We start from the raw sequence: 55,052 nt of genomic DNA, 5'->3' as shown, positions 1-55,052 counted from the left end.
CAACACCCTGGCCCTGGCCCCCCGCGTCGCGGTCGCCTACGAGCGCAACCACGGCACCAACGCCCGTCTCGAGGACGCCGGCATCGAGGTCGTGCGCATCGCCGGCTCCGAGCTGGGCTCGGGCCGCGGCGGCCCGCGGTGCATGAGCTGCCCGATCGAGCGCGACCCGCTCTAGCCGCTGCCGACTCGGCCGAGCGCCGGACACGGTGGACACCCGTCGGTAACCTCGGCCAGGATCGACCCGCTCCCTCCACCGTGCAGCACGACCGCACCACCACCGGCCAAGGAAGGCTGACCCATGGCTTCGTTCTTCGACTCGTTCACGTCCAAGGAGATCGCGCAGATCAGTGCGCACGGACGGCGGGTCAAGCTGCCCCAGGGCTGGTCGCCGATCTGGGAGGACACCCCGGCCGACAAGGCCTACATCCTGCTCGAGGGCACCGTGTCGGTGCGCCGCGACGGCCAGGAGATCGCCCAGCTCGGCGCCGGTGACATCGTCGGCGAGGCCGCGATCGTCGGTCACACCCTGCGCACCGCCTCGATCGTGTCCCTGACGCCGCTGGTGGCGATCCACTTCACCGACGACGACATCAACGAGCTGCTGTCGGAGATGCCGTCGTTCCGCGACAAGCTCACCGCCGTCGTCGAGGCCCGCATGAAGGGGACCTCGAGCTGAGCGACGACGACCCGCTCGACCGGCTCGACGCCTACCTGCTCGGTGAGGCGCCGGGGCTCACGCGCGAGCAGGTCGTCGCGGCCTCCGGTGTCCCCCTCGAGGACGCCGTGCGCCTGTGGGCACTGCTCGGCTTCGCCCAGGTCGCCGACGACGAGGTCGTCTTCACCCAGGCCGACGTCGACGCGCTGCGTGCCGCCCAGGACCTCGTCGAGCTCGGCATCCTGTCGGCCGAGCGCCAGGAGGCGCTGGTGCGCACCTGGGGTCGCAGCTTCGCCCGGCTCGCCGACTGGCAGACCAGCCTGCTCGCGACGGTCGCGCTCGAGAGCGGCGCCGACCTCGACGAGAGCATGGCCGCACTGGCCTCCGAGGTCGTGCCGCGCGTCGAGGCCCTGCAGAGCTACGTGTGGCGCCGTCACCTGGTCAGCGCCGGTGCGCGCCGGCTCACCAGCGCCGACCCGACGTCGAGCGGCTCGGCGCCTCTGACCGTGGTCTTCGTCGACATCGTCGGCTACACCTCGCGCAGCAAGTCGCTGACCGAGCACGAGCTGGTCGAGTGGATCGAGCGGTTCGAGAGCGAGACCACCGCCCTGGTCGCGGCCCAGGGCGGCCGGATCATCAAGAACATCGGCGACGAGGTCCTCTTCGTCGCCGACGACACCCGCGCCGCGCTCGACGCCGCCCTCGAGCTCTGCCGGCGCGGCTCCGGCGCCGACGACCCGTTCCCCGAGGTGCGGGCCGGGCTCGCGCACGGCGAGACCGTGCGCCGCCTGGGCGACGTCTACGGCGAGACCGTCAACATCGCCGCCCGGCTCACCTCGGTGGCCCGCCCCGGGACCGTCCTGGTGGATCGCGGCGCCTACGAGGCGCTCACCGGCACCTCCGAGGACGACGACGTGCACCACCCCGACTTCCAGTTCCGCCGGCTCAAGCGGCTCTCGGTCAAGGGCTACTCCCGGCTGGCCGCCTGGGCGGTCCGGCCCCGCACCTGACGCCGGCACCCGACGGAAGGATTCGGCGGCCCCGATGGTTGTCACCCGAATGCGCATCTTCTTCACCGGGGCCAGCGGCAAGGCCGGCAAGCACGTCGCCACCCACCTCGCCGAGCAGGGCCACCAGGTCACCAACGCCGATCTCGTCCCCCTGGGCCACCCCGACGTCGCCGACCTGCGGGTCGACCTGACCGACGCCGGCGAGACCTACTCGGCCATGGCCGGGCTGGCCACGTTCGACGAGCTCGAGCTCGCCGAGCAGCCGTCGTACGACGCGGTCGTGCACTACGCCGCCGTGCCGCGGATCCTGCTGACCTCCGACGCCCGCACCTACGCGACCAACGTGCTCAGCACCTTCAACGTGCTCGAGGCGGCCACGCGGCTCGGCATCCGCAAGGTCGTCTTCGCCTCTTCGGAGACGACGTACGGCATCTGCTTCGCGCAGGGCGAGCGCACGCCTCTCTACCTGCCGGTCGACGAGGAGCACCCGACGGTCCCCGAGGACGCCTACGCGATGTCGAAGGTGGCCAACGAGGTCACGGCCCGGTCCTTCCAGGCCCGCACCGGCGCCGACGTCTACGGCCTGCGCATCAACAACGTCATCGAGCCGCACGAGTACGCCGAGCAGTTCCCCGCCTTCCTCGCGGACCCGGCGCTGCGCCGGCGCAACGTCTTCGCCTACATCGACACCCGCGACCTGGCCCAGCTGACCCAGCGCTGCCTTTCGACCGACGGTCTCGGCTACCAGGTCTTCAACGTCGCCAACGCCGACCTCTCGGTCGCCGCGACCAACGCCGAGGTGCGCGACCGCTTCTACGCCGGCGTCGAGGTACGCCGCGAGATGGGTCGCGACGAGACCTTCTACGCCATCGACAAGGCGCGGGACCTGCTCGGCTACGAGCCGCGACACTCCTGGCGCGACGTGTTGGCCGACCCCGGCGCGGGTGGCACGCTCTCCTCGTGACCCCCGACGCCTCGTGGCGCACCCGTGCGCTGACCCTCACCGTGGCCTGGGTGGTGGTCCTGGGCCTCATGCTGCTCGTGGGCCAGCTCCTGACGGGCCCCCTGGAGAGCAGCGTCGGCGGCTGGGACGACGACGTCGAGCGCTGGCTCGCCGACCACCGGACCGGCGGCCTCGACACCGCCGCGTCGGTCGGCACCTTCCTCGCCAACACGGTGTTCGGCCTCGCGCTCGGGGTCGTCGTGGCCGTCGCGGTGTCCGTGTGGCAGCGCTCGCTGCGCCCCGCGCTCTACGTCGTGGTGCTGCTGGCCGGCGCGTTCGCCCTCTACGTCGCCTGCACCCAGCTGGTCCCGCGCGACCGGCCCCCGGTGCGGATCCTCGACCCCGGCCTGGTGCCCGACCACAGCTTCCCGTCAGGGCACACGATCACCAGCGTCGTGGTCTACGGCGGCACCGCGCTGCTGCTGGCCCACCTCGCGCCCGCCGCGCGCCGCTGGCTCGTCGTGCTGCTCCTGGTCCCGCCGGTCGTCGCGGCCTCCCGTCTCTACCAGGGCGCCCACCACCCGACCGACGTGCTCACCGCGCTGGTCCTCGCCAGCGTGTGGCTGGCCGTGGTGGCCCGGGTGCTGCTGCCACTGGTCGAGCCGCGGTCGACGAGCACCGACGAGGCCCGTCGGGGGTCTGTCCCCGCCTGACCGACGCGCCGAGGCCTAGGTCACCGGATCGTGACCTGTCGGTTGGCGAGCCCCGAGCGCGTGGAGCGCTCCTCGGACGTCAGCGGGGTGTCGTCGGCCATCGCGGCGTCGAGGGTCTTCTTGAACTCAGCGGCCGGCTCCTCGAGCACGGCGGCGCCGGTGCCGAGGGGGAGCTCCCAGACCGGGGCGAGCAGGCCGTGGGCGCGGAACATGCCGATCAGGCGCGCCTCGGGCACGATCGCGTCGCGGCCGGAGGCGTGCAGGCGCGACAGGGCGTCGAGCAGCGCATCCTCGGGCTCGGGCATCACCCAGCGCAGGAACTCCTTGGTGCCCATGTCGGTCCAGTACGCCGCCTCGACCGAGGTGAGCCGGGTCGTGGGCGACGCGCCCTCGTTGGCCTGGGCCATGGCGTCGGCGAGCTCCTCGCGCTCCTCGACGTCGGCGAGCCAGAAGTCGTAGCCCTCGTGGACGGTGACCTCGAGGGTCTCGTCGGCGACGAGGTCCTGCAGGCGCGGGCCGGGGCCGGGCGGCGTGGTGAGCCCGATGACGCCGGGCTCCTCGGCGGCCAGGGCCGCCTCGAGCACGGCGGCCAGGTCGCGCGACGGGTCACCGAAGGAGTGCTGCACCTGCAGGCCGATCCAGACCTGGCCGCTCTCGCGCGACATCGCCGGGCTGGCGCCGGGCAGCATGGTGCAGACCTGGACGACGCGGTCCTCGTGGCCCTTGATGGTCAGCGGCGCCGTGGCCGCCGGCACCAGCTCGCGCAGCGCGACGATGTCGCACTCGCCGGGCAGGCCCTCGAAGGGCCGCGCGACGAACACGTCGCCACCGCCGGGCGCACCGTGGCAGGCCTTGTAGCGCTTGCCCGAGCCGCAGGGGCAGGGCTGCCGGGGGCCGACCTCGCCCTCGGCGAGCGGAGCAGCGTCACGGGCCTTGGTGCGGGACTTCTTCGCCATGGGCAAAGAACCTACCGACCGAGCTGCTCCAGGACGTAGGCCGGGCGGTCGGTGATCACGGCCTTGACCCCCGCGTCGAGGCAGAGCGTGAGGTCGCGGTCGGTGTTGACGGTCCACACGTGCATGTCGCGGCCGCTCTCGGTGATCCGACGGGCGAGCCTCTTGTGCTCGCGCAGCAGGTCGATGCCGGGGCCGACGATCCAGTCGGGACCGATGACGCGGCGCAGCATCGACCAGTACTGCACCTTGTCGACCAGCTGCACCAGCTGGACGCCGGGCGCCGCTCGCTCGACCCGCTGCAGGGCAGTGAAGGAGAAGCTCATCACGCGCACCGGCGAGCCCGGCTGGTCCCAGCCGAAGTCGGTGAGCATCTCGACCAGGCGCCGCTCGACGAGCCCGCCGTAGCGCGTGGGGTGCTTGGTCTCGATCGCCACCTCGACCCGGCGGTCGTAGTCGGCGACGGTCTCGAGCAGCTTGCGCAGCGTCAGCACGCCGTCGAGGGTCTCGTCGCGCTCGGGCGCCTCGTCGTCGAGCTCGGCCCAGGGGTTCTTCCACGCCGCGAAGTCGAGCTCGTTGAGGTCGGCGAGGTCCATCGTCGAGACCAGGCCGGGCTGCTGCGCCGTACGCAGCAGGGTTCGGTCGTGCACGCAGACCAGGTGCCCGTCGGCGGTCAGCCGTACGTCGCACTCGAGGCCGTCGGCGCCGACCTCGAGAGCGGCCAGGTAGGCGCCGAGCGTGTGCTCGGCGTTCTCGTGGCTGGCACCCCGGTGGGCGACGACCTGCGGCGTCACGTGGAGCAGTCTGCCCCAGGACGGGCAGGGGCGGGTCAGGCGGTCCGGGCCGCGCGGGTCGAGGCGCGGGTCGAGGCGAAGGAGAGGTCGAGCCCCTCGCGCAGCAGCGCGATCAGGTCGGGCACCTCGTCGATCGCCAGGCGGAACGTCGCGGCGCAGACGTTGTCGCGCCACAGCGACAGCACGCAGACCTCCGCCTCCTGGTGCCAGGACACCCGCAGCGCGCGCTCGCCACCGCGGGGGTCGAGGAAGATCGCCCCCGGCGAGCTCAGGGCACGCGCAGCCGTCATCAACCCATGATGCGCCGAGCCGGTGCCGTTGTCAGCCGTGACGCCTAAACTCGCAGCCATGCCCGAGCTGCCCGAGGTCGAAGCGTTGGCCCTCGACCTGCGCGGCCGCCTCGACGGTCACGCGATCGCGGCGGTCCACCTGGCGGCGTTCAGCGCGCTGAAGACCTACGACCCGCCGGTCTCCGCGCTCAGCGGCCTGCTGGTCGACGACGTGACGCGCCACGGCAAGTTCCTCGACATCGAGGCCTCGGGCCTCCACGTCATCTTCCACCTCGCGCGGGCCGGCTGGGTGCGCTGGAAGGACGAGGTGCCGGCGCTGCCGCCGCGCCCCAGCAGCAAGAGCGGCCTGGCGGTGCGCATCGTGCTCGACGACGACAGCGGCCTCGACGTCACCGAGGCCGGCACCAAGAAGTCGCTGGCGATGTACGTCGTCCGCGACCCGCTCGAGGTGCCCGGCATCGCCAGCCTGGGCCCCGACCCGCTCACCGACGACTTCACCCCCGACGTCCTGCGCGCGATCCTGGAGCGCGAGGGCCGCAAGCAGATCAAGGGCGTGCTGCGCCACCAGGGCACCATCGCCGGCATCGGCAACGCCTACTCCGACGAGATCCTGCACACCGCGAAGATGTCGCCCTACCGGCCGGCCAGCGCGATCGTCGAGGCCGGCCAGGTCGAGATGCTCCACGCCGCGATCCGCACCACCGTCGGTGACGCCGTCGACCGCTCCCGCGGTCTCGCGGCCAGCGAGCTCAAGGGCGAGAAGAAGAGCAACCTGGCCGTGCACGGCCAGACCGGCAAGGCCTGCCCGGTCTGCGGCGACACCGTGCGCGAGGTGTCGTTCGCCGACTCGAGCCTGCAGTACTGCCCGACCTGCCAGACCGGCGGCAAGCCCTTGGCCGATCGCAGGATGTCCAAGCTGCTCAAGTGACTGAGGTGGTGGCCAGTCACCCTGGTTGAGCATCGTCACTAGATCTGCGCGCGTGCTGTGGTTCGCCCTGGTCAGCGGCTTGGTCACTCTGGTTGAACACCGCTTTCGCGAGATAACCACGTGAGGTGAGCCGCGGGGCCCTACCCGTCTGGTTCTCCTGGACCGTCGTCCTGGTGCGCTGCCATGGCGGGTTGAGCAGCGGCAGCGCACCAGGCGGGCCTGCTCGTTCAGGCCGGTGATGTCAGGCCGGTGATGTCAGGCCGGTGATGTCAGGCCGGGACGACGGACTGGTTGCGGCTCAGGAGCCACTTCACCGCCGGGTAACCCGTGGCGAGGCCGACCAGGACACCGACCTGCATGAGGAACCAGAACGTGGCGTCGCTGACCTCGGGCATGGCGTCGTTGACGTACAGCAGGAGCATCCACCCGACCATGCCGATGTCGAAGGCCGCGACGGTGGCGACGGCGGCGAACACAGCGGCTCCAGCGGTGAGCCGGGTGCGGCCTGCCGAGCGGCCGGCGAGGCGCTCGTGGACGAAGAGCATCACGGTGACCAGCACGGCGATGACAAAGATCATGGGCCACATCGCCATGCCAGCGATGGTCCAGCCGATGGCAGCAACGAAGGGGACGGCGACGAGGTGCGCGACTGCTGATGCGCCCCCGCCGGGCAGTACCGCAACGACCGCGGCGTCGGTCTTGTCGGCGTCGGTGTGAGCGGTCGTGTGGGTGGCGGTGACCGTGCTGCCCGTACTGACGCTTGTGCGTCCTCGACTCACGTAGACGGGGATGGCGAACGGGCCGAGATAGAGCCCGGTGGTGATCCACACCAGTTCGGAGGCGGTGTCGGGGTGGCGCCGTCGTCCCAGATAGATGTCGGCCGCGATGACGGCGGTCGCAATGAGGGCGAGGGTGATGTAGGTCCAGGCGACGGGGGTGAGCCAGCCGGGGATTGCGGAACCCATGCTCATGTTCATGGTGGCGTTTGGTCCTTTGCGGAGTGGTTGGCCCTGTCGACGCACGCGTGTTGCCCAACAGCGTGGACGCTGCTGGCGGGCGTGATTCGACCGGGCGACGTCTGGGACGAGCGCACCAGGCGGTGCGCTGGTTGGCGGTGGGCTCGGCGCAACACCGCGAGATCACGGGCTCAGGGGAGGAGTCCTGAGCGACCTGTCAGACCCGCAACACGCACAGTGTGGACTGTGACAAGACTGTCCATGGACTTCGCAACCACCGTGGTCGCCGGTCGAGAAGAGCCTTGCGAGGCCGCGCACGTAACCCCAAGAAGGTGTCACGTCGCGCACCCAGGAGCAGCGCCATGACCGTGACAACCGCCAGCGACCCACCACGTGTGCACAGGGCGGCGATGTCGTCGACGCACGCCGAGGTGCAGGGAGTCGTCGTCGTCTGTCCTGCGCCGCTTGCCACGTCGGCGACCGCGTCCGAGGTGAACGCTGAGGTCGTCGCCGTAACGGCCATTGTTTCTCCGCCCATGCCGCCCATGCCGCCCATGCCGCCCATGCCGCCCATGCCGGGCATGCCGGGCATGGAGGCCGAGGGAGCCAGGAGGACCGCTGCCCCCATCACGGTGCAGGCCAGGCCCAGCGCCAGAGCGCCCAGGGCACTGATGACCATGAGCGCGGGGGATCGCACTCCTGCGGCGGCGGGCACGGATCTGAGGTTACCGGAGCGCCGCCGATCAGCTGGGCGGCATGTCCCGCCGCTGTGCCGTAGGACCGGATCTGGGGGCGGCGTGGCCGTGCGTGTCAGGCATGTGTTTCGTGTTCGTGGTCGGCGCGGGCGGCGGTCTCGAACTGCACACAGGGAAGCCATGCGCGCTCCGGCGGCACACGACCGCTTTCTCCAGCTCAAGGAACCGCAGCCTCTTGCGCAGCTCGCAGTTCTCCATCGACTGCTCGCGGGTGAGCCCGGGCTTTGCGCCGTCCTCGACATCGGTCTTCCACCTCCAGCCCGTCCGGCAGGAATCCGAGATCCCGGCGTGGCACGCGTCCCGTGGCGCGCTCAACGAGTCATTGCCCTCAAGGCCTCGACCACGGCGCTCGCGTCGGGGACGCCACGCAGCCCGGTGCTGGTGGGGTAGACCCGGCAAGCCAACCCGGTCGGTCGCCCGCTGAACAGGTCGCGACCGTCCACGAAGTACGACGGCGACCCGGCGAACCCGAACCGGGCCGCATCCCTCTCCGTGGTCACCACGACCGTCTCCACGACAGTGTCAGGCCTTCCCGCCGCGTCGAGTGCGCGTCGGAACAGGACGGCGGCAGGCGCCTGGTTCGGGCAGTCGCGGACCACGAACAGTTGAGCCTTCATAGGTCGCTCCGCATCGTCAGGGGGCCAGAGGTGGGTTGAGGCGCTCCAGGTCCCACCGCTCGGGAATATACCCCTATGGGGTACTCATTATGCGGGACGACACCGTCCCTCAGCCCGGAGCCTTCCCATGACCGACACCACGCAGCACGCACATCATGACCACCACGGCGCGACCGGCGGCAGTGCGATGGCGCTCAGCGCCACGCTGCACTGCCTGACGGGCTGCGCGATCGGCGAGATCGCCGGCCTGATGATCGGCACCGCCGCCGGACTCGGCAACGGCTGGACCATCGCGCTGTCGATCGGCCTGGCCTTCGTGTTCGGCTACTCCCTGTCCACGCTGCCGCTGCTGCGCGCGGGCCTCTCGGTGGCGACGGCTCTCGGGGTCGTGCTGGCGGCCGACACGCTGTCCATCGCCACGATGGAGGTCGCCGACAACGCCGTGATGGCCGCCATCCCCGGCGCGATGAACGCCGGCCTGGTCAACCCGACGTTCTGGATCGGCATGATGATCGCCCTCGGCGTGGCGTTCCTCGCCGCCTACCCCGTCAACCGCTTCCTGCTGGCGCGAGGCAAGGGCCACGCCCTGACCCACGGCTACCACGGTGCGGCGGCCGAGCCGACCGGCGTACGGCGGTGGATCCCGTCGATCGCGACGGGCACCCTGGTCACCGCGATCGTCGCGTTCATGGTGGGCGGGCTCGTCGTCTCGGTGGCCGATGACCTCGGGAGCGGGACGGACGCCGGCTCGTCGCACGCGCTCGTGGTAGGCAGTGCCCCATGAGCGTTCCCACCGTCGCCGTGTCCGGCGTGCCCTACCCCCTGCCCGAGGAGCTGACGGTCCTCGACGTCCGCGAGCAGTTCGAGTGGGACGCCGGGCACATCGAGGGCGCCCTGCACGTCCCGCTCGGCGAGCTGTCCGAGCGGCTGGCCGAGGTCGGCGACGGCCAGACCCTCGTGGTGTGCAAGGTCGGCGGGCGCTCGGGGCAGGCCGTGGCGTGGCTGGCCCAGCAGGGCTACGACGTGGTCAACCTCGACGGCGGGATGCTGGAGTGGCACGGCGCCGGTCGCGCGATGGTCAGCGAGACCGGCGCCCCTCCCCAGGTCGTCTAGGGCGGCTGCTGGGTCGGCCAGATCGGCTCAGCCGCAGTAGTCGCTGGCCCAGTCGTCGAAGGCCTTGGTCTTCTTCTGGTCGTCGCCGGTGACGAGGTTGTCGAAGAAGTCGCCGTTCTTGTCCTCGATGGCCTTCTGGATGTCACCGGTGTCGAGGTCGCGCGCCGACTCCAGGCTGATCTCGAAGCCCTCGCGGGCGTCGTCCGGGATGTCCTTGGGGGTGCCGACCTTCTCGAAGTCGTCGGCCAGCTTGGTCACGGCGTCCTTGATCGCCTTGGCCTGCTCCTCGGGCGAGGCGTCGTTGAGCGCGTCGTCGAACTCCGGCTCGGCCTGGTAGGCCTTGCAGAAGTCCTCCTTGGAGGCGTCGTCGGGCGCGTCCGAGCCGCCGCCGCAGGCGGTCAGCGACACGGCGAGGAGGGCGGGGACCGCGACCGCGCAGAGGCGGCGGGTCAGCAGGTTCTTGGTCTTGGTCATGGCCCCACCCTGCCCGCTCACGCGCACGTCAACCTCATCGCCACGGGCGGGGCAGCGGCACGGCGAGGACGCCGGGCAGCCGGGCCAGGTAGGCGTCGCGGGTGGTCTCCTGCACGCCCAGCGACGCGAGGTGCGGCGTAGCCCACTGCACGTCGATCAACCGGTCGGCCGCGTGCTCGTCGGTGAGCAGCTCGACCAGCCCGACCAGCGCCGCCTTGGAGGCGTCGGTGACCCGGTGGAACATCGACTCCCCGGCGAAGAGCCCGCCGATGGCGATCCCGTAGAGACCGCCGACGAGCCGGTCGCCCCGCCAGGTCTCGACGGAGTGGGCCCAGCCGAGGTGGTGCAGCCGGGTGTAGGCCTCGGTGATCGACGCGTCGATCCAGCCGTGCGGCCGCCGGGGGTCGGCGCAGGCGTCGAGCACCTCGGCGAAGGCGGTGTCGACGCGCACCTCGAAGTCGCGGCACGAGCGACGCAGGGAGCGCGAGACGACCAAGGAGTCGAGCGGCAGCACCCCGCGGCGTACGGGGGACCACCACCCCATGGGCTCGCCGCGGCTGCGCGCGGGCGCGCCGACCGGCATCGGGAACAGCCCGTGACGGTACGCCGCGAGCACGGTGCCCGGCTCGAGGTCGGCGCCCATCGCCACCAGGTCGTCCTCGGGGTCGGCGCGCGGCCCGGAGTCGCCCTCGAAGCGCCAGCGCGACGGCGGTGGCTCGACGGGCATGCGCCCGACCGTACCGCCGCGGCACCACGGCCCGGGCGTGAGGTGGCGCCGCCTACCATTCCGGCATGGGAGTGACCCGCAACGTCGGCCACCAGATCGGCCGGCAGCTCGCCCCCCGTCTCACCGACCTCGCCCCGGGCCTGAGCTCGTCGTTCGTGCGGGAGGCGCTGGACCGGGCGATCGCGGGGGTCGGGCCGCTGCCGCCGATCCGCGACACCGTCGCCCACCACCTCCGAGAGCGCGACGGCCGCGTCGAGAAGGCCGTCAAGGACGTCGTCGACCAGCACATCCGCTACGCCGGCGTGTCGGGGTTCGCCACCAACCTCGGCGGGGTGATGACCCTCGCGGTCGCGCTGCCCGCCAACCTCCTGGGCACCGCGCTGGTGCAGTGCCGGATGGTCGCCGGGGTGGCCCAGCTGCGCGGCTACGACCTGGACGACCCGCGCACCCACAACGCGGTGCTGGTGACGGTGCTGGGCGAGGAGACCGTCGACCGGCTGGTCGCCAAGGGCACGATCCCGGCCCCACCGATGGCGCTGGCCACCGCGCCGGTCCACGACGCGCGCATCGACGCGGTGGTCTCGGCCGAGGTGGCGCGCGACCTGGTGGCCCGGGTCACCGGACGCCGGCTGGCCACCACGGTCGGACGCCGCGTGCCCGGGCTGGGCGGGGTCGTCGGCATGACCGCCGACGGGTGGGCGACCTACAAGATCGGCAGCTACGCCGAGCGCGAGCTCCTGCCGCGCAACCTGCGGTAGCCCTTCATCACCGCGCGCCCGGCGGGCTCGGACTCGAGGCGTCGCACGACCTTCGCGCGGGCGCGGTAGGTCGGGCGCAGGTAGGCGCGCTCGAGCGCGAGCTGGGTCTCGTGCAGCTCGGCACGCAGCCGGGCCTCCTCCTCGCGCATCCGGGCGTTGTCGACCAGCAGCGCCGCGATCGCGGCGACGGCGGCCCGGGCCACGGCGCGCTCGCGCGGCCGGTCGGGGTCGGCCCACGGCGTCGCGGCCTTCTCGGCCTCGGTGCCCTCCATCTGCGGGCTGCCGACCAGCTCGCCGACGTCACCGATCACGTGGTAGCCGCGGGTCGTGATCTCGTCGACCCACGACCGCTCCAGGTCGCCCACCCACTGCCGCAGCGCGGGCGGCAGGCCCAGGCGCGGCGTCGTACGACGCTGGGAGAGCGTCTGGTGGGCCAGCAGCTCGCGCACCAGGGGGCGGTAGTGGTCGGGGGGGATCTGCTTGTTGACCGCGCGGTTGACCCGGCGCAGCAGGGCGATCTCGGGGACGCCGAGCGACGGGTTGCTGCGCCCGGTCTCGAGGTCGAGGTCGAGGCCCCGCAGGTCGAAGGCCTCGGCGAAGCGCTGCCAGAGAACCTCGGGCGCACCCCCGGACGGCGGCACCGTGACCAGGTGCACCCGCTCGGGCGGCAGGTCGTGGGCCCAGCGGTCGAGGATCGACGGGATCTCCTGGACCCCCCAGAACCACGACGCGAGCCGGGTCGAGCGCTCCGGGTCGCGGATCAGCTCCAGGAAGCGGGAGTAGCGGAAGCTGCGCCGGTGCTTGACGTTCTCCTGCCACTCGGCGGGGATCTGGCGGGTCAGGTCGCGCACCGAGAGCACCACGTGGACCTCGGGCTCGTCGGGCCCGCCGCTGCCGTGGCCCAGCGACTCCAGCGCACGGCCGACCTGCGAGCGCGACGCGGTCGCGAGGATCTCGTGGCTGATGATCGAGGTGCCGGGGTGGCGGCGTACCTGCTCGGCGAGGCGGTCCCACTGGCCGATCGCCTCCTCCTCCAGCCCGCCCCAGCGCAGCCGCATCAGGTCGAGCGCGGCGAGGAAGTGGGCGTCGAAGCGGTCGGCGGGGTAGAGGATGCCGTGCAGCCCGAGCCGGACCCGGTTGCGGAAGAGCACGTCCTGCGCGTACGACGTGCCGGTCTTGGGGGTGCCGACGTGCAGGATGATCTTCCTGGTGCCCACCGCTCGTCCCTCCGTCATCGGGGTCCCTCCACCAGCAGGTCGATCGCCAGCGCGAGCACCCGGTCGTCGTCGGGGCCCGTGCCGACCTCGTCCGGGCCCCGGGTCGGGACCAGCCGTTCGGGGTTGCCGACGACAGCGTAGTCAGCGGCCTCGACCTCGCGGCGGACCCGGTCGCCGGTCTCGCGGGCCCACGCGAGACCGGCCTCGTCGAGGCGCAGCGGCGGGCCGGGCCGGTCGGCGACGCGGGGCAGCAGGGTGCGGCGCAGCAGCGCGGACTGCGCGTCGGGCAGCACGAGCAGGCCCAGCGGCTCGGAGGTACGGCGGGCCAGGTCGGTCACGTCGGCCGACGGCACCACCGGCTCGGACAGGGCGCGGCGGGTGCCGAGCAGCCGCGGCAGCCCCGCGTGGTCGAGGACGACGGTGACCCGCCCCGGCCCGACCCGCTCGCCCCACGCGCGGGCCATCGCCACCAGGTCCGCGCGCGGGGCCGGTCGCGGCCCGGCGGCGGCGTGGCGCACCCAGTCGGCCCAGGACGGTCCGCCCTCGGCGAAGGCCCGTGCGACGTAGGCGAGCTCGGTCATGGTCGCGACGTCGTGGCCCAGCACGGCCACGACGCCCGGGCGCGGCCCGGGCGGTCGGCCGCGCCGCAGCATCTCCTCGCGCACGGCCTCGGCCGGCCACGGCGTGCCGGCGACGCGGTACGACGGCCCCGGGCGTCGCCACCGCGGCCGGGGCAGCGGCGGGACGCCGGTGGCCACGAGGTCCTCGGCGAGCAGGTTGGTGGCGACCCGGAGCAGCTCGTCGGCGGGCAGCTCGGCCGGGTCGACCGGCGGCGGTCCGTAGGCCGCGGGCGGCACGGCTCCGCGCAGCTCGAGGTCGGGACGGCCGCGGCCCGGTGCGCTCGCGGTGAGCACCCGCTCGACCAGCGTCGGGTCGGCGCGGCGTCCGGCGGCCGCGGCGGCGAGGTTGACGCGGCGCAGGACCTCGAGCTGCTGGGCGCCGGGTAGCAGCCGACCGGTCCGGTCGGCCTCGGTCGCCCAGGCCGACCACGGCGTCGTACCGCCGTCGCGCAGCGAGGCGACCCACCCCCAGGCCCGGGCCTCGCTCACGCAGGCCTCACGGGGGTCACGGGGGTCACGGGGGTCACCCGAGCTCGCGGTGGGTCCGGAGCTTGTCCTGCACGCGCGCCGGCAACCGCTTGTCGGGGTCGGTACGACGCGCGGCCTCGGCGGTCAGCGCGGCCAGGGCGTCGAGCGCGGCGGCGAGCTGGGCCTTGTTCGAGGCGTGGGTCGGGTCGACGTACTTCTCGTCGGGGACCGGCGGCGCGGGGTGGAGCTCGGCGAGGTCGCCGACCACGTGCACGCCGCGCTCGGTGATCCAGTCGGTCCAGCGCTCGGCCTCGGCCACGGCCCACGGACGCAGGGCGGGGGGCAGCTGCAGGCGCGACCCGCGTCGGTTGCCGAGCATGCCCTGGTCGAGCAGCTCGCGCACCAGCTCGTCGTACGGCGCCTCGGCGCGGGTCGCGCGGCCCACGCGCCGGTTGAACCGGCGCAGCAGCTGGGTCTCGGCGACCCCGAGCGACCGGTTGACGCGGGCGGCGTCGCGCGGCGCCCACGCGGGGTCGGCGCCGACGACCTCGCAGAAGCGCGGCCACAGCAGGTCGCTGGAGCCGTGGGGCACGGTGACGACGTGGAGGCGCTCGGACGGCAGCTCCTCGCCCCAGGTGGCGAGCACGGCGGGCAGGTCGAAGGCCCGCGCGAACCACGGGTGGCCGTGCACCATCCGGCGCAGGAACCGCTGGTAGGACCAGGTCCGGCCCTGCTTGATGCTCTCCTGCCACGCGGCCGGCACCTGGCGGCCCAGGTCGCGCGCGGAGTAGACGACGTGGACCTCGGCGCCCTGCAGGTCGCGCATCGCCCGGCGTACCTGGGCGGGCGTGGCCGGGCCGAGGATCTCGTGGCTGACCACGATGGTGCCGTCGAGGCGACGGATGCGACGCGCGAGCTTGGGCCAGTCGCCCACCGCGTGGCCGGGCGGGCCGCCCCAGTCCTGGCCCAGCAGGTCGAGGGCGGCGCGGAACTGGCTGAGCGCCGGGTCGGCGAGCGGGTGCCGGGCCGGGACGTGGACGCCGTGGCGGGCCAGGCTCCTCGCGTTGCGGGTCAGGCGGTCCTGGAGGTAGGTCGTGCCGGTCTTGGGCGCACCGATGTGCAGGTAGACCGTCCGACTCACGGCGTCAGGCTAGCGACCACCCCCGTCTGCAAGACTGCGACCCGATGACCGGACGCCAGGCGCTGTACCTGCACATCGGCATGCCCAAGAGCGGGTCGACCTACCTGCAGTCCCTGCTCGAGGGGCACCGCCCGGCCCTGCGGGCCCGCGGCTACACCTACCCCGACGCCGGGCGCGAGGCGATGTTCCACGCCGCGTTGGAGATGGCGGGCCGCCCCGACCAGTGGGGCCTGACCGACGAGGCCGTGGCCGGGGCCTTCGACCGCGTGCTCGACGCCGGTCGGCGCGGCGGCGGCACCGTCCTGGTCAGCCACGAGATCCTCAGCGCCGCGACCCGCAAGGAGATCGACCGGATCGGCGAGCGCCTCGAGGAGTTCGACCTCCACGTCGTCGTGACGACCCGCGACCTGGCCCGCACGGTCGCGGCCCAGTGGCAGGAGCGGGTCAAGAACGGCGTCGACGAGACCTACGCGCAGTTCGCCGAGGCGGTGCTCGCGCAACGGCCCGCCGACATGACGTCGACGGCCCAGGGCTTCTGGCACGGCCACAACGTGCCGTGGGTGCTGACCCGCTGGGAGCGCCTCGTGCCGCCCGACCGGGTGCACGTCGTGGTCACCCCCGACCGCTCCGCCGGCCCCGGCGCGCTGTGGACCCGCTTCGCCGCCGCGGTCGGGCTGCCCGCCGACGTGCTCGACCCGCTGAGCGGTGCGGTGGCCAACGAGTCGCTCGGCACCGCCCAGGTCGCGCTGCTGCGCCAGACCCTGGCCGCCTCGGGCCTCGAGCAGCCCTGGACCGCGCTGGTCGGCAAGCGCTGGTTCGCCCAGACGATCCTGTCGCGCGCCCGCTCGGCCCGCCCGGTCACGCCAGCCCCCGTGGCCGCCGCGCTGGCCGAGGTCGCCGAGACCTGGATCGCTGAGCTCGGCTCGCGCGGCTACGCGATCCACGGCTCCCTCGACGAGCTGCGACCCTCGACCCCTCCCCCCGGCACCCCGCACCCCGACGACGTGTCCGCCGACGACCTCGTGCGCGACCTGCCCGACCTGCTCGGCGCGATGCTGCGCCACGAGGTCGACCAGCGGCAGACCATCGCGCGGTTGGAGGCCGAGCTGCGCGAGGCGCGTCAGGCCCCGTCGCGACGGTCCCGCTGGTCACGCTGACGCGTAGCATGCTGGTCGAGGTGCGAGGTGCGAGGAGCGCCAGCGACGAGCCTCGAGACCCCCGCAGCGACTACGGGACCTGAGCCGCACCTCGTGTGGTTTCGAGGCTCGCTGCGCTCGCACCTCAACCACCGTGGTGATGGTGGTCGAGGTGCGAGACCACCGTGGGGTCGTGGGGTCAGCCCAGCAGCGGGTCGCGCGGCAGGCCGAGGATCCGTTCACCGATCTGGTTGCGCTTGATCTCGGAGGTGCCACCCGCGATCGAGATCGCCCGGTGCATCAGCACCAGCATGCTCGACATCGCGCCGTCGCCCTCGGTGAGCACGACGTCGTCGCCGGCCAGCTCGGCGAGGATCGCCGCGGCGTCGTGACCGGCCTCCGAGAGCGCCAGCTTGGTGATCGCCCCCTCCGGGCCGGGCTCGGCGCCCTCGACCGAGCGCTGGGCGCTGCGCAGGCCGAGCAGCCCGATGGCCTGCAGGTCGGCCATGTAGCGACCCACCCGCGCGGTCCCGCCGACCAGGCGCTCGGGGTGGGCGTCGTACGCCGCGAGCAGCATCTCCGACGGGAACGACAGGTTGGACGCGCTGCCGCCGATGCTCACGCTCTCGTTGCCGAGGGTCGCGCGGGCGACGGTCCACCCGTGGTCGACCTCGCCGACCACGTCGTCGTCGGGCACGAACACGTCGGTCAGGAACACCTCGTTGAAGTCCGAGGCCCCCGAGGCCTGCTTGAGCGGCCGCACCTCGACCCCGGGCGCCGACATGTCGATCACCACCATCGTGATGCCCTGGTGCTTGGGGGCGTCGGGGTCGGTGCGCACCGTGGCGAAGCCGTACGCCGCCCGGTGGGCGCCCGAGGTCCACACCTTCTGCCCGTTGACCACCCAGCCACCGTCGGTGCGCACGGCCCGGGTGGTGATGCCGGCCGCGTCGGAGCCGGCCGCGGGCTCGCTGAAGAGCTGGCACCACTCGGTCTCCTGCCGCAGCGCCGGCCCGACCCACCGCTCGGTCTGCTCGGGCGTCGCGTACTGGACCAGGGTGAGGATGTTCCACGCCGTGATGCCGTACGCCGGCCGCGTGACCCCCGCCTCGGCGAACTCCTGCTCGATGACCAGCTGCTCGACCGGGCCGGCCGCGCGGCCCCACGGCCGGGGCCAGTGCGCGACGGCGTACCCGGTCTCGAGCATGCGGTCGCGCTGCTCGTCGGCGCTCAGGCCGACGAGGGTCGCGACGAACGCCCGGACCTCGTCACGGACCGCCTCCGCGCCGGGCGGCAGCTCGACCCCACGCGCCCGCACGACCTTGTCGCGGACGGCGGCGCAGAGGTCGTCCGCGGCGACGGGAGCACCGAGGTAGTGGGCCAGCGTGGTCGCGCGCCGCTGCACCAGGTGGGCGTCGTGCTCCCAGGTGATCGCGATGCCGCCGTGCACCTGGGTCATCAGGTTGGCGCAAAGGTCGGCGGCGGGTGCGGCGACGGTCGCCGCGACGGCGGCGGCGTAGCGCAACTGGTCGCCGCCCGACCCGGCCGCGCGGGCGGCGTCCCAGGCGGCCGCCGTGGTGAGCTCGGTGGCGGCTGCCATGTCGGCGCAGTGGTGCTTGACCGCCTGGAACATCGCGATCGGCCGACCGAACTGCTGGCGCTGCTTGGCGTACGCCGCCGCCTCCTCGGTCGCGGTGCGCGCCAGCCCCGCGGCCTCGGCGGCCAGGAGGGTCCGGAACAGGTCGCGGGCGGTGGTCGCGCCGCCGGGGACGACGTCGACCGGGGCGTCGGTGAGGGTGACGCGTGCCGACCGGCGGCCGCGGTCGAGGTTCTGGGGGCGGGCGACCTCGACACCGTCGGCCGTCGCCTCGACGACGACGAGGTCGTCGCCCGCGCGCAGCACGAGCAGGTCGGCAAGCCCGCCGCCGAGCACCAGCCCGGCCGTGCCGGTCGCCCGGCCGCCCTCCACGCGGACCGAGCCGCCCAGGCCGAGCGCACCGATCGTCGTACCGGCGGCGAGGCCGGGGAGCGCGGGGTGGTCGGGACGCGTCGCGGCCAGCGCGGCGCTCGCCGCCACCGTCGGCACGAACGGCCCCGGCGCGATCGCGCGGCCGTGCTGCTCGACGACGACCGCCAGGTCGAGCAGCGACGCGCCGGACCCTCCGACGTCCTCCGCGAGGTGGAGCCCGGGCCACCCGAGGCCGCAGATCTCGTCCCACCAGGCCGGGAGCGGCTCGGCCTCGGCGTCCAGCAGGGCCCGCCCGGCGGCCCGGGCGCCGCGTCGGGCGAGCAGGTCGGCCGCGATCGTGGCGAGCTCGCGCTGGTCCTCGGTGATGGCGATCATCTGGTCGTCCCCTCGTCGAGCCGGCGGACGCGTCGTACGCCGGCGGTCCCAGCCTGCCGGACCGGGTGCAGGCGCGTCGGAAGGCCGGGCCGACCGTGCGGGACCGGGTCAGGGATCGACGATCAACGCCTGGGGTGCGGCCGCCTTCATGCGGGTGTTCAACCAGGTCAGCTGGCGTGTCGTCTCGGCGTTGGACGTGGTCGCGACCTGCAGCAGCTCGTGGTCGCGCAGGCCCTGGGCGCCCTGGGCCACCACCGTCCAGGTCGTCTGGACCAGCGTGGCCAGCACGTGGAGGTCCTGCAGGTCGCGCAGCAGCCCGACCGGGCCGGAGCGGACCTCGGCGAGCCCGTCGGCGTGGAGCCGTTCGGGCTCCTCGACGTCGTCCTCGCCGTAGCGGGCGACGACCGGCGCCAGCAGGTGCCGGTGCTCGTCGCTCCACCCGGCGAGCAGGTGGCAGGTGTGGAAGACGTCGACCTCGGCGGCGTGCCCGTCGGCGACGGCGCGCAGCGACTCGGCGAGCGTCTTCTCGCTGTGGTCGGCCAGGCCGACGTAGGTGCTGAGGTGGGGCATCACGGCCTCCTGGTCGCGGTCGGCGTCCCCGGGTCCCGGCTGGGGTCGAGGGGGTAGTCCGGGGTCTCGTCGAGGACCCGGCTGCTGGTCGGGGCACCGCCGGAGGTCGCGGGCACGGATCGACGGCCCTGCGTCGTTGCCGGTGCCGACGCGGTCGTGGTGGGCGCCGGGGCGGGCCCGTCGCCGTCGCGCACCTTGACGACGCGGCAGGCGGCGGTCTTGAAGTACGGCTGCTTGGAGACCGGGTCCCACACCGTCATCGTGAGCTCGTTGGCGAGCCGGTGGTCGGCGTCGGGCGTGCCGCCCGAGGGGTCGTAGTGCCCGTAGTGGAACGGCGCGAACACCGCCCCCTCCATGACCTGGCCGACCCGGGCGCGGACCTCGATCGCGCCGCGAGGCGACTCGACGCGCACCCGGTCGCCCTCGTCGATGCCGAGCCGGGCGGCGTCGGGCACGGAGAGCTCGACCCAGGCGTCGGGGGCCGCGGCGTCCAACGACCGCGACCGACCGGTCTTGGTACGGGTGTGGAACTGGTACGCCGTGCGCCCGGTCGTGTAGCGCAGCGGGTAGTCCTCGGAGGGTTCCTCGTGCGGCGGCGTGTAAGGCGCTGCTTTGAGGAAGGCGCGCCCCGCCGGTGCGAGGGCGCGGTGCTCGGACTCGGTGACGGCGCCGCCGGTGAGCAGGTCGTGGCCGTAGGTCTCGCAGTAGTCGGTGTCGGTGGGGAAGACGCCGTCGGCGTAGAGGCGGTCGGTGCCCTCGGGGTGCTCGTCGTTGACGGGCCAGGGGATGCCGGTGGGGCCGCGCAGCGTGTCGTAGCTGAGACCGGTGTAGTCGACCGGCCGGCCGGCGGTCACCGCACGCCAGGCGTCGAAGGCCTCCTGCGGGGTGCGCCAGGAGATGAGGGGGTTGCCGTCCTTGTCGGTGAAGCCCATCGCGTCGGCGTACGCCACGAAGATGTCGAGGTCGCTGCGCGCCTCGCCGGGGGGCTCGACGGCCTTCTCGGACAGGTGCACGGTGCGGTTGACGTTGGTGAAGCAGCCGGTCTTCTCGCCCCATCCCGCGGCGGGCAGGACGACGTCGGCAAGCTCGGCGGTCTCGGTGAGGAAGAGGTCCTGGACCACCACGAAGCACGTGTCCGCGGACAGGACCTCGCGGATGCGGGCAGACTGGGGCATCGAGACCGCCGGGTTGGTCGCCGAGATCCACAACAGCTCGATCGCACCCGTCTCGACGTAGCGGAAGATCTGCATCGCGTGGGTAGGTGGCGCCCAGTGCGGGATCGTCATCGCGTCGACGTTCCACGCCGTGGCGAGCTCCTCGACGTGGCGGGGGTTGTCCCAGTTGCGGAAGCCCGGGAAGTCTCCGTCGGCCCCGCACTCGCGGTTGTTCTGCGCGGTGGGCTGTCCGTTCATCTGCAGGACGCCGGCGCCCGGCCGGCCGATCATCCCCCGCAGGAGGTGCAGGTTGTGGACCGCGACCGACGCCGCGGTGGCCTGGTGGGACTGGTAGAAGCCCTGCAGGACCGTGGAGAGCACAGCGGTGCTCTCCCCGAAGATGCGTGCGGCGCGCCGCAGGTCGTCGGCGTCGAGGCCGCAGACGTCGGCGACGTGGTCGGGGGTGTAGGGCTCGACGACCGCGCGCAGGTCGTCCACGCCGATGGTGTGCTCGTCGACCCAGGCCTCGTCGACCCAGCCGTGGACGAACAGCTCGCGGGTCAGACCGTTCATCAGGGCCATGTTGGTGCCGACGCGCGGGGCGAGGTGGACGCCACCGGTCGCCTCCGCCTCGCGCGCGACCAGCGTGCGACGCGGGTCGACGCACACGATCCGGGGCGGGTCCTCGCCACGGGTACGGTCCAGGATCCTGGTCCACAGCACCGTCTGCGTCTCGGCCATGTTGTGGCCGAAGAGGAAGATCGCGTCGCAGTGCTCGATGTCGGTGTAGGACCCCGGCTGGCCGTCGGCGCCGAAGGACTCCTTGAAGGCGGCCGCGCTGGTGGCGGTGCACAGCCGGGTGTTGCCGTCCATGTGGGGCGTCCCGATGCCGGCCTTCCCGATGACGGCCTGGGTGTAGTACTCCTCGAGGAACAGCTGGCCGCTGGTGTAGAAGCCGTGCGACAGCGGGCCCTTGTCGGCCAGCAGCCGTCGCGAGACCTCCACCACGCGGCCCATGGCCGTGTCCCAGTCCGACTCCACCAGCCGGCCCCCCTCCCGCACCAGGGGGCGGGTCAGGCGGTCCGACGAGCGGGACCACGCCGTGCTGCCGTAGAGGCCCTTGGGGCCGAGCCGGCCGTGGTTGACCACATCGGTCGCCCGGCCGCGGACGCCGACCATGCGGCCGTCCTTGACCGCGATGTCGCACCCGCACCCGTTGCTGCACAGCAGGCACGCCGACTGCACCCACCGGTCGACGTCGTCCTCCGCGAGGCCGTCCTCGAGGTGGAGGTCGACGCGAGCCGGCCAGACCGTGCCGCGGGCGTGCGGCGTCAGCTCTCCGTGGATGTCCGCGATCCTGTCGTTCACCTGGCTGCCTCCGAGCGTCGTGTATTGTTTGCGGTAGCGCAACGTTGCGCTTACGCAACGAAACCACGGACGAGAGGTCGGGACAAGTGGCAGCCGAGCACCACGACCAGGACACCCCGCCCGACGTCGACCACGACCCCTCCCTGGACCCCGTGGTCGACGAGTTCCTCACGGCCTCCCGCGCCCTGGTCGCCCTCGCCATCCGCTCGGTCAATGCCTCACCTGTGGACGTGACGCTGATGCAGCACCGGGTGCTGGTCCTGCTGTCGTCGCGGGGCGAGCAGACGGTGTCCGAGCTGGCCGAGGAGCTCGGCGTCAACGCCTCCAACGCCAGCCGGGTCTGCGACCGTCTGCAGCGCCTGGCCCTGGTGGCACGCCAACGGTCGACCACCGACGCCCGCTCGGTCCGGATCTCGGTCACCGACGACGGGCGCGCTGTGCTGCGAGCGGTCCACGCGCACCGGCGCGCGGAGGTCCGCGCCGTCCTGGCAAACCTCTCCGCCGACGAGGCACGCGCCGCCGTGGCGGCCCTGCGTGCCTTCAACGACGCCGCCCACGAGGCCGCGGAGGGCGACTGGATGGTGCTCGACACCACGTCGGCCCCGTCCGAGGCAGGACGGACGTGACGACGCACGGAGAGGGCCACGGGCGCCCCGAGTCGGGTCCGCCCGGTGGCCTCGTCGAGGTCCTCACCCGGTGGGAGCGGTCCGGCGGGCACTGGCGCGTGACGGCGTTCCGGGACGACTGGATCGAGATCGCGCTGCTCACCTGCGGCAGCAACGAGCAGGTGAGCCGACTCAGCGGGCTACGGACCTCGGTGCTCCACGACTACCTCGCAGGCCGGACCAGCAGCGAGGAGGACCCCACGCCCCGGTCCCCGGGATGACCGCGTCACCGGGCCGTCCCCTCGTCGAGCCGGCGGACACGGCGTACGCCGGCGGTGAGCCGGTAGGAGGTCTCCACGAGCTCGCGGACCTCGCCCCAGTCGGTGCCGGCGTCGAGGTCGAGCCCGACCCAGCCGGACGGACCGAGGTACATCGGGTGGAAGAAGCGGTCGTCGCCGAGCAGCGCGGGGCGCTCGGCCGGGTCGGCCAGCACGAGCAGCGACTGGCCGTGGCGCTCGTAGCCGGCGCCGACCTTCACCGAGCCGCCGTAGTAGGCGAAGACCTTCGTGGTGAAGAACGCCGGGCTCCCGTGCGACACCTTCTCGGCCGCGTCGGGCAGCGCCAGCGCGACCTCGCGGAGCCGACCCAGGACCGGGTCGTCGTCGTCGAACATCCGTGGGTGGGCCACAGGTTCACCGTACGGCTGTGCGCGTGACGGGTCCGTCGAACGAGGTGGAGCGGACGCGAGGATTTGAACCTCGACCCCTTCCCTGGAAGGGAAGCGTGCTGCAACTACACCACGTCCGCGAAGCCAGCCTCTGTCGAGCCCGGCGCCCTCACTATGGCCCACCGAGGACGAACCCGCGCAGCGGGGTGGCGCGAGCGGACCGCGGCGCTTGTTGCCTTGGGCAGGATGCAGGCATGACCGACGACGGCTGGCCCCCAGGTTTCTTCGACCGGCAGGACCCCTCCGACGACGCCGTGTTCTACGTCCCGACGCGGCTGGTCACCCACATCGACGACGGCGCGATCGCGGCGGTCACCGAGCTGTACGACGAGCTGGGCGTGCCGGACGGTCGCGTCCTGGACCTGATGTCGTCGTGGGTCTCGCACCTGTCCAGGAAGCCGAGCGGCGGCCTCGTCGCGCTGGGCATGAACGCCGTCGAGCTGCAGGCCAACCCCCTCGCCGACCAGGTCGTCGTGCACGACCTCAACGTCGACCCGCTCCTGCCGTTCGACGCGGCGTCGTTCGACGCGGTGACGTGCTGCGTGTCGATCGACTACCTCATCCACCCCGTCGAGGTGCTGCGCGAGGCGGCGCGCGCGCTGCGCCCCGGTGGCGTCGTGGTGCTCACCTTCAGCAACCGGTGCTTCCCGACCAAGGCGATCCGTGGGTGGCTGGCCGCCGACGAGGACGGGCGCGTCGCGATCGTGCGGGAGTACCTGGAGCGCGCCGGCTTCGCAGGCGTGACGACCGCCCTGCGCACCCGGCGTCGGTGGGGCAGCGACCCGTTGTACGCCGCCTGGGCCCGGACGGTCTGACACCGGCCGCGAACGACAGCAACCGTCCGCTGGCGGCGCCTACTCGCACGGTCAGTCCCAGACGACGAGCTCGACCACATGCTCGAAGCCCTCTGCGGCTGATCTGGCCGCCACGGGCATCAAAGCGCATACGCGGCGGAGTAGCGCGGGACCCGCATGAGACGCCGCGTCCCGCCCCGCGGTCGAAGCAACCACGGGGCGAGGCGCCAATCGATCAGACGGTCGCGGGCGGGGTCTCCGGCGTCGACGGCATGTAGGGCGCATGGTTGGCCACTCCAGCAGCCTGCTGACGCACCGCCCACGCGTTGTTGAGGGCGTGTGTGCCGCGCTTCATCCGCTTCTTGGCACCGAAGAACGGCCAGCCGTTGAGCAGGAAGCAGAGGATGGGCGACTCGCGGTGGCCAGACCCAGCAGCGGCAAGGGCGTTGTTCATGCGATCCACTACGCCGTAGTTGGCGAACGGTGAGAAGAACCAGGCAAACATGAAGCCAGCGCCGCCAGCACCGAGCTGCCGGTTCGTCTCCGCGATCCACTTGGCGCGGGCGATGAACAGCGTAAAGACGGCGATGAGGGTGCCGGGGAAGTCCTTGAGAGGGGTCATGGCGTGAAGGTACGGCGAGGCTGGGCGGCTGTCCGACGAACGGTGAATGTGGGGGGCGCTGCGTAGGCCCGCCACCACGTCAGCACGAAATGCTGACTATCGGCAGACGGCGCTGGTCTGCTGCGCCGATTCGCAGCGATAGGGCGCACACACCACCCGGGAGCGGACAGGTCGTCGCGCTGAGCGACGACCCATCCGCACCCGGCCCGTGGCTAGGCAACCATCCCGTGCGGGTCGATCACGTACTTCATGGCGACACCCTTGTCGAACTGCTGGTAGGCGTCTGCTGCCTCGTCGAGGCTGATCGTCGTGGCGTTGACGGCCTTGGCGATGTGGGCCTTGTCATTGAGGATCATGTTCATCAGCTGCCGGTTGTACTTCTTGACCGGACACTGACCCGTCGTGAACGAGTGCGACTTGGCCCAGCCGAGTCCGAGGCGTACCCCGATCTGGCCGACCTTGGCGTTGTCGTCGATGCCGCCCGGGTCGCCGGTGACGTAGAGACCCGGGATGCCCAGTGACGCTCCGGCGCGCGAGATCGACATGATGTCGTTGAGCACCGTCGCCGGGGCCTCGTCGGCGTCGGCTCCGTGCCCGCGGGCCTCGAACCCGACGGCGTCGACGGCGGCGTCCACCTCGGGCTCGCCGAGGATCTGCTCGATCATGTCGACCAGGTCGTTGCCCGAGCTCAGGTCGACGGTCTCGCACCCGAAGCTCTCGGCCTGGCGCAACCGGTCCGGGTTCATGTCGCCCACGATCACCGCCGCTGCCCCCAGGAGCTGGGCGGAGTACGCCGCGGCGAGACCCACCGGGCCGGCCCCGGCGACGTACACCGTGGAGCCGCTGGTGACGCCGGCCGTGGCCGCACCGTGGTAGCCGGTGGGGAAGATGTCGGAGAGCATCGTGAGGTCGAGGATCTTCTCGAGCGCCTGGTCCCGGTCGGGGAACTTCAGGAGGTTGAAGTCGGCGAACGGCACCATGACGTACTCCGCCTGGCCGCCGATCCAGCCGCCCATGTCGACGTAGCCGTAGGCCGCGCCTGCCCGGGCCGGGTTGACGTTGAGGCAGATGCCGGTCTTGCCCTCGTTGCACATCCGGCACCGGCCGCAGGCGATGTTGAACGGGACCGAGCAGATGTCGCCCTCCTTGACGAACAGGACGTCGTCACCGACCTCGACGACCTCGCCAGTGATCTCGTGGCCCAGGGTCTGCCCGACCGGTGCTGTGGTCCGGCCTCGCACCATGTGCTGGTCGCTGCCGCAGATGTTGGTGGTGACCAGCTTGAGGATCGCCGCGTGCGGCGCGTTCTTCTTCAGACCGAGCCCGTTCACCACGTCCTGGGGGAGTTCGAGCTTGGGGTAGTCGATCGACTCGACCTCGACCTCGCCAGGCCCCTTGTAGACGACGACACGATTTCCAGACATGACAGTCCTTTCCCTTGCGGTTGGGGGTGCGCGAACAGGGAGGGGTCGAGGATCACCGGCCGTCTTGGCCGCGTGAGACCGCGCCAGGCAGACGTGCTCGAGGTGCACCCCGACGAGGCTCGGACGGGATCAACCGACCCGGCCCGACGAGGACAGGCAGGACAACACCGACAGGGTCGGCGATCGTGCGTCGTAGCATCCCGATCTGCAAGACGAACACATTCTCTCTCGAGGTCCGTCAGGGACGGGGCCTCGGCTTCCTGCTCTTCGGCTGTGAGCGTCGTCACGGCCTCGGACTCAGCACGCTAACCCGGTCCACCGATGCTGACAAGGCGACCGCCGGACGGCGCAAGATGCTGCGGGCGTGTTCCACGTGATGTTCCTCGAGCCCCGCATCCCGCCCAACACCGCAAACGCGATCCGGGGGGTGGCGGCAACGGGGGCGACCCTGCACCTGGTCGAGCCGTTGGGGTTCGACCTGTCGCAGCCCAGCACCGCTGGGGCCGCGACCCGCTGTACGCCGTCTGGGCCCGGACGGTCTGACGCCGGCCGCGACCGACAGCACCCGCAGGCCGGTTGCGAGGGGGTCTACTCGCAGGCTGACCCGTCACCGTCCCCGTCGAGACTCGCGCTGTAGCCCGGGTCGCCGCGGCGAAGGGGTGCTGCGCCGGCTGCGCGAGCAGCGTCGCAGTCGGCGTACGCGCCCGGCGTCGGGTCAGTCTCCGGCGGCTCGGTGATGTTGTTGCTCACCTCCAGCGCAGCCCCCGAGTCCGCGGGGAGCGGCTGGTCCGGGCAGCCGCGCAGCACCCGGGTGATCGCCTCCTTCTCCGCCGAGGTGACCGACAGGTCGAACTTTGCCTTCACCGCGACCTGCCTGGCGACGTAGGCGCAGCGGTACGCCTTGTTCGGTGGCAGCCAGGTCGCGGCGTCCCCGTCGCCCTTCTGCCGGTTGGCGGAGGCATCGACGGCCAGCAGGTTCATCGGGTCCGTGGCGAGGGCGGCGCGACGACGGATCGGCCAGCTCGCGGCGCCGCTGGCCCAGGCGTTGCCGAGCGACACGACGTGGTCGACGTCGACCAGCGTGCCGTCGCCGTAGACGTAGGGGATCTGCTGTGCGGTGTAGGGATCGAGCAGGGTGCCGGTGAGCACCCGGCAGTTCTTCTCGGTCAGGTCCTGCAGGTCTCGGGTCAGGGTGTCGTTGCGCTCGTCGCAGCCGTTGCGGTTGGCGTCGAGCCAGGCGGGGCCGAACGCCTCGCGGGAGTACCCGGTCATGGGGCCCCGCCCCCGGACCGTCAGGGCGCCCAGGACGTCGAGGGCCGATCCGGGACGCCGGGGGCCGTCGACCGGGGGCGGTGCGGGCTGGCTGGTCGCCGGGACGGCGCAGCCCCACAGACTCGTGGCGAGCGCGCCGAGGGCCACGGCGCGGAGCAACGCCTTGACCCCGGTCATCCCCTCATCCTGCCCGGGACCGCAGGGCGGGGAGGACTTTCGGCCCGGGTGGCGGTGGCCCGAACGGGTCATGGCCCGTGGGGCGGCACCTCGGAATAGTCGAATGCCTTCACACCGTCCTGGGAGGACCACCTCATGAACGTCTCGACCCGCCCCACCCGCCTGCTCGCCGCCGCGATCGCGGTGCTCGCGGTCCCCGCCGCGGTCCTGGCCGCACCGACGAACGCCATCGCCGACAAGCCTCCCGACAAGCACACCACCGTCGAGGTCTACGACTCCTTCCAGAAGCCGGGCGGCTACACCCTGGCCGACTACGCCGCGAAGTGGGCCACCATCTACGGCCCGGGCGAGATGGCCAACGACGACACGCGCTCCTTCGCAGGCAACAGCTTCCACGTCTCGGCCGTCCCGTTCACGCAGGCAGCGGACTTCAGCGTCTTCGACCACCTGAAGTACATCGCGGTCAGCACCAAGTCCTGGCCGGTGCCGGCGCGGGGATCGGTGGAGTTCGGCTCGACCATCCGAGCGGTCACACCGGGCACGGAGCCGGGCCGGGTCGTCCACGGGACCTACACGCTGAGCGGCGCTCCCTATGCCGCCGCGACCCTCGAGGGTCAGCAAGCCGGCGCCGTCATGAACGTCATCGACTTCTCCACCGGCCAGCTCTTCGACTGGTTCGTCTCCGGCAGCACCGCCTTCGCGCTCATCGAGCGGCTGCCCTCCACCGTCACCGGCAACACCACCGACCCCGACTCTCCCGAGTACGTCGGCCTCGACCAGGCGTACACCCAGATCATCCGGGAGATCCCGGCCTCGTCCGGACCCCACGAGGTGACGATCCGGTACAGCCGCGCCGACGGCGGCACGGCCGACTACTCCTTCGACGGCCGACCGGTGGCGCACGTCGAGGACGTCGGGGTGCCGCTCGACGTCCAGGGACAGGACTACACCGGCATCTACCCGTCCCTGGGCGCGGGCGAGGTGCTCGGCGACCAGATCGACAGCCTGGTGATCGGCCACGGCCTGTTCAGCCTGCTGGACGCGTTCCCGTTCCAGCACCCCGAGGCCCCCGAGCTGGCCGTCAGCATCCCGCTCAGCGAGCGCCTGTTCGGGCAGGGAGCCGACGCCACGTTCGACGACTTCAGGGTCAAGACCGTCACCACGAGGTGAGCGGCGGTCGCGGCCGCGCACGCTGCGGCACGTGGATCGTGATTCTCGAGGCCCCCCGCTGGTTGAGGTGCGAGGCCGCCCGCGGCCGAGCTTCGAAACCACCTCAGCCAGCGCTGCCAAGGCGGACACGCGGGTTGGCAACGTCTCGACCGGCGTCGTGTGGGTGCGTACCCGACTCTCGGCAGGTTCGGGCGTACCGGCCCACCCACGTGGCTCGTCTCCCGTCCCTGGCCGAGTCCGGACCGTGCGAGAGGCTGGGCCCGTGTTCCACGTGATGTTCCTCGAGCCCCGCATCCCGCCCAACACCGGCAACGCGATCCGGATGGTGGCCGCGACGGGGGCGACCCTGCACCTGGTCGAGCCGCTCGGCTTCGACCTGTCGGAGCCCAAGCTCAAGCGGGCGGGGCTGGACTATCACGACCTGGCGTCGGTGGTCGTGCACCCCGACATCGACGCCGCGCTGGAGAGCGAGGCGCTCGTGTCGTCGCGGGTGTTCGCCTTCACTGCCCACGCCACGCGGTGGTTCAGCGAGGTCGAGTTCGAGGCGGGCGACGTGCTGCTGTTCGGACCGGAGCCGACCGGGCTGCCGGACGAGGCGCTGGGTCATCCCCGGGTCACCGACCGGTTGCGGATCCCGATGGTCGGTGGGCGGCGGTCGTTGAACCTGTCGAACTCGGCGGCGGTCGTGACCTACGAGGCGTGGCGGCAGCAGGGGTTCGCGGGGGCTGAGTAGGCGGCTGCGGTGGTGTGGTTTCGTGACGGTTGCTAGCGCAACCTCCTCAACCACCGTGGCCGAGGGCGCGGACGACGGCGCTGGGGCTGGGGCGGCCGAGGTGGCCGGCCATCCAGGTGCTGGTGGCGACCAGCGCGTCGAGCGAGACGCCGTGGTCGATGCCGAGGCCGGTGAGTAACCAGACGAGGTCCTCGGTGGCGAGGTTGCCGGTGGCCGACTCGGCGTAGGGGCAGCCGCCGAGGCCGCCCGCGCTCGCGTCGTACGTCGTCACGCCGGCGCGCAGGCCGGCCTGCACGTTGCTCAGCGCCTGGCCGTAGGTGTCGTGGAAGTGCAGGGCCAGCCGGTCGACCCCGACGCCGGCGTCGACGAGGGCGGCGACCAGCGCCGTCACGTGCCCGGCGGTCGCCACCCCGATGGTGTCGCCGAGGCTCAGCTGGCTCGCGCCCATCTCGAGCAGGCGCACGCCCGCGCGCACGACCTGGTCGAGCGGCACGGCGCCCTCCCAGGGGTCGCCGAAGCACATCGACACGTAGGCCCGCACGTCCATCCCCGACGCCAGCGCCCGGGCGACGGTGGGCTCGAACATCGCGAACTGCTCGTCGTAGGAGCGGTTGAGGTTCTTGCGCGCGAAGGTCTCGGTCGCCGAGCCGAAGATCGCGACGTGGCGCAGCCCGAGCTCGAGGGCCCGGTCGAGGCCGCGCTCGTTGGGCACCAGCACCGGCAGGTCGACCCCGTCGGCGCCGAGCCGCGACATCAGCTCGGCGGCGTCGGCGAGCTGGGGCACCCACGTCGGGTGGACGAAGGACGTGGCCTCGACGACGGGCAGGCCGGCGGCGAGGAGGCGGCGCACGAACTGCTCCTTGACCTCGACGGGCACGAGGGCCTTCTCGTTCTGCAGGCCGTCGCGGGCGCCGACCTCGTAGATCGTGACGGCGGTCGGCAGGCCCGGCTCGGGGACGACCATCGGCAGCGCGCTCACGCCGACACCTCGGCGGCCTCGACCACGAACAGCGGCGCGTCGATCGGCACCTGGGTGCCGGCGACCGCGTCGACCTCGACGACGGTGCCGGCGAAGGGAGCCTTGAGCGACAGCTCCATCTTCATCGCCTCCATCGTGCCGAGCACCTGGCCCTCCTCGACGACGTCGCCCTCGGCGACCCGCACCTCGAGGACGGTGCCGGGCATCGGCGCCACGAGCGTGCCGTCACCGACCTGGACGACGCCGGCGAGCCGGTCGGTCGGGGTGAAGACGAAGCGTTGGCCGTGCCAGGCGACCTCGAGCACGTCACGCTGCACGTTGACGACGGCCCGCACGGTCTGGTCGCCGACGACGGCCTCGACCACGTGGTCGGCCGCGCTGAGCTGACGGAACGGCACGCCGTCGACGGTGCCGGCGTAGCGGTCGACGTAGACGTCGCGGTCGAGCTCGACCAGGGTCGGCGCGGGCGGGGCACCCAGCCGGAACCCGTCGGAGCCGAACGCGTGACCGCGGTCCAGCGACGTGAGGAGCGCCGAGACCCACGCGACCAGCGCCCGCGGCACGGTGTCGTCGGGCGGGGTGACGACCGCGGTGTCGAGCCAGGCGGTGTCGATCGTGGTGTCGCGGAACTCGTCGGAGGCCACCAGCGCGCGTAGGAAGCCGGCGTTGGTGGTGAGCCCGAGGATCGCGGTCGCGTCGAGCGCGGCGACCAGCGCGTGCCGGGCGCTCTCGCGGTCGGGGCCGTGGGCGATCACCTTGCCGAGCATCGGGTCGTACGACGTGCTGACGACCTGGTCGGGCTCGAGCGCGTGGTCGACGCGCACGGCCGGGCCCGACGGCCAGCGCACGATGGACGCCGTGCCGGCCTGGGGCAGGAACCCGCCGAAGGAGTCCTCGGCGTAGACCCGGGCCTCGATGGCGTGCCCGGTCAGGGTGACGTCGCTCTGGGTGAGCCCGAGGGGCTCGCCGGCGGCGACGCGCAGCTGCAGCTCGACGAGGTCGAGCCCCGTCACCGCCTCGGTGACCGGGTGCTCGACCTGCAGGCGGGTGTTCATCTCCAGGAAGTAGAACTCGCCGGTCTCGGCGTCCAGCAGGAACTCGACGGTGCCGGCGTTGACGTAGCCGACGTGGGCGGCCAGGTCGACGGCCGCCTGCGTGATCCGGGCGCGGGTGGCGGCGTCGATCGTGGGGGCCGGCGCCTCCTCGAGCACCTTCTGGTGGCGGCGCTGGGTCGAGCAGTCGCGCTCGAAGAGGTGCAGCACGGTGCCGTGGTGGTCGCCGATCACCTGGACCTCGATGTGACGGCCGTGCTCGACGTACTTCTCGACGAGCATCGTGTCGTCACCGAAGGCCGACAGCGCCTCGCGCTTGGCGGCCGCGACCGCCTCGTCCATCTCGGCGGCCGAGCGCACGATGCGCATCCCCTTGCCGCCACCGCCGGCCGCCGCCTTGACGAGCACCGGGAAGGGAGCGTCGTCGCCGGTCGGCACGACGGGGACGCCGGCGGCGACGGCGATCTCGCGGGCGGCGTCCTTGCGGCCCATCTGGTCCATCACGACCGCCGACGGTCCGACGAGGGTGACGCCGGCGGCCTCGAGGGCCGCGGCGAAGGCCGACCGCTCGGACAGGAAGCCGTAGCCGGGGTGGACGGCGTCGGCGCCCGAGGAGACCGCGGCCGCGACGACGGCGTCGATGTCGAGGTACGACGGCACGCGGACGGCCGTGTCGGCGGCACGCACGTGGGGGGCGGTGGCGTCGAGGTCGGTGAAGACCGCGACGGTGCGCAGGCCCAGGCGCGACGCCGTACGCATCACGCGCAGGGCGATCTCGCCGCGGTTGGCGATGAGCAGGGTCCGCATCACATCCTCCAGACGCCGTAGGAGGGCGCGGCCAGCGGCGCGTGGGCGGCGGCCGCGAGGCCCATGCCGAGCACCCGTCGGGTGTCGACGGGGTCGATGACGCCGTCGTCCCACAGCCGCGCGGTGGCGTAGTAAGGCGAGCCCTGGGTCTCGTACTGCTCGCGGATCGGGGCCTTGAAGTCCTCGTCGTCGGGCTTGCCGGCGACGGTCGCGAGCACGGACGCGGCCTGCTCGCCGCCCATCACCGAGATGCGCGCGTTGGGCCACATCCACAAGAAGCGCGGGTCGTAGGCGCGCCCGCACATGCCGTAGTTGCCGGCGCCGAAGGAGCCGCCGATGACGACGGTGAACTTGGGCACCACCGAGCAGGCGACGGCGGTGACGAGCTTGGCGCCGTCGCGGGCGATGCCGGCGTTCTCGTACTCGCGGCCGACCATGAAGCCGGTGATGTTCTGCAGGAAGACCAGCGGGATGCCGCGCTGGTTGCACAGCTCGATGAAGTGCGCGCCCTTGCGCGCCGACTCGCTGAAGAGGATGCCGTTGTTGGCCACGATGCCGACCGGGTGGCCCCACACGTGGGCGAAGCCGGTCACCAGCGTCTCGGCGTAGAGGTGCTTGAACTCGTGGAAGCGGCTGCCGTCGACGATGCGCCGGATCACCTCGCGCACGTCGTACGGCGTGCGGGTGTCGGCGGGCACGACGTCGTAGAGGGTGGCGGGGTCGAGCGCGGGCTCCTCGGGCTCGCGGACCTCCCACGGCGCCGGTGCGGAGCGCGGGAGGGTGTCGACGATGCCGCGCACGATGGCCAGCGCGTGGGCGTCGTCGTCGGCGAGGTGGTCGACCACGCCCGACCTGCGGGCGTGGACGTCGCCGCCGCCGAGCTCCTCGGCCGTGACGACCTCGCCGGTCGCGGCCTTCACCAGCGGCGGGCCGCCGAGGAAGATCGTGCCCTGCTCCTTGACGATGACCGTCTCGTCGCTCATCGCCGGCACGTAGGCGCCGCCGGCGGTGCACGACCCCATCACCGAGGCGATCTGAGGGATGCCGGTCGCCGACAGGTTGGCCTGGTTGAAGAAGATCCGGCCGAAGTGCTCGCGGTCGGGGAAGACCTCGTCCTGCAGCGGCAGGAACGCACCGCCGGAGTCGACGAGGTAGACGCACGGCAGGTGGTTGTCGGCCGCGACCGCCTGCGCACGCAGGTGCTTCTTGACCGTCATCGGGTAGTAGGTGCCGCCCTTGACCGTCGCGTCGTTGGCCACCACGACGACCTCGCGCCCGTGGACGCGGCCGATCCCGGTGACGACGCCGGCGCTGGGCACGCCGCCGCCGTACATGTCGGTGGCGGCCAGCGGGCTCAGCTCGAGGAACGGGCTGCCGGGGTCGAGCAGCCGGTCGACGCGGTCGCGCACCAGCAGCTTGCCGCGGTCGGTGTGCTTGGTGCGGGCGGCCTCGCTGCCGCCCCGGCGTACGACGGCCAGCCGCTCGTGCAGGTCGTCGACGAGCTCTCTGAGATCGGGCACGAGGTCAGGTTAGCGATCGTTAACCTCGGCGTCCACGGCGCGGGCCGCCACCGGGGCGGGTGCCGAGCGCCCCGTCGATGTGCGCGAGCAGCGCCTGCAGCGCGGCCTCGCGGTCGGCGGCGGCCAGGCCACGCAGGGGGCCCTCGACGTTGAGCACCGCGAAGCCGTGCACCGCCGACCAGCAGGTGATCTCGGCGCCCTCGCGCACGACCGGGTCGAGGTAGCCCACCGCGACGAGGTCGTCGAGCGCGAGGTTGAGCACCGTGAAGGGGTCGCCCACCTCCGTGCCCTTGCCGAGGTCCTTGTCGGGCACCTCGGGATAGGCCGTGAAGAGCAGTCGGAACAGGCCCGGCTCGGCGACCGCGAAGTCGACGTAGCCCGCCCCCACCTCGCTGAGGCGACGCCGCGCGCGGTGCACCGGGTCGACCGGGTCGTCCGCCTCCGCTGCCTCGACCGCGGCCAGCCGGCGTTCCATCGCGCCCATCAGCCCGGCCATCGCCCGCTCGGCGACGACGTCGACCAGGGCGTCGCGGTCGGCGAAGTGGCGGTAGGCCGCGTTGTGGGAGACCCCGACCCGTCGGGCCAGGTCGCGGACGGCGAGCCCGTCGGGGCCGTGCTCGCGCACGGCCTCCACGGCGGCGTCGGCGAGGGCCTCACGGAGGTGTCCGTGGTGGTAGCGCGCCGACGCGGTCATGAGGTCGACCCTAGTCGATCCACGGCTAAATGTTGACAGCGTCCACATGAGCCCGCATGCTTCATGTTGACAGCATCAACATTGACCGCAGGAGTTCCCATGGCGCGCAAGCCGCTGATCCTCGCCACCGTCTGCCTCGCGGCGCTGACGATCAACCTCGACACCACGATCGTCAACGTCGCCCTGCCGAGCCTGGCCCGCGAGCTCGACGCCGGCACCCGCGACCTGCTCTGGGTCGTCGACGGCTACAACCTCGCCTTCGCCGCCCTGGTGCTGGCGATGGGCAGCCTGTCCGACCGGTTCGGACGCCGACCCTCGCTGGTCGTCGGCCTGGCGGCGTTCGCCGCGAGCAGCGGCGTGGCGGCCCTGGTCGGCAGCGTCGAGGCCCTGATCGCCCTGCGGTTCCTGATGGGGGTCAGCGCGGCGCTGATCTTCCCCACGACGCTGTCGATCATCGCCAGCGCCTTCCCCGAGCGGCGTGAGCGCGCCGCCGCCCTCGGCATCTGGGGCGCCGCGGTCGGCATGGGCGTGGCGCTCGGCCCGATCACCGGCGGCTTCCTGCTCGAGCACTTCTCGTGGCACAGCGTCTTCTGGGCCCTGGTGCCGGTCGGCCTGGTCGCCATCGCGATGACGCTGGCCTTCGTCCCCGAGTCGCGCGACCCCGGCGTACCCCCGCTGGACCGGACCGGTCTCCTGGTCTCGATCGCCGCGCTCGGCACCCTCACCTGGACGATCATCGAGGCGCCCGCCCACGGCTGGTCCAGCGCCACGACGCTGACCGGGTTCGCCGTGGCCGCCGTGCTGGTCGTCGTCTTCGTCCTCGTCGAGCGCTCCGTCGAGCACCCGATGCTCGACGTCACCCTCTTCCTCGACCGCCGCTTCAGCGCCGCGTCCGCCTCGGTGACCGTCGCGTTCTTCGCGCTGTTCGGGTTCATCTTCCTGATCACCCAGTTCTTCCAGTTCGTGCGCGACTACTCCGCGCTCGGCACCGGCCTGCGCATCCTCCCGGTCGCGACCTCGATCGCGGTCGCCTCGGTGGCCGGCGGCCAGCTCGCCCCGCGCCTCGGCACCAAGGCCGTCGTCACCACCGGGCTGACCCTGCTGGGCTCGGCGTTCCTGTGGATCTCGTTCCTCGACGTCGACGTCTCCTACCCCACCACGATCGTGCCGCAGATGGTGCTCATGGGCCTGGGCCTCGGCCTGGTCAGCACCCCCGCGACCGAGTCGATCCTGCAGGTGCTGCCTCCCGCCCGAGCCGGGGTCGGCTCGGCCGTCAACGACGCGACCCGCGAGCTCGGGGGCACCCTGGGCGTCGCGGTGGTCGGCTCGCTGTTCGCCTCCCTGTACGGCGACTCGCTGGCCTCGCTCCTCGACGGCCGGGTCGACCCCTCGTCCCTGGCGCAGGCCCAGGAGTCGGTGGGCTACGCCGACGCGCTGGCCGCGCGGGTGCCCGGGGTGACCGACGCGGTCGACGCGGCGTTCCTCGACGGCCTGTCGGCCGGGTGCATCGTCATCGGCGTGCTGTGCCTGGTCGCGGCCGCCGGCGCGCTGCTCGCGCTGCCCGGCACCCGCTACGACCCGCTGGCCGAGGCAGAGCTTGTCGAGACGGCCCCGGCGACACGTTAGCGATCGCTAACCTGGGCCGGTGACCGCGACCCCGGGCCTGACGAGCCGCCGCGAGCAGATCCTCGCGACCGCCGCCGAGCTGTTCGCGGCACGCGGCTTCCACGGCGTCTCGGTCGCCGAGCTCGGCACCGCGTGCGGCATCTCGGGACCGGCGCTCTACAAGCACTTCGCGTCCAAGGACGCCGTGCTCGCCGAGATGCTGGTCTCGATCAGCGAGCAGCTGCTCGCGGTCGGCCGCGAGCGCGTCGCGACGGCGCCCGACGCCCCGGCCGCGGTGACGGCCCTGGTCGACTGGCACGTCGACTTCGCCCTGCACCACAAGGCCCTGATCGTCGTGCAGGACCGCGACTGGTCCTCGCTGCCCGGTGACGCGCGCGAGGAAGTGCGCCGCCTCCAGCGCGAGTACGTCGACCTGTGGGCCACCCAGCTGCGGCTGCTCGACGCCACCCTCGGGCTCGACGCGGCACGCGCGTGCGCCCACGCGGCGTTCGGGCTCATCAACTCCACACCCCACAGCGGCAAACTGCCCCCCGAGGCGATGCGCGAGCTCCTTACCGTGATGGCGGTGCGTGCCCTCGGGGCGGCGGACCGCCCGGGTCGACGGACCGGTCGTGGGGATAGTCCCTGACGAAGATCACGGATCCGGGCCCGATTTCCGTGATTTTCGTCAGGGACTACCGCGGACCGGAGCACCGCGGTTGCCGAGGTCGCACCGGGTGACCGGTCAGAGCAGGTGGTCGATCGGAGCGACGTCGTCGGCGTCGATGACCTCGAGCAGACGGGCCGCGCGCGCCGCAGCGTCGGCCGCGGTGTCGAGCGCGGCGGCCTCGAGGTCGTCGTCGGGTTCGGCGATCGAGACGGTACGGGCGTGGAGCCGCGCCAGCAGGTCGTCGCGCGGCAGGCCCCGCAGGTGGAGCAGCACCAGCGGGTCGGCGTCGACCAGCCACGCGACCTGCGAGAGCAACGCGAGGGCGTGGGGGCAGGGGTCGAGCCAGCCGACGCAGGTGCAGGTGGCCTCGAGCTCGGTGCCGTAGGGCAGCAGCTCGACGCCGGCCTCGTCGGCGTGCTCGACCAACGAGTGCGGCAGGTCGCCCGCGAGCAGCGAGCCGATGCGGCCGGCCTCGGCGGCCACCACCTCGACCAGCGCCGCGCGGCCCTGGTCGTCGAGCACGGGCAGCCGGCAGTCGACGGTGAAGAGCCCGTGGTCGCGACCGCCGCCTCCTAGGCCGTCGGCGACCGCCGCGACCATTCGGCCGCCGGTGACCGAGATGCCGCCGACGTGGCCGCCCCGGGCCAGGGTGCGGGCCCGGCGCAGGTCGCCCTCGGCGTACGCCGCCTCCTCGACGGCGCGCACCCAGGCCTTCCCCCACCAGGTCGCGGCCCGCGCCGCGCCCCGCCGTGGGGCCAGCGGCGGGTGGGAGGCGACGGCGGTGCTCAGCGGGTCACCGCCGCAGCTCGACGAGGTCGCGCAGGTCGTCGTTGCTCAGCTCGGTCAGCGCCGCCTCGCCGCGACCGAGCACGGCGTCGGCCAGCGCGCGCTTGCGGGTGAGCAGCTCGGCGACCTTCTCCTCGACGGTGCCGCGCATGATCATCCGGTGCACCTGGACCGGCCGGGTCTGCCCGATGCGGTAGGCGCGGTCGGTGGCCTGATCCTCGACGGCGGGGTTCCACCAGCGGTCGACGTGGACGACGTGGTCGGCGCGGGTGAGGTTGAGGCCGGTGCCGCCGGCCTTGAGCGACAGCAGGAACACCGGCACCTCGCCGGCCTGGAAGCGCTCGACCATCCGCTCGCGCTCGCGCACCATCGTGCCGCCGTGGAGCAGCTGGTGGCCGACGCCGGCCTTGTCGAGGTGGGCCTCGAGCAGGCGGGCCATGGCGACGTACTGGGTGAAGACCAGCACCGAGCCGCCTTCAGACACCGCGGTCGAGACGAGCTCGTCGAGCAGGTCGAGCTTGTCGGAGCGACCGGCCAGGCGCACCGCGCCGGACTGCTTGAGGAACTGGGCCGGGTGGTTGCAGATCTGCTTGAGGCCGGTGAGCAGCGCCAGCACCATGCCGCGCCGGGCGTCGTCGTCGGCGCGCTCGATGCGCTCCATCGTGTCGCGCACGAACGCCTCGTAGAGGACGACCTGCTCGCGGGTCAGCGTGAGCGGGTGGTCGGTCTCGGTCTTGGGCGGCAGCTCGGGGGCGACTCCGGGGTCGGACTTGCGGCGACGCAGCAGGAACGGCCCGACCAGGTCGGCGAACTGCGCTGCCTTCGTGGGTTCGTCACCCGACTCGATGGGCCCGGCCCAGGCTTTGCGGAACGCACCGCGGCTGCCGAGCAGGCCGGGCGTGGCCCAGTCGAGGATCGCCCAGAGCTCGGTCAGGTTGTTCTCGACGGGGGTGCCGGTGAGCGCGACGCGGGCGGTGCTGGGGATGGTGCGCAGCGTGCGGGCCGTGGACGACGCGGAGTTCTTGACGTGCTGGGCCTCGTCGGCGACCACGAGGTCCCACGGCACCTTCGCGAGCGCGTCCGCGCCGACGCGCATCGTGCCGTAGGTGGTGAGCACGAACCCGCTCACCTCGTCGAGGTCGCGCTGGCTGCCGTGGAAGCGGCGGACGTCGACCCCCGGCGCGAACCGCCGGATCTCGGCCTCCCAGTTGCCCAGGAGGCTGGCCGGGCAGACGACGAGCGTCGGGCCGGTGGCGCCCGCCTCGAGGCGGTGGAGGTGGAGCGCGATCAGGGTGACGGTCTTGCCCAGGCCCATGTCGTCGGCCAGGCACGCCCCGAGGCCGAGCGCGGTGAGGTCGGCCAGCCAGGTCAGGCCGTGGCGCTGGTAGTCGCGCAGGTGGGCGCGGAGACCGGCCGGCGGCTCGACCGGGTCGCGGGTGGCGGCGCTGAGCAGCTGCTCGCGGACCTTGAGCAGGCTGGCGCCGACCACCACGGAGGTGGCGGTGTCGTCGCCCACCTCGACGACGCCGGTGAGGGCCGCGGCCACCGCCTGCACCGGCTTGACGGTGCGGATCAGTCGCTTGCGGGCCTTGCGGGCGGTGGCGGGGTCGACGACGGTCCAGGCGCCGCGCAGCTTGAGCACCGGTGAGGCCGCCGCGGCGAGCTGGTCCATCTCGTCGTCGGTGAGCGGCTCGCCGTGCAGCGCCAGCTGCCACTTGAAGCTGAAGAGGGTCTCGGTCGACAGCAGCGGCTGGTTGAGCGGCTCCTCGCGGTGGGCGCCGGTCGCCCCCCGTCGGGCGGGGGAGGCGTCGAGCACGGCCGAGGAGGTGAGGCCGCGGCCCAGGGCCCGCGGCCACAGGACGTCGACCCCGCGCTCGCCGAGCGCGCCCACCCCGCCGTCGAGCAGGCTGACCAGCTCGTCGGTGTCGAGGGTGATCTCGTCGGGCACCCGCAGCGCGAGCATCCGGTCGAGGGCCGGCCACGCCTCGGCGGCGGCGCGCAGGGCGATGCTGGCGTGGGTGCGGGCCCGCTCGCCGAAGCCGTGGGTCTCGTGGTCGGCGGTGAACAGCACCGCCGCGTCGCACAGGTGGAGCGGGTCCTGCTCGTCGTGCACCTGGAGCACCACGCGCACCGCGCCCGCGACCAGCTCCTCCTCGTCGGCCTCGACCCGCAGCGACAGGCGCACCAGCTGGGGCAGGTCGGCCCGGGCGGCCGCCGTGCGGTGGCGGGCGATGCGGGCCTGGAGCCGCTCGGCGAAGTCGGAGCCGGGCGCCGCCGCTGCGCCCGCCGCGCGCACCGGTGGGCTCGGCGTACGGCGGGGGGTTGCGGGGGGCGGGTGGCGCGGGATGGTGTCGGCGACGGCGTCGAGCACCTGGCGCACGAGGCCGGGTTCGGCCCCGCGCGCGTCGGCCAGCAGCGTCACCCGCTCGTTGTCGTGCGCGTCGAGCGGCGCGAGGCGCCACGCGCCGTCTCCGGGCTCGAGCTTGCCGTCGGCGACCAGGCGCAGGCCGAGCAGGACGGCGCCCGACAGCAGCCCGACGCTGGGGTGGACGTCGTCGCGGCCGCGCGCCTTGGTGAGCACGGGCAGCGCCGCGCGCATCGGCAGCGCGACGGTGCGCCGGTCGTCGCTGAACTCGACCACGCTGTCGCGCGGCGGGTCGGCGGCACGGAAGGTCGCGGCTCCGGTGACCGGGACGAAGCTCACGGGCCTCCTTCAGGATCGGTGCCGGGTGCGGACACCGACGGTAACGGCCCGGACCGACAGGGGGTTCCTGACGGCCGTGGCGACGGCTGTCCACAAGGCGGGTCGGGCCCTGTGGAGGACGCCCGCACGATCCGCCGGACCCGGCCACGCTGGGCGCATGACGCTCTCGGAACCCTTCAACCCGACCATCCGCACCCAGGCCGACCTCGAGCGGGCCTGGCGCACCCTCATGGAGCCGCTCGGCTTCTCCCACAGCCGCGTGTGGATGATGCTGCTCGACGCCGACGACCACCCGCTGCCTCAGCTCACCGAGGTCGAGGACTGGGACCGCCCGCCCGAGCCGGCCCAGCTCGAGGGCTTCGCCGAGCTGACCCGCGCCCTGCTCGAGCACCTCGCGCCCGGCGGCCGGTGGGCCTTCCTGCTGGCCCGGCCCGGCGGGGCCGGCGTCACCGCCCTCGACCGGGCCTGGGCCCACGGGCTGGTCACGGCCTGCCGCGCGGCCGGCGTACGCACCGAGGTCGTGCACCTGGCCACCGACGTCGACCTGCTCCCACTGCCCTACGACGCCCTGACGGGTGTGGCCTAGGGCAGCGCTCAGAGGGCCACGCGACCCGTGATCGGGGGCAGGTCGGCCAGGGTGACGATGCCGGGCGGTGCGGCGACGACCCACGGCACCGCGTTGGTGACGGGCATCGCGGTGTAGATCATCCCGAGGTCCATGAAGCCCTCGGTCCAGTCCTGCGGCGGCAGGCAGTGGATCACGGTGCGCATGTTGGGCACGCCGAAGACCTGGATCACGTGGCCGTGGGCCAGCGGCTTGGGCGGGGTGACGTGCTGGCCCATGGTCCAGTTGAAGCCGACGCTGACGACGTTGCGGTCGCCGACCCAGCCGCGGTGGTAGCCCATCACCCCGGCGACCGTGCCGGCCGGGATGGTCATGAACCCCAGGTCTGAGTCGGCGGTCGCCACCGAGAACTCCACGTCGAAGGTGAGCCGGTCGAGGGTCACCCCGAGCGCGTCGGCCATCATCGCGGCCGACTCGGCGAAGACCTCGCTCTCGCGGCGCACGGACTCGGCCAGGCCGGGGGTGTCCGGCGCCTGCGAGAAGCCCATGGCCGTCTGCGTGGCGGCCGACTCGTAGGTCGAGCAGTCGACCGACTCGGTGATCCGGATCTCCTCGACCCGCTCGCACGCCCCGCTGAGCACCATGCCCACCAGGTTGGTCATCCCGGGGTGCGCGCCGGAGCCGAAGATCGACGACCGCCCGGTCTCGCAGGCCTTCTCGATGCGGGCGCGGTCCTCGGGGGTCTGCTTGCCCCCGGTGATCCAGGCCGCGCTGGAGCAGACGTTGACGCCGTTCTCGAGCAGCGTGACCAGGTCGTCGACCGAGGGCCACAGGGGGTTGTAGCAGCAGGCGTCGGGTCGCAGCGCGACGAGCGCGGCGACGTCGTCGGTGGCGACGACGCCGGTCGGTCCGTGGGTCTCGAGCCGGCCGCACAGGGCCGCGGCGTCCTGGCCGACCTTGTCGGCGCCGTGGGCGTAGACCCCGACCAGCTCCAGGTCGGGGCGGTCGAGGATGGCGGCCAGCGAACGTCGTCCGATGTTGCCGGTCGTCCACTGGATCACGCGCAGGGTCACGCCCGCACACTAGAACGTGTTCTAGTTCTGCGTAAAGAGGCCGGGAGCACTCATGCGCGGGACCCCAGGCGGTCGGACCCCGGGATCAGCGCATCGCGGGCAGCACGTCGCGCGCGACCTCCTCGAGCACAGCCAGCTCGCCGGCGTAGGGGTCGTCGGGGCGGGGCCAGTGGGTGACCAGGTCGGTGAACCCGAGCTCGCCGGCGCGCCCGGCGACCTCCTCGAAGAAGCCGCGGCTGCTCAGCGCGAACCGGCCGCTCCTCTCGAGGTGGGGTGCCGCGTCGGTGAGCAGGTAGCGCGGGCACGGCCCGCGCCCGGCCGCCGCCAGCGCCTCGTCGTAGGTCGCCGCGGCTGCGGCCACGCCGGCCCACCACTCCTCGAGGGTCTCGACCGACGGGCCCGTGGTGACCCAGCCGTCGCCGACCCGCGCGGCGAAGCGCAGCGACCGTGGACCGTTGGCGGCCACGAGCAGCGGCGTACGTCGCAGCGGCGGCAGGGTGCGAGCGGCGGCGGTGGAGAACCATCGGCCCTGCCGGGTCACGTGGTCGCCGTCGCGCAGCGCGACGAGGGTCTCGGTGAACTCCTGGAAGCGCTCGACCCGCTCCCCCACGCTCAGCTCGGGGAGGTCGAGCACGGTGGCGTCGAGGTTGCCGCCGGTGCCGACGCCGAGCAGGAACCGGCCGTCGGTGAGGTCCTCGAGCGCCTGGGCGTCGCGGAACAGCAGGTAGGGGTGGCGGAAGTTGGGCGAGGCGACCAGGGTGCCGAGCCCGATCCTGGTCGTGACCTGCGCCGCCGCGCCCAGCACCGGCGTCGGGGTCACCCAGGGCGACTCGGGCAGCCCGCCCCACACCAGGTGGTCGTAGGTCCAGGCGTGGTCGAACCCCATCTCCTCGGCCGCCTGCCAGCGCGGGCGGGCCTCGGCCCAAGGGAGGTCGGTCAGGATCGTGAGGCCGAAACGCATGGCTCGACCCTACGACCGCTCGCGCTCGTGACGGGTCGCCAGGATCTCACGGAGCACCGGGAGCACGCGCTGGTCCTTCGGGCGGTTGGCGGCCTGCTTGCTGCGGATGACGTCGGCGAGGGCGGCGATCTTGATGCGGGTGCCGTACGCCGTCTCCTCGACGGCCTCCTGCGCCAGGTCGCTGTAGCCGCCGGTGCCGGACGGCACCATCGAGATGTCGAGGTCGCCGTAGCGCGTGGTCAGGTTCCACACCCCGGCGGCCGCCAGCGACTCGGCGTCGTGGGTGAACGGGAGCCCTCCGTCCACCCCGTCGGCGCGAACCGTGGCCTCCAGATCGTTCAGCGCCTCGCTCAGGCGGGCCAGGTTGTCCAACGCACGGTCCGGGGTGATGTCGACGTCACTGGTCAGCATGTTGGAGCCGTGGGCCCGAGCGGCGAGACCGCCGATCAGGATGAAGGCGACATCGCGGGCGACCAGTGCGCGCACGATCTCCTCAGGCCGGAAGCTGGGAGCGCCCACGCTCCACCTCCTCGTGGAACTGCTGCATCGCTCGGGCGAGTCGAGCCGCCTCGTCGAGCCGGTCGCTCGGACTCAGTCGCAGCAGCGCCTGCGCCTGGCTCCAGTCGGAGTCGTCGCGCTCGACCAGCATCACGTCGAGGTCCATCCCGCACAGACGCAGCAGCCGCAGCACGTCGTCGAACGCGGGCCGGGTGCGTCCCGACTCGAGCCGCGCGATCGCGCTCTGCGTGGTGCCGGCCCGCTCGGCGAGCTCGCGTTGGGTCAGCCGCGCGCGCTTGCGGGCCTCTCGGACCAGGTCGTTGCCCATCGTGCCCATAGCAGTGATGCTATCATCGCTCGACCCCCAGGACGAGGGGCAGCACCGCCGCCGCACCGCGGGCGCGCAGCGCCACGGCGGCGCGGGTCAGCGTCCAGCCGGTGGCCGACAGGTCGTCGACCAGCAGCAGCCGGCGGTCGTCGACCGGCTCGTCGAGCTCGAGGGCGAAGCGGCGCCCGACGACCGAGACCCGCTGGGCGGAGTTCATCGCGCCGCGACCGGGCTCGAGGTCGGGGTCGACCACGGCGTAGCGGCCAAGCAGCGGCTTCTTGAGGAACGACGACAGGTTGGCGGCCAGGTCGGCGGTGAGCGTGGGCCGCGACAGCGACTCGACGACGACGAGGCCGTCGACCTGCGGGCGCCAGTCCATCAGCACCTCGACCAGCGCGCGGGCCAGGCCCGGTGGCACCGGGACGTCGCCGGCACCGGGCCGGAAGAGGTCGCGCAGCGCCTGCCCGTGGCCGAGGTCGGTGAGCCGGGCGATCGCGCGGCCCTCCTCGGCACCGGCGGAGATCTTGCCCTTGAGCTCGATGCCCATCGCGGCGAGCCCCGTGGGCCACAGCCTGCGCGGCTCGACGGGTACGCCGGGCCGCGAGAGGCGCTGGTCCGCCTCGGCCACGGCGGCCTCGGACACCGCGGCGTCGAGGACGAGCCCGCCGCAGTTGTCGCAGCGCCCGCAGTCGACGGCACCTCCCTCGTCGACGTGGTCGTCGAGCTGGTCGCGCAGGTAGCGCATCCGGCACCGGTCGGTGGCGAGGTAGTCGAGCATCGCCTGCTGCTCGCGCTCGCGGGCCTCGCGCACGCGGCGGTAGCGCTCCTCGTCGTAGGACCACGGCTGGCCGGTGGCCTCCCACCCGCCCTTGACGCGGCGTACGGCGCCGTCGACGTCGAGGACCTTGAGCATCTGCTCGAGGCGGTTGCGGCTGAGCTCGACGCGGGTCTCGAGCGCGGCGGTCGACATGGCCCGCCCCTCGGCGGCCATCACCTCAAGGGTCTGGCGCACCTGGGCCTCGGGCGGGAAGGTCAGCGACCCGAAGTAGGCCCAGATGTCGCGGTCCTCGAGCGCCGGGAGCAGCACGACGGTCGCCCCGGGGTCGGCCGGCACGCCACGACCGGCACGGCCGACCTGCTGGTAGTAGGCGACCGGCGACTGCGGCGCCCCCAGGTTGACCACGAAGCCGAGGGTCGCGTCGAAGCCCATGCCCAGCGCGCTGGTGGCGACCAGCGCCTTGACCCGCCCGGTGATCAGCGCCTCCTCGAGGGCCATCCGCTCGGTGGTCTCGGTCTGGCCGGAGTAGGCGGCGACCTCGTGACCGCGCGAGCGGAGGTAGTCGGCGACCTCGTGGGTCGCGGCGACGGTGAGGCAATAGACGATGCCGGAGCCGGGCTGCTCGGCGAGGTGGTCGGCCAGCCAGGCCAGCCGCTGCTGGGCCGTCTTGAGCCGTACGACGCCCAGGCGCAGCGACTCGCGGTCGAGGGAGCCGCGCAGCACCAGGGTGTCGGTGCCGAGCTGCTCGGCGACGTCGGTGGTGACGCGCGCGTTGGCCGTCGCGGTCGTGGCGAGCACGGGGATGCCGCGGGGCAGCTCGCCGAGCAGGGTGCGGATGCGGCGGTAGTCGGGACGGAAGTCGTGGCCCCAGTCGCTGATGCAGTGGGCCTCGTCGACCACGAGCAGCCCGCAGGTGGCCGCCAGCCGCGGCAGCACCTCGTCGCGGAACCCCGGGTTGTTGAGCCGCTCGGGGCTCACGAGCAGCACGTCGACCTCGCCGGCCGCGATCGCGCGGTGGGTCTGGTCCCACTGCTCGAGGTTGGTCGAGTTGATCGTCACCGCACGGATGCCGGCCCGCTCGGCGGCGGCGATCTGGTTGCGCATCAGGGCCAGCAGGGGGGAGACGATGACGGTCGGGCCGGCGCCCTGCGCGCGCAGCAGCAGGGTCGCCACGAAGTAGACCGCCGACTTGCCCCAGCCCGTCTTCTGCACGACCAGGGCCCGGCTCCGGCCGACCGCGAGGGCCTCGATCGCCGTCCACTGGTCGTCGCGCAGGGCGGCGTCGTCGCGACCGACCAGGGCCCGCAAGTGGGCCTCGGCGGCCTCGCGGGTGGTGGTCACGTCGGTGTCGGGCGAGGCGGTGGGCATGCCTGCCTGTCTACCAGCGCGTGCCGACAGGCGTACGCCGTCCTCCACAGGCCCGGCCCCGGGCCAGGTCGACGCCGCTGAAGTAGCCGAAACCCCGATGCCGCCGCCCGCCGGGCGGGCCTAGCGTCCGCGGCACGGGACGAGCGACCGGTCAACGCCCGGGCAGCGGCTCCCGCAGGTTTCACGCAGGATTCCGAAATCAACGTGAGGACAGTACCCACCATGCGCCAGACGTCCCCCTCCCGCACCACCGTGACCCTCCACGAGCTCCCCGCTCCCGCCCCCGACCCGACCCGCGCCCTGCCCGAGCGTGACCAGGTCGTGTTCGTGACCAACGCCGTACGCCGTCGCGGGGGCCTGCGCACCCGCTCCGAGCAGCACCGTCCGGTGCTCGCGGTCGTCGTGCGCTGACGACCTGGTCACCGCGCGTATCACGGGCGCGCCGGCCGGCTCCTCCAGGTGCACCTCTCCCCGACCTGAAGGAACCGCCATGACGCGCACCACCTCCCGCACGGCCGCCCGCACCGCCGCCACGACCTCGCTCACGATGCGTGAGCTGGCCGCCGCCGGCGACGCCCAGGTCGTCTTCGTGACCAACGCCGTACGCCGCCGCGGCGGCCTGCGCACCCGCGCCGAGCAGCACCGCCCGGTGCTGGCCGTCGTCGTCGACTGACCGCGGGACCGCCGGGCCGCTACGACGCCGCCGGGCCCTTGCGGCGCACGTCGGCGACCGACTCCATCGCCGCGCGCAGCTCGGCGAGCCAGTCGTCCTCGTGCTGCCCGACCAGGCGCACGCACCAGGCCAGCGCCTCGGACCGCGACTTGGCGACCCCGGCGTCGACGAGGGTGTCGAGCACCAGCCGCTGGGGCTGGCGCAGCCGGGTCATCACCGGGGCCGAGACGTGGGTCCACAGCTCCTCGTGATCGCCGACCACGGCCCCCCACGACACCTTGCGCTCGAAGCGGTGCTCGGCTTCCCGGGCGATCGCGACCCGCGCGTCGCGGGTCTCCTCGCGAAAGGCGCGGGCGCGTCCGGCCCGGGCCTCGGCCCGCTCGGCGTCGGAGGCGTCCACGGCCAGGGTCACGTCGTCGGTCGTCAGCACGACCACGACCTCCTCACGGTCGACGCTCACGCGGGGCGCGACGGTGGTCCACTCCTGCGGGAGGCGACCGGCGAACCAGCCCCTCACCCGTTCCTGCATCTCGTTTGTAATCATGTAATCATGATTACACGCCACGCAAGGACCCCTCGGCGCGCAACGCGCTGACCTCCCTCGCGATGGCGGTGCGCCCCGACAGGTCCCACCGCAGCAGGATGTCGCCGACGTGCTTCTCGACCGTGCGCGGCGAGAGCCCGAGCCGCTCGCTGATGGCCCGGTTGCCGAGCCCGTCGGCCACCAGCTGCGCGACCTCGGCCTGGCGCGGGGTCAGGGCCGGGCGCGGTCCGGCCCGCCCGCCCTCGAGGCCCGCGACGGCGGGCAGCGCCGCGCGGGTCGCGACCCCGAACGCCGCGAGGACCCTCGACACGTGCGCCCGTACCGTGTGCTCCGAGACGTGCAGCCGGGCCGCGACCTCCCGGTTGGACGCGCCCTCGACGACCAGGCGCGCGACCTCGGCCTCGCGCGGGGAGAGGCCGGCCCAGCCGCTGCCCGCCAGCGGGCGCAGCCGCAGCCCGACCGGGCGGAGCTCGCGCGCGGCCGCCGAGCGCGCCGAGCGGTGCCCACGGCGTTCGGCCGCGGCGACCATCGCCTCGAGCGCGCGCACCGCCTCGACCAGCCCACCGTCGCCGCGACGCAGGATCCGCGCACGGCCCAGCACGATCTCGCCCTCCGCCTCCTCGATGACCCGGTCGACCTCCCGGGCGCGCGCGACGGCCCGCTCGCCCCACACCACGGCGTCGTCGGCGCGACCCTCGGCGAACGCGTGGCGACTGAGCAGGCGGGCCACCGTCGAGTCGGCGATCGGCGAGGCCAGCAGCCCGGTGGCCTGGTCGGCCCACGCCCCGGCGGCGTCGAGGTCGCCCGCGGCCAGGGCCAGCACGACCAGCATCTCCAGGCCCAGGGCCCGGTCGATCACGTCGAGCCGGGTCAGCGCCTCGTCGCCGCCCGCGAGCAGGACGCAGCGTGCCGCCTCCTCGACGTCGCCGGTCGCGACCAGCCCGAACGCCGCCAGCATCTGCGCGCCCGCGCTGAGGTGGTCGACCGCGACGGGCGCCTGCAGGCGGACCTCGGCGACCAGCCGGCGTACGTCGGCGACGGCGAGCTGGTTGCCGCGCACCAGGCACGTGGTGCCGGCGTGCAGCGCGGTCAGCACCCCGGCCGGCGGGTCCGGGAGCGCGCGCAGCGCGGCGTCGGCCTCGGCGACCCGACCACGGAAGGCCAGGACCCGCACGCGGCACAGGGACGCCATCGCGGTCCACGCGTGCACGCGACCGCCCAGCACCAGTGGGCGCCACAGGTCGGGGCCGAGCGCGTCGATCGCCGCGGCGGCCAGGTCGAGGCGCGCGTGGGCGAGCAGGCCCTCGACGAGCATGTGCCCGGCGAACCGGCCGAGCGCGTGGGTCGGGTCGGGCAGGTCGGTCAGCGCGTCGCTCAGGACCGCGGTGCTGCGGGGGGACGGGTCACCGGCCGCGGTCCAGGTCAGGACGGCGCGACGCAGGTGACGGGCCGCGGGGTCGAGGGTGACGTCGGGCAGGGCCGCGGCGGCGGCCACCGCCTCGCGCCAGCACCCGGCGAGCGTCAGGCGCAGCAGGGCCAGGCTCTCGGACCAGTGCGGGTCGAGGTGGGACGGCCCCGACCGCTCGTCTGGCGGTAGGTCGGCGGCACCGCCGGCGAGCACCGCGTCGAGGGTGGCAGCGAGGTCGCGCTCGCGCTGCTCGGCCCCGCGGACTGCCTGCATGACCCGACGTTATCGACCCCGCCCGCGCGGCACCGCCGAACCGCGCAGACGTGAAGTAGTCGGATCACCGATGCGGCGAGCTGCCCGTCAACGTCCAGCTGAAGCCGGACTTCGTCTTCAACGCCCCGCCAGGTCCCGACCGGCAGTGGCTGGTGACCGCCAAGAACTTCGACAGCGCGAGCCGGTCGCTGCTGGTCAACCTGATCTGCGTGACGGCGTGACCGCACGCGACATCGTGCCCATCGCCTGGTGACGTCAGCGGCCGGGGAGGGCCAGGCGCCGCAGCGCGTCCTCGTGCAGCGCGACGACGGCGCGGCGCAGGGCGGCCCGGTCGCTGACGGGTCCGTCGGGCCAGGGCACCCGCAGCTCCGAGCCGTCGCCGCCGGCCTCGTCGACGGTGTCGACCCACCACACACCGCCGTGCTCGTCGAGCCCGACCATCTCGGCGTCGCGGGCCTGCGGACGACCGAAGGCCCGCACGATGTGCGGGCTGTCGGCACGGTGGTCGTCGTTCATGTGGGCCAGGACGGCCCCGACGACCTCGTCGTCGAAGGCCGGCTCGTTCACCGCCGCCGCCTCACCAGATCCGGACGCGGTCCTCGGGGTCGAGCCACAGGCCGTCGTCCGGCGTGGTGGCGAAGTCCTCGTGGAACTCGTCGAGGTTGCGCACGATGTTGGCGCGGAACTCCGGCGGGCTGTGCGGGTCGATGGTGAGGTACTGCTGCTCCTGCTCGGTGCGTCGCTTGGTGCGCCAGACGTAGGCCCAGTTGAGGAACAGCATCCTGCGGCCCTCCGGCGTCGACTGCTCGCCGTGGCGTGCGCGGTTGATCGCGAAGGCCTTCAGGGCGATGGTCAGGCCGCCGAGGTCGCCGATGTTCTCGCCCACGGTCAGGGCGCCGTTGACCTTCTCGCCGGGCAGGGCGCGCGGCTCGAAGCCGCCGTACTGCTCGATGAGGGCCTTCGACTTCAGCTCGAAGGCCGCCTTGTCGTCGGGGGTCCACCAGTCGTTGAGGTTGCCCTGGCCGTCGTACTGCGCGCCCTGGTCGTCGAAGCCGTGGCCGATCTCGTGGCCGATGACCGCGCCGATGCCGCCGTAGTTCTCGGCCGGCAGTGCGTCGGGGGCGAAGAACGGCTTCTGCAGGATGCCGGCCGGGAAGCAGATCTCGTTGGTGCCGGGGTTGTAGTAGGCGTTGACCGTCTGCGGCAGCATGAACCACTCGTCGCGGTCGACCGGCGAGCCGATCTTGGCGAGCTGGCGGTCGGTCTCGAACGCGGAGGCCGCGTGGACGTTGGCGAGCAGGTCGCCGCGGTCGACGACCAGCGAGGAGTAGTCGCGGAACCGGTCGGGGTAGCCGATCTTGGGCCGGAAGGTCGCGAGCTTGTCGTAGGCGCGCTGCTTGGTGGCCTCGGTCATCCAGTCGAGGGTCTCGATCGACTGGCGGTAGGCCTCGAGCAGGTCGGCGACCAGTTCGTCCATCAGCGCCTTGCTGGTCGGCGGGAAGTGCCGCTCGACGTAGATCTTGCCGACGGCCTCGCCCATGGCGCCCTCGACGAAGCCGACGCCGCGCTTCCAGCGGGCGCGCAGCTCGGGGGTGCCGTTGAGGGTGCGGCCGTAGAAGTCGAAGTTGGTCTCGACGAAGTCGTCGGTGAGGTAGGCGGCCGCCGAGCGGAGCACGTGGCTGAGCAGCCACGACTTCCAGTCCTCGATCGAGACCTCCTCCAGCACCGTCGAGAGGTGGGCGAAGAACGACGGCTGGCGCACCACGACCTCGGCGATGGTGTCGCGGCTGCCGCCGAGGTTGCGCACGTAGGCGTCCCAGTCGAAGCCCGGGCACAGCGCCACCAGCTCGTCGTAGGTCATCAGGTTGTAGGTCTTCTGCACGTCGCGCGTCTCCGCGCGCTCCCAGTGGCCCGCGGCCAGCCGGGTGTCGATCGCGAGGATCGTCGCGGCCGCCTCGGGGGCGTTCTCGTGGCGGCCGAGGGTCAGCAGCTTGGTGAGGTAGTCGACGTAGGCCGCCCGCTTGTCGGCGAACTTGTCGTCGCGGTAGTAGGACTCGTCGGGCAGCCCGAGCCCGCCCTGGTAGAGGTTGGTGATGTAGCGGTCGGAGTTCTTGTCGTCGTTGTCGATGTAGGACCCGAAGACGCCGTGGCCGCCGATGCGCTCGAACTCGCCGAGGAACGCCGCGAGGTCGCGGACGTCGCGCAGCGCACCGACCGCGTCGACCAGCGGCCGCAACGACTCGGTGCCGCGCGCGGCGATCGCGTCGGTGTCCATGAACGAGGCGTAGAGGTCGCCGATCTTGCGAGCGTCCTCGCTGTCGGCCTGGTCGGCGCTCGAGTCGGTCAGCACCGCGAGGCTCTCGATGATCTCCTTGACCTGCGCCTCCGCGGCGTCGGCCAGCTGGACGAACGGTCCCCAGCTCGACCGGTCGCTGGGGATCTCCACGGTCTCCAGCCAGCGGCCGTTGACGTGGCCGAACAGGTCGTCCTGGGGGCGGATGTCGAGGTCCATGCCCTCGCGGGCGTCATCGAGAATGCTCACGCCGACCGACACTATCGGGGCGACGGTGGCGGGCCCTAGGGTCGACGGCATGTCCCTCAACGTCGTCGCCACGATCCCCCTCGACCCCGAACGCGCCGCCGAGGCCGCACCGGCCCTCGCCGAGCTCGCCGCCGCCTCCCGCTCCGACGAGGGGTGCCTGCGCTACGAGGTCTTCGCCTCGACCTCGGTGCCGGGCACGTTCGTCACGATCGAGGAGTGGCGCGACCAGGCCTCCCTGGACGGCCACATGGGTCAGCCCCACGTGGCCAAGGCCTTCGAGGTCGCCGGCCCGCTGCTCGCCGGCGAGGTCGTCATCCACACCCTCGGCGAGGTCTGACTCAGCCCCGCAGCCGCACCGACAGGCAGGTCACGCACCCCTCGAGCTTCTCGAACTCGGTGAGGTCGACGGCGACCACGCAGGCCGCGCGCCTCGAGCAGCGCACGGGTGCGCGGCGCACTGCTCGACATCAGCACGGTCGCCTCGTCGAGCACCACGACGTGGGCACCGGGCTCCTCCGGCACCGCGAGGAACTCTGGCCAGACGTCGGGGTCGTCGACGAGCTCCTCGAACCCGAGGACCACACCGTCGGCCAGCGCCGTGACCGCCGACTTCAGGTGCAGCACCTTGGTCAGGGGTACGCCGACCACCTGCGCCCCGAGGGGGGCGAGGTGGGCCGCCAGCTGGTCGATCCCGGCCTGGTTGGTCCGGCCACCGAGGCCGACCCACACGGTGCCGTCGTGCTTGAGGACGTCACCACCGTCGAGGGGCTGGGACGGCGGACGAGGGCGCGACTCATGGCGTCATCCTCGCGGGCCTTTCGCCCCTACCCGGCTGCGGCGCGCGGTGGTCGCCTGTCCCTGACAGGTCAGCACGGCGCGGCACAGGGGGTAGGGACATGACCACGACCATCGACCCGAGGCAGCTGGTTGCGCAGCCTCAGCGTCCGACCATCGCCGACTCCGGCCTGCAGCCAGGAGTGGGCACGTCGTCGTTGTCCTGGGAGATGCGCGCCCTGTGGGCGACGCTGGCGACCGGCACCATCGTGGCGGCCGCCCTGATCGCCAACAAGGTGTTCGACGACGCGGGTTTCGTCCCGGGCACCGGCAACAAGCCGGTCGACGGCATGACCATCTTCGCGGTGTTCTTCGTGGGGGCGACGGCCATCGAGCGGCTGCTGGAACCGCTGAGCAGCGCGATCCTGCCCCAGGAGACCAAGAAGCAGGTCGCGGGAGCCAAGAAGGACGCGGCCCAGGACGTGACCCACGAGCTCGCCCTCCAGATCATGGCGTTCCCCGCGGACCCGGCGACCGAGACCAGGGCGAGGGCCAGGGCGAGCCTGGACGAGGCGGCCGAGGCCGCGCAGGACGTCGCAGATCGCGACTGGTACCGCACGGTGGCCTTCTGGGCCCTCGCCTCGGTCGTCGCGATCGTCGCCTCGGCCTCGCTCGACCTGTACTTCCTGGGGACCGTGGGGATCGCGAGTCCCTCTCGCTGGGAGGAGATCCTCGCCACGGGTCTCATCCTCGGGGCCGGCACCAAGCCCCTGCACGACCTGATCGAGCTGCTGTCGGCGAAGAAGGACGCAGCGAAGGCGTGAGCGCCCGTGCCCGGCTCAGACGATGCTGAACCCGGGCGGCAGGGCGCGGCGTCCGGTCATCGCCAGCAGCAGGTCGGGCCCCAGCCCGCGCTGGGCCGCGGCGACGGCGCCCAGCGCGGTCGCCTCCTCGAGGGCCCGCTGAGGCAGGTCGACCGCGATGCCGGTGGCGGCGGCGAGGTCGAGGCCGTGCACGCAGAGCTCGAAGGTGCGGGTCGGCAGGTAGGCCGCGACCCGCATGCCGCCGACGATCGTGTGCACCACGAGGTCGGGGTCGGTCGACGTCGCGATGTCGGCAGCCTCCTCGACCAGCGCGGCGAAGCGGGCCGCTGGGTCGTCCCCCAGGTCGCGGCCCGCCTGCCGGCCGCGCTCGGTGACCGCGGCGGCGTCGAACGAGGCCGCCGAGACAGCCGTGTAGTAGGCCGCGGCCGAGGGCACGACCTCCTCGGCCACCGGGCGCGCGAGGTAGTCGACGACGGTGACCAGTGAGCGGCTGGTGTGACCGACCAGGTCGCGCAGGGTCCACTCCCCGAGTCCCGGACCGTCCCAGGCGCCGTCGGCGACCCGGGCGACGGCGTCGCTCACCGCCCTGGCGGCGTCCACGAAGGTGCGCGCGATCATGCTCATGGACGGCAGTCTGGCACCAGCGCCTACGTCGTCCGGTCGATGATGCGACGTACCCACGGCACCACGGCGGCGGGGTACAGCGGCAGGGGCTCCTCGGTGTCGTCGACGCGGCGCCACACGACGGGCACGATGCTCCCGTCGGACTCGGTGAGGGTCGCTCCCGACGGTGCGGGCCAGGGGTCCAGCCGGCCGGAGTAGAGGAACACCACCTCGTGCCCGAGGGCGCCGTCGAACCGGAAGATGTTCTCCACGGTCGTCACGAGCCGCAGGTCGTGGACCGCAGCCCCCAGCTCCTCGTCCACCTCCCGCAGCACTGCCTCACGCGACGTCTCGCCGAGCTCGACCCCGCCGCCGATGAGCCGGTGGTAGCCCTGCGGGTTCTCCTGCGTCGGCGGGTTGAGGCTCACTGCGTGGGCGGCACCGTGGGGCGCGACCAGCATGGCTTTGACGCGGATGATCGACCGGTCGACGGGCGCCGCTGGAGCGTAAGCGGTCCGCCACGTGCGACGGTGTTGCTTCGAGCCTGGGCCCTGGTTGAACGCCCCGAAAGGTGTGATGCGACCACGGCTCGATGCCGTGCCGTGAGTGAGTGGCCCTGAGCCGTACGATCTGGTTGCGCGTCGGGCCAGTGCGGCCTACACGACGGTGAGGAGATCCCGGTGCAGCCGCTGGCAACCAACAACTCGAAGAAGGTTCTCGCCCTGTACGAGGCCCTGCGCGCGGACGGGAGCGTGACGTGCGGGTCCAGGGACTTCGTGGCGGTGCAACGGCTCGCGAGGCGCGATGGTCTTCGCACCGTGACCTCGACGACCCGCAACGCGATCGGGATCATCCGCGTCCGGATCGACACGCTCGAGAGCAACACGACCGCGGCACCCGAGAAGTGAGCGCGTACGGGACCACTGCTGGAGCGGCGCACTGATCGCCGGCACGAGCGCAGGTAGACAAACGAGCAGCGCCCGACCACCACTATGGCCGGGTGCTGCTGTGGACCCGGGCTGAGTGCCCGACCGTGCCTCGCACGGCCGGCACGCGAAGAGCGACGCTGTGCGACATGGTCGGGCACAGCCCGCAGCGCGGCATGGTTGGGCGCAGCCCGCGGGGCGGCATAGAAAGACGTTCTAGGTAGCCGCAGGCGGGGTCGTTGGTGGACAGGGGAACGTCCTCCCTGGTGCGGTGTTTCGGGCTTGGTGTCCCAACCCCACTCAAGGAGGACGTTCATGAACAACGCTAACGGTGTCTCGCGTGGTGACCGCAACAGGAACGCGCGCCTGGCTCGGCTTCGCGCGGCGGTCCCGACGAGCAACGCGATCGTCGGGATCGACCTGGCCGATGCCAAGCAGATGGTCGTGGTCTGCGACCACGACTCCAAGGTCCTGGCCCGGCGGACGTTTCGGTGTAAGGCCTGGGATTTGGGACGGGCGTTGGACTGGGCCACCGGCCACGCTTCGAAGGCCGGATTCACCGGTGCGACGGTCGCCTGTGAGCCGACCGGGCACCGGTGGCGGGTCCTCGGGCAGCTCGCCGAGGAGCGTTCGATGTCGTTCGTGTGCGTGCAGCCGTTGCTGACCGGACGGGCCCGCCGCGATGAGGACCTGACCCACGACAAGACTGATGAGAAGGACGCGGTCATCATCGCCCGGCTGACTGCGCAGCTGCGCTGCTACCTGCCCGAGCCGGTCGATGAGACCTGGGGCCGGCTGCGGCACCTGGGCAGCCGCCGTGAGCAGCTCATCTGCGACAAGGTCGCCGCGATCCAGCAGATCCGCGACCT

General features: G+C 72.8%; 58 protein-coding genes and 1 tRNA gene (1 of these 59 running past the window's edge). 23 read left to right on the top strand and 36 right to left on the bottom strand.

Going from position 1 to position 55,052, the window contains the following annotated elements:
- The 5 genes from FZC61_RS20835 to FZC61_RS20815 form a co-directional block, all read left to right on the top strand.
- A protein-coding gene (locus FZC61_RS20835) for an arginine deiminase (protein WP_148616105.1) crosses the window boundary here: on the top strand, positions 1-175 show its final stretch. 1,031 nt of this gene lie to the left of the window's left edge; the window shows 175 of its 1,206 coding nt (coding positions 1,032-1,206); its start codon lies off the left edge, out of view; it ends in the stop codon at positions 173-175.
- Between the two features lie 123 nt (positions 176-298).
- The gene (locus FZC61_RS20830) at positions 299-676 is read left to right on the top strand and encodes a Crp/Fnr family transcriptional regulator (protein WP_148616104.1); all 378 of its coding nucleotides are present in this window, start codon (positions 299-301) and stop codon (positions 674-676) included.
- A 107-nt stretch (positions 677-783) separates the two neighbouring features.
- Complete coding sequence (locus FZC61_RS20825; protein WP_246142832.1) at positions 784-1,665, top strand: adenylate/guanylate cyclase domain-containing protein; 882 nt, start codon at positions 784-786, stop codon at positions 1,663-1,665.
- A gap of 34 nt (positions 1,666-1,699) precedes the next feature.
- Positions 1,700-2,629, top strand: coding sequence for an NAD-dependent epimerase/dehydratase family protein (locus FZC61_RS20820; protein ID WP_211357371.1), 930 nt, complete (start codon positions 1,700-1,702; stop codon positions 2,627-2,629).
- Positions 2,626-3,321 (top strand): phosphatase PAP2 family protein, encoded by a 696-nt coding sequence (locus FZC61_RS20815; RefSeq protein ID WP_148616102.1) that lies wholly within the window; start codon positions 2,626-2,628, stop codon positions 3,319-3,321. Before FZC61_RS20820 ends, FZC61_RS20815 begins: the two co-directional genes overlap by 4 nt.
- 20 nt (positions 3,322-3,341) lie before the next feature.
- On the opposite strand, the gene FZC61_RS20810 is transcribed toward FZC61_RS20815, so the two are convergent.
- Genes FZC61_RS20810 through FZC61_RS20800 form a run of 3 tightly spaced genes read right to left on the bottom strand, consistent with a single transcriptional unit; the run spans position 3,342 to position 5,358 of the window.
- Positions 3,342-4,277: a DUF5926 family protein gene (locus FZC61_RS20810; protein WP_148616101.1), complete on the bottom strand. Its 936-nt coding sequence runs from the start codon at positions 4,275-4,277 to the stop codon at positions 3,342-3,344.
- A gap of 11 nt (positions 4,278-4,288) precedes the next feature.
- Positions 4,289-5,068, bottom strand: coding sequence for a glycerophosphodiester phosphodiesterase family protein (locus tag FZC61_RS20805; protein WP_148616100.1), 780 nt, complete (start codon positions 5,066-5,068; stop codon positions 4,289-4,291).
- A 35-nt stretch (positions 5,069-5,103) separates the two neighbouring features.
- Entirely contained in the window at positions 5,104-5,358 is a 255-nt protein-coding gene (locus FZC61_RS20800) for a hypothetical protein (protein WP_148616099.1), read from the bottom strand.
- Between the two features lie 58 nt (positions 5,359-5,416).
- Here FZC61_RS20800 and FZC61_RS20795 point away from each other — a divergent pair, with 58 nt between their 5' ends.
- Entirely contained in the window at positions 5,417-6,286 is an 870-nt protein-coding gene (locus FZC61_RS20795) for an Fpg/Nei family DNA glycosylase (protein ID WP_148616098.1), read from the top strand.
- Between the two features lie 269 nt (positions 6,287-6,555).
- Here the strand turns inward: FZC61_RS20795 and FZC61_RS20790 are convergent, their stop codons facing one another.
- Positions 6,556-7,251, bottom strand: coding sequence for a DUF4396 domain-containing protein (locus FZC61_RS20790; protein ID WP_170286205.1), 696 nt, complete (start codon positions 7,249-7,251; stop codon positions 6,556-6,558).
- Between the two features lie 208 nt (positions 7,252-7,459).
- Complete coding sequence (locus FZC61_RS20785) at positions 7,460-7,957, bottom strand: hypothetical protein (RefSeq protein ID WP_148616096.1); 498 nt, start codon at positions 7,955-7,957, stop codon at positions 7,460-7,462.
- A gap of 784 nt (positions 7,958-8,741) precedes the next feature.
- Between FZC61_RS20785 and FZC61_RS20775 the strand changes: the two genes are divergently transcribed.
- The gene (locus FZC61_RS20775; protein WP_246142831.1) at positions 8,742-9,398 is read left to right on the top strand and encodes a DUF4396 domain-containing protein; all 657 of its coding nucleotides are present in this window, start codon (positions 8,742-8,744) and stop codon (positions 9,396-9,398) included.
- Entirely contained in the window at positions 9,395-9,727 is a 333-nt protein-coding gene (locus tag FZC61_RS20770; RefSeq protein WP_148616094.1) for a rhodanese-like domain-containing protein, read from the top strand. The genes FZC61_RS20775 and FZC61_RS20770 overlap by 4 nt, the downstream gene beginning before the upstream one ends.
- Before the next feature lie 27 nt (positions 9,728-9,754).
- On the opposite strand, the gene FZC61_RS20765 is transcribed toward FZC61_RS20770, so the two are convergent.
- Positions 9,755-10,201, bottom strand: coding sequence for a hypothetical protein (locus tag FZC61_RS20765; protein WP_148616093.1), 447 nt, complete (start codon positions 10,199-10,201; stop codon positions 9,755-9,757).
- Between the two features lie 34 nt (positions 10,202-10,235).
- Positions 10,236-10,928: a leucyl/phenylalanyl-tRNA--protein transferase gene (aat, locus tag FZC61_RS20760; RefSeq protein ID WP_148616092.1), complete on the bottom strand. Its 693-nt coding sequence runs from the start codon at positions 10,926-10,928 to the stop codon at positions 10,236-10,238.
- A gap of 65 nt (positions 10,929-10,993) precedes the next feature.
- Here aat and FZC61_RS20755 point away from each other — a divergent pair, with 65 nt between their 5' ends.
- Complete coding sequence (locus tag FZC61_RS20755; protein WP_148616091.1) at positions 10,994-11,686, top strand: EcsC family protein; 693 nt, start codon at positions 10,994-10,996, stop codon at positions 11,684-11,686.
- Here FZC61_RS20755 and FZC61_RS20750 read toward each other — a convergent pair.
- The 3 genes from FZC61_RS20750 to FZC61_RS20740 are packed head-to-tail and all read right to left on the bottom strand — an operon-like array spanning position 11,647 to position 15,132.
- A complete protein-coding gene (locus FZC61_RS20750; RefSeq protein WP_246142830.1) occupies positions 11,647-12,921 on the bottom strand; it encodes a hypothetical protein in 1,275 nt (424 codons plus the stop codon). The genes FZC61_RS20755 and FZC61_RS20750 overlap by 40 nt on opposite strands.
- Positions 12,918-14,012: a hypothetical protein gene (locus FZC61_RS20745; RefSeq protein WP_148616089.1), complete on the bottom strand. Its 1,095-nt coding sequence runs from the start codon at positions 14,010-14,012 to the stop codon at positions 12,918-12,920. Before FZC61_RS20745 ends, FZC61_RS20750 begins: the two co-directional genes overlap by 4 nt.
- A gap of 34 nt (positions 14,013-14,046) precedes the next feature.
- Positions 14,047-15,132: a hypothetical protein gene (locus FZC61_RS20740; RefSeq protein WP_148616088.1), complete on the bottom strand. Its 1,086-nt coding sequence runs from the start codon at positions 15,130-15,132 to the stop codon at positions 14,047-14,049.
- 44 nt (positions 15,133-15,176) lie between these two features.
- On the opposite strand from FZC61_RS20740, the gene FZC61_RS20735 reads away from it, so the two are divergent.
- Positions 15,177-16,289, top strand: coding sequence for a hypothetical protein (locus tag FZC61_RS20735; protein ID WP_148616087.1), 1,113 nt, complete (start codon positions 15,177-15,179; stop codon positions 16,287-16,289).
- Between the two features lie 178 nt (positions 16,290-16,467).
- On the opposite strand, the gene FZC61_RS20730 is transcribed toward FZC61_RS20735, so the two are convergent.
- The 3 genes from FZC61_RS20730 to FZC61_RS20720 all read right to left on the bottom strand — a co-directional run bounded on the left by FZC61_RS20730 (position 16,468) and on the right by FZC61_RS20720 (position 21,704).
- The gene (locus FZC61_RS20730; RefSeq protein WP_148616086.1) at positions 16,468-18,612 is read right to left on the bottom strand and encodes an acyl-CoA dehydrogenase family protein; all 2,145 of its coding nucleotides are present in this window, start codon (positions 18,610-18,612) and stop codon (positions 16,468-16,470) included.
- Between the two features lie 108 nt (positions 18,613-18,720).
- Entirely contained in the window at positions 18,721-19,182 is a 462-nt protein-coding gene (locus FZC61_RS20725) for a hypothetical protein (protein WP_148616085.1), read from the bottom strand.
- The gene (locus FZC61_RS20720) at positions 19,182-21,704 is read right to left on the bottom strand and encodes a molybdopterin oxidoreductase family protein (RefSeq protein WP_148616084.1); all 2,523 of its coding nucleotides are present in this window, start codon (positions 21,702-21,704) and stop codon (positions 19,182-19,184) included. The genes FZC61_RS20725 and FZC61_RS20720 overlap by 1 nt, the downstream gene beginning before the upstream one ends.
- 86 nt (positions 21,705-21,790) lie before the next feature.
- On the opposite strand from FZC61_RS20720, the gene FZC61_RS20715 reads away from it, so the two are divergent.
- Both FZC61_RS20715 and FZC61_RS20710 read left to right on the top strand, forming a co-directional pair.
- Positions 21,791-22,330, top strand: a complete 540-nt coding sequence (locus FZC61_RS20715; protein WP_148616083.1) for a MarR family winged helix-turn-helix transcriptional regulator — start codon at positions 21,791-21,793, stop codon at positions 22,328-22,330.
- Positions 22,327-22,590 carry a hypothetical protein gene (locus FZC61_RS20710; protein WP_148616082.1) on the top strand — a complete coding sequence of 88 codons (264 nt, stop codon included), beginning with the start codon at positions 22,327-22,329 and terminating at the stop codon, positions 22,588-22,590. The genes FZC61_RS20715 and FZC61_RS20710 overlap by 4 nt, the downstream gene beginning before the upstream one ends.
- 5 nt (positions 22,591-22,595) lie before the next feature.
- Here the strand turns inward: FZC61_RS20710 and FZC61_RS20705 are convergent, their stop codons facing one another.
- Entirely contained in the window at positions 22,596-22,997 is a 402-nt protein-coding gene (locus tag FZC61_RS20705; RefSeq protein WP_211357369.1) for an MmcQ/YjbR family DNA-binding protein, read from the bottom strand.
- A gap of 45 nt (positions 22,998-23,042) precedes the next feature.
- Positions 23,043-23,116: transfer RNA gene (locus FZC61_RS20700), tRNA-Gly, on the bottom strand.
- Positions 23,117-23,230: 114 nt separating this feature from the next.
- On the opposite strand from FZC61_RS20700, the gene FZC61_RS20695 reads away from it, so the two are divergent.
- A complete protein-coding gene (locus FZC61_RS20695) occupies positions 23,231-23,851 on the top strand; it encodes a class I SAM-dependent methyltransferase (protein ID WP_148616081.1) in 621 nt (206 codons plus the stop codon).
- 214 nt (positions 23,852-24,065) lie between these two features.
- Here the strand turns inward: FZC61_RS20695 and FZC61_RS20690 are convergent, their stop codons facing one another.
- The 3 genes from FZC61_RS20690 to FZC61_RS20675 form a co-directional block, all read right to left on the bottom strand.
- Positions 24,066-24,452: a hypothetical protein gene (locus FZC61_RS20690; protein ID WP_148616080.1), complete on the bottom strand. Its 387-nt coding sequence runs from the start codon at positions 24,450-24,452 to the stop codon at positions 24,066-24,068.
- Positions 24,453-24,664: 212 nt separating this feature from the next.
- Positions 24,665-25,876, bottom strand: a complete 1,212-nt coding sequence (gene fdhA / locus FZC61_RS20685; protein ID WP_148616079.1) for a formaldehyde dehydrogenase, glutathione-independent — start codon at positions 25,874-25,876, stop codon at positions 24,665-24,667.
- A 588-nt stretch (positions 25,877-26,464) separates the two neighbouring features.
- Positions 26,465-27,325 carry a GmrSD restriction endonuclease domain-containing protein gene (locus tag FZC61_RS20675; RefSeq protein ID WP_148616078.1) on the bottom strand — a complete coding sequence of 287 codons (861 nt, stop codon included), beginning with the start codon at positions 27,323-27,325 and terminating at the stop codon, positions 26,465-26,467.
- Between the two features lie 135 nt (positions 27,326-27,460).
- On the opposite strand from FZC61_RS20675, the gene FZC61_RS20670 reads away from it, so the two are divergent.
- Both FZC61_RS20670 and FZC61_RS20665 read left to right on the top strand, forming a co-directional pair.
- Positions 27,461-28,495: a DUF6081 family protein gene (locus FZC61_RS20670; RefSeq protein ID WP_148616077.1), complete on the top strand. Its 1,035-nt coding sequence runs from the start codon at positions 27,461-27,463 to the stop codon at positions 28,493-28,495.
- 262 nt (positions 28,496-28,757) lie between these two features.
- Positions 28,758-29,228 (top strand): tRNA (cytidine(34)-2'-O)-methyltransferase, encoded by a 471-nt coding sequence (locus tag FZC61_RS20665; RefSeq protein WP_148616076.1) that lies wholly within the window; start codon positions 28,758-28,760, stop codon positions 29,226-29,228.
- A gap of 46 nt (positions 29,229-29,274) precedes the next feature.
- Here FZC61_RS20665 and FZC61_RS20660 read toward each other — a convergent pair whose 3' ends face one another.
- Genes FZC61_RS20660 through FZC61_RS20645 form a run of 4 tightly spaced genes read right to left on the bottom strand, consistent with a single transcriptional unit; the run spans position 29,275 to position 34,280 of the window.
- The gene (locus FZC61_RS20660; protein ID WP_246142829.1) at positions 29,275-30,207 is read right to left on the bottom strand and encodes a hydroxymethylglutaryl-CoA lyase; all 933 of its coding nucleotides are present in this window, start codon (positions 30,205-30,207) and stop codon (positions 29,275-29,277) included.
- Positions 30,204-32,066, bottom strand: coding sequence for an acetyl/propionyl/methylcrotonyl-CoA carboxylase subunit alpha (locus FZC61_RS20655; RefSeq protein WP_148616075.1), 1,863 nt, complete (start codon positions 32,064-32,066; stop codon positions 30,204-30,206). The genes FZC61_RS20660 and FZC61_RS20655 overlap by 4 nt, the downstream gene beginning before the upstream one ends.
- On the bottom strand, positions 32,066-33,586 hold the full coding sequence (locus tag FZC61_RS20650; protein WP_148616074.1) for an acyl-CoA carboxylase subunit beta: 1,521 nt from the start codon (positions 33,584-33,586) through the stop codon (positions 32,066-32,068). The genes FZC61_RS20655 and FZC61_RS20650 overlap by 1 nt, the downstream gene beginning before the upstream one ends.
- A gap of 19 nt (positions 33,587-33,605) precedes the next feature.
- Positions 33,606-34,280, bottom strand: a complete 675-nt coding sequence (locus FZC61_RS20645; protein ID WP_148616073.1) for a TetR/AcrR family transcriptional regulator — start codon at positions 34,278-34,280, stop codon at positions 33,606-33,608.
- A 99-nt stretch (positions 34,281-34,379) separates the two neighbouring features.
- Here FZC61_RS20645 and FZC61_RS20640 point away from each other — a divergent pair, with 99 nt between their 5' ends.
- Together FZC61_RS20640 and FZC61_RS20635 are read left to right on the top strand one after the other, a co-directional pair.
- Positions 34,380-35,906, top strand: a complete 1,527-nt coding sequence (locus FZC61_RS20640) for an MFS transporter (RefSeq protein WP_148616072.1) — start codon at positions 34,380-34,382, stop codon at positions 35,904-35,906.
- Positions 35,907-35,925: 19 nt separating this feature from the next.
- The gene (locus FZC61_RS20635) at positions 35,926-36,534 is read left to right on the top strand and encodes an SACE_7040 family transcriptional regulator (RefSeq protein ID WP_148616071.1); all 609 of its coding nucleotides are present in this window, start codon (positions 35,926-35,928) and stop codon (positions 36,532-36,534) included.
- A gap of 96 nt (positions 36,535-36,630) precedes the next feature.
- Here the strand turns inward: FZC61_RS20635 and FZC61_RS20630 are convergent, their stop codons facing one another.
- Together FZC61_RS20630 and FZC61_RS20625 are read right to left on the bottom strand one after the other, a co-directional pair.
- The gene (locus tag FZC61_RS20630; RefSeq protein WP_148616070.1) at positions 36,631-37,260 is read right to left on the bottom strand and encodes an SWIM zinc finger family protein; all 630 of its coding nucleotides are present in this window, start codon (positions 37,258-37,260) and stop codon (positions 36,631-36,633) included.
- A gap of 88 nt (positions 37,261-37,348) precedes the next feature.
- The gene (locus tag FZC61_RS20625; protein ID WP_211357368.1) at positions 37,349-40,045 is read right to left on the bottom strand and encodes a DEAD/DEAH box helicase; all 2,697 of its coding nucleotides are present in this window, start codon (positions 40,043-40,045) and stop codon (positions 37,349-37,351) included.
- Between the two features lie 157 nt (positions 40,046-40,202).
- Between FZC61_RS20625 and FZC61_RS20620 the strand changes: the two genes are divergently transcribed.
- Positions 40,203-40,631: a hypothetical protein gene (locus tag FZC61_RS20620; RefSeq protein WP_148616069.1), complete on the top strand. Its 429-nt coding sequence runs from the start codon at positions 40,203-40,205 to the stop codon at positions 40,629-40,631.
- A gap of 8 nt (positions 40,632-40,639) precedes the next feature.
- On the opposite strand, the gene FZC61_RS20615 is transcribed toward FZC61_RS20620, so the two are convergent.
- The 5 genes from FZC61_RS20615 to FZC61_RS20595 all read right to left on the bottom strand — a co-directional run bounded on the left by FZC61_RS20615 (position 40,640) and on the right by FZC61_RS20595 (position 45,616).
- Complete coding sequence (locus FZC61_RS20615; RefSeq protein ID WP_148616068.1) at positions 40,640-41,683, bottom strand: NAD(P)H-dependent amine dehydrogenase family protein; 1,044 nt, start codon at positions 41,681-41,683, stop codon at positions 40,640-40,642.
- Between the two features lie 85 nt (positions 41,684-41,768).
- A complete protein-coding gene (locus tag FZC61_RS20610; RefSeq protein ID WP_148616067.1) occupies positions 41,769-42,644 on the bottom strand; it encodes an LLM class flavin-dependent oxidoreductase in 876 nt (291 codons plus the stop codon).
- A gap of 9 nt (positions 42,645-42,653) precedes the next feature.
- Positions 42,654-43,163, bottom strand: a complete 510-nt coding sequence (locus tag FZC61_RS20605) for a hypothetical protein (RefSeq protein WP_148616066.1) — start codon at positions 43,161-43,163, stop codon at positions 42,654-42,656.
- Positions 43,138-43,479, bottom strand: a complete 342-nt coding sequence (locus FZC61_RS20600; RefSeq protein ID WP_148616065.1) for a helix-turn-helix domain-containing protein — start codon at positions 43,477-43,479, stop codon at positions 43,138-43,140. Before FZC61_RS20600 ends, FZC61_RS20605 begins: the two co-directional genes overlap by 26 nt.
- Before the next feature lie 13 nt (positions 43,480-43,492).
- Positions 43,493-45,616: a RecQ family ATP-dependent DNA helicase gene (locus tag FZC61_RS20595; RefSeq protein ID WP_148616064.1), complete on the bottom strand. Its 2,124-nt coding sequence runs from the start codon at positions 45,614-45,616 to the stop codon at positions 43,493-43,495.
- Positions 45,617-45,838: 222 nt separating this feature from the next.
- On the opposite strand from FZC61_RS20595, the gene FZC61_RS20590 reads away from it, so the two are divergent.
- Complete coding sequence (locus FZC61_RS20590) at positions 45,839-46,027, top strand: hypothetical protein (protein WP_148616063.1); 189 nt, start codon at positions 45,839-45,841, stop codon at positions 46,025-46,027.
- Positions 46,028-46,106: 79 nt separating this feature from the next.
- Positions 46,107-46,289 carry a hypothetical protein gene (locus tag FZC61_RS20585; protein WP_148616062.1) on the top strand — a complete coding sequence of 61 codons (183 nt, stop codon included), beginning with the start codon at positions 46,107-46,109 and terminating at the stop codon, positions 46,287-46,289.
- Positions 46,290-46,308: 19 nt separating this feature from the next.
- Here FZC61_RS20585 and FZC61_RS20580 read toward each other — a convergent pair whose 3' ends face one another.
- The 4 genes from FZC61_RS20580 to FZC61_RS20565 all read right to left on the bottom strand — a co-directional run bounded on the left by FZC61_RS20580 (position 46,309) and on the right by FZC61_RS20565 (position 51,056).
- Entirely contained in the window at positions 46,309-46,833 is a 525-nt protein-coding gene (locus tag FZC61_RS20580) for a hypothetical protein (protein WP_148616061.1), read from the bottom strand.
- A 10-nt stretch (positions 46,834-46,843) separates the two neighbouring features.
- Positions 46,844-48,514 carry a helix-turn-helix domain-containing protein gene (locus FZC61_RS20575; protein ID WP_148616060.1) on the bottom strand — a complete coding sequence of 557 codons (1,671 nt, stop codon included), beginning with the start codon at positions 48,512-48,514 and terminating at the stop codon, positions 46,844-46,846.
- A gap of 255 nt (positions 48,515-48,769) precedes the next feature.
- Positions 48,770-49,081: a DUF2470 domain-containing protein gene (locus tag FZC61_RS20570; RefSeq protein ID WP_246142828.1), complete on the bottom strand. Its 312-nt coding sequence runs from the start codon at positions 49,079-49,081 to the stop codon at positions 48,770-48,772.
- A gap of 10 nt (positions 49,082-49,091) precedes the next feature.
- Positions 49,092-51,056: a M13 family metallopeptidase gene (locus tag FZC61_RS20565; protein ID WP_148616059.1), complete on the bottom strand. Its 1,965-nt coding sequence runs from the start codon at positions 51,054-51,056 to the stop codon at positions 49,092-49,094.
- Between the two features lie 49 nt (positions 51,057-51,105).
- Between FZC61_RS20565 and FZC61_RS20560 the strand changes: the two genes are divergently transcribed.
- Positions 51,106-51,393: a putative quinol monooxygenase gene (locus tag FZC61_RS20560; protein ID WP_148616058.1), complete on the top strand. Its 288-nt coding sequence runs from the start codon at positions 51,106-51,108 to the stop codon at positions 51,391-51,393.
- Here the strand turns inward: FZC61_RS20560 and FZC61_RS20555 are convergent.
- A complete protein-coding gene (locus tag FZC61_RS20555) occupies positions 51,309-51,785 on the bottom strand; it encodes a hypothetical protein (RefSeq protein WP_211357367.1) in 477 nt (158 codons plus the stop codon). The genes FZC61_RS20560 and FZC61_RS20555 overlap by 85 nt on opposite strands.
- 167 nt (positions 51,786-51,952) lie before the next feature.
- Here FZC61_RS20555 and FZC61_RS20550 point away from each other — a divergent pair, with 167 nt between their 5' ends.
- Positions 51,953-52,654, top strand: coding sequence for a hypothetical protein (locus FZC61_RS20550; RefSeq protein WP_148616057.1), 702 nt, complete (start codon positions 51,953-51,955; stop codon positions 52,652-52,654).
- Positions 52,655-52,669: 15 nt separating this feature from the next.
- On the opposite strand, the gene FZC61_RS20545 is transcribed toward FZC61_RS20550, so the two are convergent.
- Positions 52,670-53,278: a maleylpyruvate isomerase N-terminal domain-containing protein gene (locus FZC61_RS20545; RefSeq protein WP_148616056.1), complete on the bottom strand. Its 609-nt coding sequence runs from the start codon at positions 53,276-53,278 to the stop codon at positions 52,670-52,672.
- Positions 53,279-53,301: 23 nt separating this feature from the next.
- Positions 53,302-53,718 (bottom strand): NUDIX hydrolase, encoded by a 417-nt coding sequence (locus tag FZC61_RS20540; protein ID WP_148616055.1) that lies wholly within the window; start codon positions 53,716-53,718, stop codon positions 53,302-53,304.
- Positions 53,719-54,468: 750 nt separating this feature from the next.
- Between FZC61_RS20540 and FZC61_RS20530 the strand changes: the two genes are divergently transcribed.
- A partial coding sequence (locus FZC61_RS20530) for an IS110 family transposase (protein ID WP_148616053.1) occupies positions 54,469-55,052 on the top strand: 584 nt, incomplete at its 3' end.

The organism is Nocardioides rubriscoriae, assembly GCF_008087085.1.
GTDB lineage: Bacteria > Actinomycetota > Actinomycetes > Propionibacteriales > Nocardioidaceae > Nocardioides > Nocardioides rubriscoriae.
The sequence above is the reverse complement of the archived record's forward strand: the minus strand, read 5'-3'. Positions and strand labels throughout refer to the sequence as shown.

Coding starts and splice junctions, on each gene's coding strand:
- FZC61_RS20810 (WP_148616101.1), bottom strand. CDS start 4,277: ATGGCGAAGAAGTCCCGCACCAAGGCCCGTGACGCTGCTCCGCTCGCC.
- FZC61_RS20620 (WP_148616069.1), top strand. CDS start 40,203: ATGACGCTCTCGGAACCCTTCAACCCGACCATCCGCACCCAGGCCGAC.
- FZC61_RS20640 (WP_148616072.1), top strand. CDS start 34,380: ATGGCGCGCAAGCCGCTGATCCTCGCCACCGTCTGCCTCGCGGCGCTG.
- FZC61_RS20655 (WP_148616075.1), bottom strand. CDS start 32,066: ATGCGGACCCTGCTCATCGCCAACCGCGGCGAGATCGCCCTGCGCGTG.
- fdhA (WP_148616079.1), bottom strand. CDS start 25,876: ATGTCTGGAAATCGTGTCGTCGTCTACAAGGGGCCTGGCGAGGTCGAG.
- FZC61_RS20610 (WP_148616067.1), bottom strand. CDS start 42,644: ATGCGTTTCGGCCTCACGATCCTGACCGACCTCCCTTGGGCCGAGGCC.
- FZC61_RS20585 (WP_148616062.1), top strand. CDS start 46,107: ATGACGCGCACCACCTCCCGCACGGCCGCCCGCACCGCCGCCACGACC.
- FZC61_RS20550 (WP_148616057.1), top strand. CDS start 51,953: ATGACCACGACCATCGACCCGAGGCAGCTGGTTGCGCAGCCTCAGCGT.
- FZC61_RS20600 (WP_148616065.1), bottom strand. CDS start 43,479: ATGGGCACGATGGGCAACGACCTGGTCCGAGAGGCCCGCAAGCGCGCG.
- FZC61_RS20725 (WP_148616085.1), bottom strand. CDS start 19,182: ATGCCCCACCTCAGCACCTACGTCGGCCTGGCCGACCACAGCGAGAAG.
- FZC61_RS20770 (WP_148616094.1), top strand. CDS start 9,395: ATGAGCGTTCCCACCGTCGCCGTGTCCGGCGTGCCCTACCCCCTGCCC.
- FZC61_RS20545 (WP_148616056.1), bottom strand. CDS start 53,278: ATGAGCATGATCGCGCGCACCTTCGTGGACGCCGCCAGGGCGGTGAGC.
- FZC61_RS20690 (WP_148616080.1), bottom strand. CDS start 24,452: ATGACCCCTCTCAAGGACTTCCCCGGCACCCTCATCGCCGTCTTTACG.
- FZC61_RS20735 (WP_148616087.1), top strand. CDS start 15,177: ATGACCGGACGCCAGGCGCTGTACCTGCACATCGGCATGCCCAAGAGC.
- FZC61_RS20800 (WP_148616099.1), bottom strand. CDS start 5,358: ATGACGGCTGCGCGTGCCCTGAGCTCGCCGGGGGCGATCTTCCTCGAC.
- FZC61_RS20790 (WP_170286205.1), bottom strand. CDS start 7,251: ATGGGTTCCGCAATCCCCGGCTGGCTCACCCCCGTCGCCTGGACCTAC.
- FZC61_RS20595 (WP_148616064.1), bottom strand. CDS start 45,616: ATGCCCACCGCCTCGCCCGACACCGACGTGACCACCACCCGCGAGGCC.
- FZC61_RS20695 (WP_148616081.1), top strand. CDS start 23,231: ATGACCGACGACGGCTGGCCCCCAGGTTTCTTCGACCGGCAGGACCCC.
- FZC61_RS20675 (WP_148616078.1), bottom strand. CDS start 27,325: ATGACCGGGGTCAAGGCGTTGCTCCGCGCCGTGGCCCTCGGCGCGCTC.
- FZC61_RS20775 (WP_246142831.1), top strand. CDS start 8,742: ATGACCGACACCACGCAGCACGCACATCATGACCACCACGGCGCGACC.
- FZC61_RS20540 (WP_148616055.1), bottom strand. CDS start 53,718: ATGCTGGTCGCGCCCCACGGTGCCGCCCACGCAGTGAGCCTCAACCCG.
- FZC61_RS20575 (WP_148616060.1), bottom strand. CDS start 48,514: ATGCAGGCAGTCCGCGGGGCCGAGCAGCGCGAGCGCGACCTCGCTGCC.
- FZC61_RS20820 (WP_211357371.1), top strand. CDS start 1,700: ATGGTTGTCACCCGAATGCGCATCTTCTTCACCGGGGCCAGCGGCAAG.
- FZC61_RS20795 (WP_148616098.1), top strand. CDS start 5,417: ATGCCCGAGCTGCCCGAGGTCGAAGCGTTGGCCCTCGACCTGCGCGGC.
- FZC61_RS20730 (WP_148616086.1), bottom strand. CDS start 18,612: ATGATCGCCATCACCGAGGACCAGCGCGAGCTCGCCACGATCGCGGCC.
- aat (WP_148616092.1), bottom strand. CDS start 10,928: ATGCCCGTCGAGCCACCGCCGTCGCGCTGGCGCTTCGAGGGCGACTCC.
- FZC61_RS20590 (WP_148616063.1), top strand. CDS start 45,839: ATGCGCCAGACGTCCCCCTCCCGCACCACCGTGACCCTCCACGAGCTC.
- FZC61_RS20755 (WP_148616091.1), top strand. CDS start 10,994: ATGGGAGTGACCCGCAACGTCGGCCACCAGATCGGCCGGCAGCTCGCC.
- FZC61_RS20765 (WP_148616093.1), bottom strand. CDS start 10,201: ATGACCAAGACCAAGAACCTGCTGACCCGCCGCCTCTGCGCGGTCGCG.
- FZC61_RS20560 (WP_148616058.1), top strand. CDS start 51,106: ATGTCCCTCAACGTCGTCGCCACGATCCCCCTCGACCCCGAACGCGCC.
- FZC61_RS20670 (WP_148616077.1), top strand. CDS start 27,461: ATGAACGTCTCGACCCGCCCCACCCGCCTGCTCGCCGCCGCGATCGCG.
- FZC61_RS20580 (WP_148616061.1), bottom strand. CDS start 46,833: ATGATTACAAACGAGATGCAGGAACGGGTGAGGGGCTGGTTCGCCGGT.
- FZC61_RS20830 (WP_148616104.1), top strand. CDS start 299: ATGGCTTCGTTCTTCGACTCGTTCACGTCCAAGGAGATCGCGCAGATC.
- FZC61_RS20645 (WP_148616073.1), bottom strand. CDS start 34,280: ATGACCGCGTCGGCGCGCTACCACCACGGACACCTCCGTGAGGCCCTC.
- FZC61_RS20750 (WP_246142830.1), bottom strand. CDS start 12,921: ATGACGGAGGGACGAGCGGTGGGCACCAGGAAGATCATCCTGCACGTC.